This window comes from Arthrobacter sp. ISL-28 (assembly GCF_018613875.1).
Taxonomy (GTDB): Bacteria; Actinomycetota; Actinomycetes; order Actinomycetales; family Micrococcaceae; genus Arthrobacter.
This window is the reverse complement of sequence record NZ_JAGGPJ010000003.1, coordinates 114,637-170,706: the sequence shown is the minus strand read 5'-3', so window position 1 is coordinate 170,706 and position 56,070 is coordinate 114,637. Positions and strand designations below refer to the sequence as shown.

The 56,070-nt window shown below is 62.9% G+C and carries 53 protein-coding genes and 3 pseudogenes (2 of these 56 cut by a window edge); 30 read left to right on the top strand and 26 right to left on the bottom strand.

Annotated features, from left to right (window positions below):
* The 11 genes from J7E80_RS02450 to J7E80_RS02400 form a co-directional block, all read right to left on the bottom strand.
* On the bottom strand, positions 1–967 hold the 5' portion of the coding sequence (locus J7E80_RS02450) for an ABC transporter ATP-binding protein (RefSeq protein ID WP_215049888.1). It extends 695 nt beyond the left edge of the window; only the first 967 of its 1,662 coding nucleotides appear in the window; it begins with the start codon at positions 965–967; the stop codon falls past the left edge of the window.
* Positions 967–1,797, bottom strand: a complete 831-nt coding sequence (locus J7E80_RS02445) for an ABC transporter permease (RefSeq protein ID WP_215049887.1) — start codon at positions 1,795–1,797, stop codon at positions 967–969. Before J7E80_RS02445 ends, J7E80_RS02450 begins: the two co-directional genes overlap by 1 nt.
* On the bottom strand, positions 1,790–2,731 hold the full coding sequence (locus J7E80_RS02440; RefSeq protein ID WP_215049886.1) for an ABC transporter permease: 942 nt from the start codon (positions 2,729–2,731) through the stop codon (positions 1,790–1,792). Before J7E80_RS02440 ends, J7E80_RS02445 begins: the two co-directional genes overlap by 8 nt.
* Before the next feature lie 19 nt (positions 2,732–2,750).
* Positions 2,751–4,262, bottom strand: coding sequence for an ABC transporter substrate-binding protein (locus J7E80_RS02435; protein WP_215049885.1), 1,512 nt, complete (start codon positions 4,260–4,262; stop codon positions 2,751–2,753).
* Between the two features lie 305 nt (positions 4,263–4,567).
* Positions 4,568–5,611: an NAD(P)-dependent alcohol dehydrogenase gene (locus J7E80_RS02430; RefSeq protein WP_215049884.1), complete on the bottom strand. Its 1,044-nt coding sequence runs from the start codon at positions 5,609–5,611 to the stop codon at positions 4,568–4,570.
* Positions 5,612–5,639: 28 nt separating this feature from the next.
* Positions 5,640–7,088, bottom strand: coding sequence for an aspartate ammonia-lyase (gene aspA, locus J7E80_RS02425; RefSeq protein ID WP_215049883.1), 1,449 nt, complete (start codon positions 7,086–7,088; stop codon positions 5,640–5,642).
* Positions 7,089–7,184: 96 nt separating this feature from the next.
* Entirely contained in the window at positions 7,185–8,168 is a 984-nt protein-coding gene (locus J7E80_RS02420) for a D-2-hydroxyacid dehydrogenase (RefSeq protein WP_215049882.1), read from the bottom strand.
* The gene (locus J7E80_RS02415; RefSeq protein ID WP_215049881.1) at positions 8,165–9,262 is read right to left on the bottom strand and encodes a tartrate dehydrogenase; all 1,098 of its coding nucleotides are present in this window, start codon (positions 9,260–9,262) and stop codon (positions 8,165–8,167) included. Before J7E80_RS02415 ends, J7E80_RS02420 begins: the two co-directional genes overlap by 4 nt.
* Positions 9,259–10,686 (bottom strand): aldehyde dehydrogenase family protein, encoded by a 1,428-nt coding sequence (locus J7E80_RS02410; RefSeq protein ID WP_251036337.1) that lies wholly within the window; start codon positions 10,684–10,686, stop codon positions 9,259–9,261. Before J7E80_RS02410 ends, J7E80_RS02415 begins: the two co-directional genes overlap by 4 nt.
* Before the next feature lie 143 nt (positions 10,687–10,829).
* Positions 10,830–12,107, bottom strand: coding sequence for an FAD-binding oxidoreductase (locus J7E80_RS02405; RefSeq protein WP_215049879.1), 1,278 nt, complete (start codon positions 12,105–12,107; stop codon positions 10,830–10,832).
* Between the two features lie 27 nt (positions 12,108–12,134).
* Complete coding sequence (locus J7E80_RS02400; protein ID WP_215049878.1) at positions 12,135–12,809, bottom strand: haloacid dehalogenase type II; 675 nt, start codon at positions 12,807–12,809, stop codon at positions 12,135–12,137.
* Positions 12,810–13,218: 409 nt separating this feature from the next.
* On the opposite strand from J7E80_RS02400, the gene J7E80_RS02395 reads away from it, so the two are divergent.
* From J7E80_RS02395 to J7E80_RS02335, 13 genes and pseudogenes are all read left to right on the top strand, one after another.
* Entirely contained in the window at positions 13,219–14,148 is a 930-nt protein-coding gene (locus tag J7E80_RS02395) for an ABC transporter substrate-binding protein (RefSeq protein ID WP_215049877.1), read from the top strand.
* Between the two features lie 48 nt (positions 14,149–14,196).
* Positions 14,197–15,096 carry an amino acid ABC transporter permease gene (locus J7E80_RS02390; protein WP_215049876.1) on the top strand — a complete coding sequence of 300 codons (900 nt, stop codon included), beginning with the start codon at positions 14,197–14,199 and terminating at the stop codon, positions 15,094–15,096.
* Positions 15,093–15,860 (top strand): amino acid ABC transporter ATP-binding protein, encoded by a 768-nt coding sequence (locus J7E80_RS02385; RefSeq protein ID WP_215049875.1) that lies wholly within the window; start codon positions 15,093–15,095, stop codon positions 15,858–15,860. The genes J7E80_RS02390 and J7E80_RS02385 overlap by 4 nt, the downstream gene beginning before the upstream one ends.
* Before the next feature lie 2 nt (positions 15,861–15,862).
* Positions 15,863–16,996, top strand: coding sequence for an N-methyl-L-tryptophan oxidase (gene solA / locus J7E80_RS02380; protein ID WP_215049874.1), 1,134 nt, complete (start codon positions 15,863–15,865; stop codon positions 16,994–16,996).
* Positions 16,997–17,071: 75 nt separating this feature from the next.
* Complete coding sequence (locus tag J7E80_RS02375; RefSeq protein WP_215049873.1) at positions 17,072–18,325, top strand: aspartate aminotransferase family protein; 1,254 nt, start codon at positions 17,072–17,074, stop codon at positions 18,323–18,325.
* Positions 18,326–18,408: 83 nt separating this feature from the next.
* Positions 18,409–19,863, top strand: coding sequence for an NAD-dependent succinate-semialdehyde dehydrogenase (locus J7E80_RS02370; RefSeq protein ID WP_215049872.1), 1,455 nt, complete (start codon positions 18,409–18,411; stop codon positions 19,861–19,863).
* 41 nt (positions 19,864–19,904) lie between these two features.
* Positions 19,905–20,597 (top strand): GntR family transcriptional regulator, encoded by a 693-nt coding sequence (locus tag J7E80_RS02365; RefSeq protein WP_251036336.1) that lies wholly within the window; start codon positions 19,905–19,907, stop codon positions 20,595–20,597.
* A gap of 250 nt (positions 20,598–20,847) precedes the next feature.
* Positions 20,848–21,774, top strand: coding sequence for an ABC transporter substrate-binding protein (locus tag J7E80_RS02360; protein ID WP_215049870.1), 927 nt, complete (start codon positions 20,848–20,850; stop codon positions 21,772–21,774).
* 53 nt (positions 21,775–21,827) lie between these two features.
* Positions 21,828–22,715, top strand: coding sequence for an amino acid ABC transporter permease (locus J7E80_RS02355; RefSeq protein ID WP_215049924.1), 888 nt, complete (start codon positions 21,828–21,830; stop codon positions 22,713–22,715).
* Between the two features lie 68 nt (positions 22,716–22,783).
* The gene (locus J7E80_RS02350; RefSeq protein ID WP_251036335.1) at positions 22,784–23,458 is read left to right on the top strand and encodes a GntR family transcriptional regulator; all 675 of its coding nucleotides are present in this window, start codon (positions 22,784–22,786) and stop codon (positions 23,456–23,458) included.
* Between the two features lie 851 nt (positions 23,459–24,309).
* Positions 24,310–25,395: pseudogene (locus tag J7E80_RS02345) on the top strand (PLP-dependent aminotransferase family protein).
* Positions 25,396–25,671: 276 nt separating this feature from the next.
* On the top strand, positions 25,672–27,030 hold the full coding sequence (locus J7E80_RS02340; RefSeq protein ID WP_251036334.1) for an MFS transporter: 1,359 nt from the start codon (positions 25,672–25,674) through the stop codon (positions 27,028–27,030).
* Between the two features lie 221 nt (positions 27,031–27,251).
* The gene (locus tag J7E80_RS02335; protein WP_215049868.1) at positions 27,252–29,414 is read left to right on the top strand and encodes a glycogen debranching N-terminal domain-containing protein; all 2,163 of its coding nucleotides are present in this window, start codon (positions 27,252–27,254) and stop codon (positions 29,412–29,414) included.
* Between the two features lie 391 nt (positions 29,415–29,805).
* Here the strand turns inward: J7E80_RS02335 and J7E80_RS02330 are convergent, their stop codons facing one another.
* Both J7E80_RS02330 and J7E80_RS02325 read right to left on the bottom strand, forming a co-directional pair.
* Positions 29,806–31,209 (bottom strand): GntP family permease, encoded by a 1,404-nt coding sequence (locus J7E80_RS02330; RefSeq protein WP_215049867.1) that lies wholly within the window; start codon positions 31,207–31,209, stop codon positions 29,806–29,808.
* 52 nt (positions 31,210–31,261) lie between these two features.
* Positions 31,262–31,807: a gluconokinase gene (locus tag J7E80_RS02325; protein WP_215049866.1), complete on the bottom strand. Its 546-nt coding sequence runs from the start codon at positions 31,805–31,807 to the stop codon at positions 31,262–31,264.
* A gap of 191 nt (positions 31,808–31,998) precedes the next feature.
* Between J7E80_RS02325 and J7E80_RS02320 the strand changes: the two genes are divergently transcribed.
* Positions 31,999–32,730, top strand: a complete 732-nt coding sequence (locus J7E80_RS02320) for a FadR/GntR family transcriptional regulator (RefSeq protein WP_215049865.1) — start codon at positions 31,999–32,001, stop codon at positions 32,728–32,730.
* A 204-nt stretch (positions 32,731–32,934) separates the two neighbouring features.
* Entirely contained in the window at positions 32,935–33,468 is a 534-nt protein-coding gene (locus J7E80_RS02315; RefSeq protein WP_215049864.1) for a hypothetical protein, read from the top strand.
* Positions 33,469–33,619: 151 nt separating this feature from the next.
* On the opposite strand, the gene J7E80_RS02310 is transcribed toward J7E80_RS02315, so the two are convergent.
* Together J7E80_RS02310 and J7E80_RS02305 are read right to left on the bottom strand one after the other, a co-directional pair.
* Positions 33,620–34,387: a hypothetical protein gene (locus J7E80_RS02310; protein ID WP_215049863.1), complete on the bottom strand. Its 768-nt coding sequence runs from the start codon at positions 34,385–34,387 to the stop codon at positions 33,620–33,622.
* 254 nt (positions 34,388–34,641) lie between these two features.
* Positions 34,642–34,845: a cold-shock protein gene (locus J7E80_RS02305; protein ID WP_024365339.1), complete on the bottom strand. Its 204-nt coding sequence runs from the start codon at positions 34,843–34,845 to the stop codon at positions 34,642–34,644.
* Between the two features lie 570 nt (positions 34,846–35,415).
* On the opposite strand from J7E80_RS02305, the gene J7E80_RS02300 reads away from it, so the two are divergent.
* The 4 genes and pseudogenes from J7E80_RS02300 to J7E80_RS02285 form a co-directional block, all read left to right on the top strand.
* Positions 35,416–36,702: an MFS transporter gene (locus J7E80_RS02300; protein ID WP_215049862.1), complete on the top strand. Its 1,287-nt coding sequence runs from the start codon at positions 35,416–35,418 to the stop codon at positions 36,700–36,702.
* A complete protein-coding gene (locus J7E80_RS02295) occupies positions 36,662–37,039 on the top strand; it encodes a helix-turn-helix transcriptional regulator (protein ID WP_215049861.1) in 378 nt (125 codons plus the stop codon). Before J7E80_RS02300 ends, J7E80_RS02295 begins: the two co-directional genes overlap by 41 nt.
* A 105-nt stretch (positions 37,040–37,144) precedes the next feature.
* Positions 37,145–37,525 (top strand): TfoX/Sxy family protein, encoded by a 381-nt coding sequence (locus J7E80_RS02290; RefSeq protein WP_215049860.1) that lies wholly within the window; start codon positions 37,145–37,147, stop codon positions 37,523–37,525.
* A gap of 45 nt (positions 37,526–37,570) precedes the next feature.
* Positions 37,571–38,784, top strand: a pseudogene (locus tag J7E80_RS02285) (alkaline phosphatase D family protein); the annotation flags it as partial.
* Positions 38,785–38,883: 99 nt separating this feature from the next.
* On the opposite strand, the gene J7E80_RS02280 reads toward J7E80_RS02285, so the two are convergent.
* Positions 38,884–39,621, bottom strand: a complete 738-nt coding sequence (locus J7E80_RS02280; RefSeq protein ID WP_215049859.1) for a hypothetical protein — start codon at positions 39,619–39,621, stop codon at positions 38,884–38,886.
* Between the two features lie 213 nt (positions 39,622–39,834).
* Here J7E80_RS02280 and J7E80_RS02275 point away from each other — a divergent pair, with 213 nt between their 5' ends.
* A complete protein-coding gene (locus tag J7E80_RS02275; protein WP_251036333.1) occupies positions 39,835–40,002 on the top strand; it encodes a prevent-host-death protein antitoxin of TAS system in 168 nt (55 codons plus the stop codon).
* Positions 39,999–40,397 (top strand): type II toxin-antitoxin system VapC family toxin, encoded by a 399-nt coding sequence (locus J7E80_RS02270; RefSeq protein WP_215049858.1) that lies wholly within the window; start codon positions 39,999–40,001, stop codon positions 40,395–40,397. Before J7E80_RS02275 ends, J7E80_RS02270 begins: the two co-directional genes overlap by 4 nt.
* A 236-nt stretch (positions 40,398–40,633) precedes the next feature.
* On the opposite strand, the gene J7E80_RS02265 is transcribed toward J7E80_RS02270, so the two are convergent.
* Together J7E80_RS02265 and J7E80_RS24185 are read right to left on the bottom strand one after the other, a co-directional pair.
* Positions 40,634–40,789, bottom strand: coding sequence for a hypothetical protein (locus J7E80_RS02265; protein ID WP_215049857.1), 156 nt, complete (start codon positions 40,787–40,789; stop codon positions 40,634–40,636).
* Positions 40,786–40,911 (bottom strand): hypothetical protein, encoded by a 126-nt coding sequence (locus tag J7E80_RS24185; protein ID WP_285291782.1) that lies wholly within the window; start codon positions 40,909–40,911, stop codon positions 40,786–40,788. The genes J7E80_RS02265 and J7E80_RS24185 overlap by 4 nt, the downstream gene beginning before the upstream one ends.
* 215 nt (positions 40,912–41,126) lie before the next feature.
* Between J7E80_RS24185 and J7E80_RS02260 the strand changes: the two genes are divergently transcribed.
* The 5 genes and pseudogenes from J7E80_RS02260 (at position 41,127) to J7E80_RS02245 (ending at position 44,862) form a co-directional block, all read left to right on the top strand.
* The gene (locus J7E80_RS02260; protein ID WP_285291781.1) at positions 41,127–41,501 is read left to right on the top strand and encodes a PH domain-containing protein; all 375 of its coding nucleotides are present in this window, start codon (positions 41,127–41,129) and stop codon (positions 41,499–41,501) included.
* A gap of 234 nt (positions 41,502–41,735) precedes the next feature.
* A pseudogene (locus J7E80_RS24545) lies at positions 41,736–41,888 on the top strand (DUF4236 domain-containing protein); the annotation flags it as partial.
* 165 nt (positions 41,889–42,053) lie between these two features.
* Positions 42,054–42,761 (top strand): lipopolysaccharide assembly protein LapB, encoded by a 708-nt coding sequence (locus J7E80_RS02255; protein ID WP_251036332.1) that lies wholly within the window; start codon positions 42,054–42,056, stop codon positions 42,759–42,761.
* Positions 42,762–43,351: 590 nt separating this feature from the next.
* The gene (locus J7E80_RS02250) at positions 43,352–43,840 is read left to right on the top strand and encodes a hypothetical protein (RefSeq protein WP_396020718.1); all 489 of its coding nucleotides are present in this window, start codon (positions 43,352–43,354) and stop codon (positions 43,838–43,840) included.
* Positions 43,841–44,079: 239 nt separating this feature from the next.
* Positions 44,080–44,862, top strand: a complete 783-nt coding sequence (locus tag J7E80_RS02245) for a GntR family transcriptional regulator (protein WP_215049855.1) — start codon at positions 44,080–44,082, stop codon at positions 44,860–44,862.
* 22 nt (positions 44,863–44,884) lie between these two features.
* On the opposite strand, the gene J7E80_RS02240 is transcribed toward J7E80_RS02245, so the two are convergent.
* Positions 44,885–45,472: a hypothetical protein gene (locus J7E80_RS02240; protein ID WP_215049854.1), complete on the bottom strand. Its 588-nt coding sequence runs from the start codon at positions 45,470–45,472 to the stop codon at positions 44,885–44,887.
* A 51-nt stretch (positions 45,473–45,523) separates the two neighbouring features.
* Entirely contained in the window at positions 45,524–46,516 is a 993-nt protein-coding gene (locus J7E80_RS02235) for a patatin-like phospholipase family protein (protein WP_215049853.1), read from the bottom strand.
* Between the two features lie 225 nt (positions 46,517–46,741).
* Here J7E80_RS02235 and J7E80_RS02230 point away from each other — a divergent pair, with 225 nt between their 5' ends.
* Positions 46,742–46,924 carry a hypothetical protein gene (locus J7E80_RS02230; RefSeq protein ID WP_251036331.1) on the top strand — a complete coding sequence of 61 codons (183 nt, stop codon included), beginning with the start codon at positions 46,742–46,744 and terminating at the stop codon, positions 46,922–46,924.
* Between the two features lie 126 nt (positions 46,925–47,050).
* Here the strand turns inward: J7E80_RS02230 and J7E80_RS02225 are convergent, their stop codons facing one another.
* Together J7E80_RS02225 and J7E80_RS23620 are read right to left on the bottom strand one after the other, a co-directional pair.
* Positions 47,051–48,295, bottom strand: coding sequence for a S8 family peptidase (locus J7E80_RS02225; protein ID WP_215049852.1), 1,245 nt, complete (start codon positions 48,293–48,295; stop codon positions 47,051–47,053).
* A gap of 99 nt (positions 48,296–48,394) precedes the next feature.
* Positions 48,395–48,907 (bottom strand): TetR/AcrR family transcriptional regulator, encoded by a 513-nt coding sequence (locus J7E80_RS23620; RefSeq protein ID WP_311380747.1) that lies wholly within the window; start codon positions 48,905–48,907, stop codon positions 48,395–48,397.
* Between the two features lie 150 nt (positions 48,908–49,057).
* On the opposite strand from J7E80_RS23620, the gene J7E80_RS02215 reads away from it, so the two are divergent.
* On the top strand, positions 49,058–50,479 hold the full coding sequence (locus J7E80_RS02215) for an MFS transporter (RefSeq protein WP_251036330.1): 1,422 nt from the start codon (positions 49,058–49,060) through the stop codon (positions 50,477–50,479).
* Positions 50,480–50,723: 244 nt separating this feature from the next.
* On the opposite strand, the gene J7E80_RS02210 is transcribed toward J7E80_RS02215, so the two are convergent.
* Both J7E80_RS02210 and J7E80_RS24540 read right to left on the bottom strand, forming a co-directional pair.
* The gene (locus J7E80_RS02210; RefSeq protein WP_215049849.1) at positions 50,724–52,016 is read right to left on the bottom strand and encodes a S8 family serine peptidase; all 1,293 of its coding nucleotides are present in this window, start codon (positions 52,014–52,016) and stop codon (positions 50,724–50,726) included.
* A gap of 123 nt (positions 52,017–52,139) precedes the next feature.
* Positions 52,140–52,292 carry a hypothetical protein gene (locus tag J7E80_RS24540; RefSeq protein WP_396020717.1) on the bottom strand — a complete coding sequence of 51 codons (153 nt, stop codon included), beginning with the start codon at positions 52,290–52,292 and terminating at the stop codon, positions 52,140–52,142.
* 486 nt (positions 52,293–52,778) lie between these two features.
* Here J7E80_RS24540 and J7E80_RS02200 point away from each other — a divergent pair, with 486 nt between their 5' ends.
* Positions 52,779–53,564 (top strand): alpha/beta fold hydrolase, encoded by a 786-nt coding sequence (locus tag J7E80_RS02200; RefSeq protein WP_215049848.1) that lies wholly within the window; start codon positions 52,779–52,781, stop codon positions 53,562–53,564.
* 59 nt (positions 53,565–53,623) lie between these two features.
* Here J7E80_RS02200 and J7E80_RS02195 read toward each other — a convergent pair whose 3' ends face one another.
* Entirely contained in the window at positions 53,624–54,232 is a 609-nt protein-coding gene (locus tag J7E80_RS02195) for a TetR/AcrR family transcriptional regulator (protein ID WP_251036329.1), read from the bottom strand.
* Between the two features lie 33 nt (positions 54,233–54,265).
* On the opposite strand from J7E80_RS02195, the gene J7E80_RS02190 reads away from it, so the two are divergent.
* The gene (locus J7E80_RS02190) at positions 54,266–55,330 is read left to right on the top strand and encodes a DMT family transporter (protein WP_215049847.1); all 1,065 of its coding nucleotides are present in this window, start codon (positions 54,266–54,268) and stop codon (positions 55,328–55,330) included.
* Positions 55,331–55,666: 336 nt separating this feature from the next.
* Here J7E80_RS02190 and J7E80_RS02185 read toward each other — a convergent pair whose 3' ends face one another.
* Positions 55,667–56,070: the end of a mannitol dehydrogenase family protein gene (locus J7E80_RS02185; RefSeq protein WP_215049846.1), read on the bottom strand. It continues 1,069 nt past the right edge of the window; only the last 404 of its 1,473 coding nucleotides appear in the window; its start codon lies off the right edge, out of view — the gene reads right to left on this strand; the stop codon is at positions 55,667–55,669.

The following is a 56,070-nucleotide window of genomic DNA, read 5'->3' as shown; positions in this document are numbered from 1 at the left end:
TCTCGCCCTGCTTCACATCCAGCGAAACGTTGTCCAAAGCGGGGCGACAGCGGCTTTTTCCTGATGCGAACTGCTTGACGACCGCGTTCAGGGTCAGGACGCTCCGGGCCTCGGACAGTGGGACGCGGCGTGGGGCAGGCAAAAGGTTGGACGCATCCAGCAGTTGCTGTGTGTAGGCAGTCCGGGGCCTGCTGAGGACCTCCTGGGCGGGACCGGACTCGACTATCCGCCCGGAATCCATGACCAGGACACGGTCTGCGAAGGCGGCAACGGAGGCAAGGTTGTGCGTGATGTAAAGGATGCCGAGTCCCCGTTCGCTCCGCTCCCGGTCGAGTAGCTGCAGGATCTGGCGCTCCAGCACTTTGTCCAGGGCCGACGTCGGCTCGTCCGCCAGCAGCATGTCCGGCTGGCCCGCGAGGGCGAGGGCCGTCATGGCCCGCTGCGCCATTCCTCCCGACAGCTGGTGCGGATAGGCCCGCACGCCCCAGTGGGCATCCTCGAAGCCCACTTCGGCCAGCAGCTCAACCGCCTTCGCGTGCGCCTGTTTGCCCCGAAGTCCGCCGTGAAGCTTCAGCGGCTCGTGGAGATGGCTCCCGATTGTTTTGTTGGGATTGAACATCCTCTTCGGCTGCTGGAACAGCATGCCAAGCTTGCCCCCGCGGACCGTGTTCAGCTCCGCCTCGGAAGCGTTGGTGAGGTCCAGCGGACCCAGACGGACGGAACCGGAATCAATGGTCACTTGCGGGGGCAGCAGCCGGAGGGCTGACATGGCCGTCATCGTCTTTCCGGACCCTGATCCGCCCACCAATGCCACGAACTCGCCGGGTGAAACGGAAAGGCCCACTCCGGACAGGATGGGGCGGTAGACAGCCGGTTCCCCCGACGCCGGCCTGCCCGCTCCCGGTGCGATGCGGGCCGGGGCGGTGCTCCGGACGTGCAGTTCTTCGATAACCAGCTGCTCGGGCATCAGCCTCGGCCTCCTGTCGGCAGAAGGAGCGGGCCGGCGGCCATGCGTGCCGCGCGCTGTCCGATCAGGGTGACGCACAGCGCCACCGTGAAGATCGCCAGGCCGGGGCCGATGATCCCCAGCGGAGCCCTGTCAGCGTAGGGCTGCGCCGCGGCCAGCATGGAGCCCCAGTCCGACTGTGGCGGCTGGACGCCGAGCCCCAGGTAGGACAGCGCACCGACGCTGATCAGCAGCTGCCCAAATCTCAGCGTTGCCTGGCCAAGCATCGGTGCGGCCAGGTGCGGGAGGATGTGACGGAAGATAATGAACGACGGCGGGCAGCCCACCACCCGTGCTGCCTCCACGAAACCCCGTGCAGAAACGTCATACGCCAGTGTCCGGGCCAGCCTCGCGAAGGGCGTCCAGCCCGTCACTGTGAGGGCCACAAGCAAGGGCGCAAAGCCTGTGCCCATGGCGGCCACGATAAACAGCGCCACGACCATCTCCGGAAGGGCCAGCAGGACGTCGTTGGTTCGGGTAAAGAACTCATCCAGCCAGCCCCGCCGCCGCGCGCTGATAACGCCGATCGCCGTCCCCAGGAGACCGGTCAGCAGCGTCGCCAGTGCGGCCATCAGCATCGAGAAGCGCCCGCCGTCGAGCAGACGGCTGAGGGTGTCCCTGCCGAGATGATCTGTTCCGAGCCAGTGGCCGGTGGTGGGAGGCGCGAGGCGCGCCACAAGATTCTGCTCGTCGGGCGGGTACGGCACCACCCAAGGGGCAGCCGCTACAGCCAGCACCACAAGGGCCAGAATCACGACGGCGACACGGTCCACCGTTGACGTGTTACGCAAGCCTGCCTCCTATCTGTGGACTCAAAAGACGGTGAACGAAGTCCGCCAGGGTGGTGATGGCCACAGCCAAGGCAACAACGACAACAACGCCTCCCTGTGCAACGGGAATGTCACTGTTCACGACAGCGTCGTACAACAGCCGGCCCATGCCGGGAACAGCGAAGATGACCTCGACGATCACGGAGCCCCCAAGCAGGCCCGCGAACCACACCGCGAAGAGTGTTGCCAATGGGACAAGCCCATTGGGAACAACATGCCGCAGGACGGCCTGCGTCTGGCTTAGCCCGCGGGCACAGGCGGCAGGTACATGCTCCGCCTCCAGCGCGTCTATCATCCCGGACCGCACCGCGGACGTGAAGTAACTGATGGGGCGCAGGGCCAGCGTGGCTGCCGGCAGTACTGCGGAGGATGCGTTGGCCCACCCGGCGGACGGCAGTACCGACAGCTTCAGCGCGAATACCAGCACCAGAAGCGGGGCCAGCCAGTACTCCGGCATCGCAATGAACGATTGTGTCACCGTGGTGATCAGCCTGTCGGTCCTCCGCCCCTGCCTGAGGGCTGCGGCGGTTCCCAGCGGCAGGGCAACCAGGGCAGCTGTAGCAAGGGCCAGGACCACCAGGCTGACCGTGACCGCCAGAGCGGGCATGACCTGGTCCACCACCGGGGTGCGGCTGACGTGGGATAGTCCCATGTCTCCCGAGATGAAGCTGCCCAGCCACCGGAAGTATTGGACAGGGAGCGGGTCCTGAAGGCCCAGGCTCATGCTGAGGGCCTGAACGGTGGATTCATCCACCACGTCCCCGGATACCCGGGACCGGATGATTTTGCGTACCGGATCCCCCGGCGTCAGATAGGGAATCAGGAAGACCGCGAAGGACGACAGGAGAACGGCGACCACCAAAGTCGCCGTCCTCCTGGCAATAAAGGCTCTCATTCGGGGATCGAATCCCCCGCTAGGACGCGGTTTTTGCCGTTTGCGCGGTCAGGACATACCGGGACAGCGGGTCCTGGACATACGACTGAACACTGCTGCGGACGGCGTCCGTTGCCTGTTCGTTGACGAGCCAAACGTTGACCGCCTGCGAATCCAGGATCTTCCCGGCCTGCTCATACAGCCGGTGCCGGTCCTCGGTGCTCTTGGTCTGCGCTGCCTGGCGGATGATCTTGTCGTATTCCTTGCTGCAGAAGTGGCTGAGGTTGTAGGTTCCCTCGCAGGTGTAGTCGGCTGTCAGGAAGCCAATGGGGTCCGCGATGTCGATGAGGCGGTTCCGCTGGCTGAGCAGCATGTCGTAGTTGCCGGCGAGCACGTCCGGTTCAGCTGCGGCATATTCCTTGGTCTCGATCGTTACGGGGACGCCGACCTTCTTGAGGTTCTCCTGGATCACGGTGGCAACATCGGCGAACTCCGCCCGCTCCACGATGGCGATGATTTCCAGCGGCTTGCTAGCGGTATAGCCGGCCGCGGCCAGCAGCTTCTTGGCTTCATCAAGGTTCTGCCGGGGTGATTTGGCATCTTTGGACGCCCACGGTTCGGACGGGGCGAAGGGTCCTGCAGCCGGCTGTGCGGCGCCTTCGTAGACGCTGGCCGCCAGGGCCTCCAGGTCAAGGGCCGAGCGGAGGGCCTTCCGGAAGTTGACGTTGTTCAGCGGTGCCCGGCCGTTGTTCAGGTAAAGCGTTGCCGTGCGGGGCGAATCGGCCTTGAGCACGTTGACGTTCGGGGCGCCCTCCAGCGCGGACAGGCCCGATGCAGGGATGGAGAGGGAAACATCGGCTTCGCCGGTCTGGACCTGGGCTGCGCGGGTAGCCCCATTCGTGATGAAGCGCACCTCGGCACCGGCAAGCTGGACTTTGCCGCCCCAATAGTTTTCGTTGCGGTCCAGGGTCAACGACTGCTTTGGCGTTTCGGAGACAGGGGTAAAGGGACCGGTGCAGTGGCCGAAGGGGTCGATGGTGCCACCCTTGTACGCTGCCGGAGCCAGAATACCGGTGTTGACGCTCGCCAGCCGGTACGGCACCAGTGGGCTCTCGGCCGGGGTTGTGACGCGGACGGTGTTCGCGTCAACGGCCTTGACCCCGCTGATCATGCTCCGATTGAAAGCCCGCGCAGGAACCTTGGCGTCGAGGACGTGCTCAAGCGAGGCTGCAACGGCCTTTGCGGTGAGGTCCGTGCCATCCTGGAACTTCACTCCCCCGCGGATGGTGAAATCCCAGTCGACTGCCGAAACTTGCTTCCATTCGGTGGCCAGGAAGGGAACCACTTTGCCCTGCGCATGGTCGTACTTGGTCAACGTCTCCAGGCAGCCTGACAGCGAGAGGATGTAGGCCGCATCCGATTCCGGCGCCCAGTTGGCTACCGGGGCGCGGAAGTTGTCCACCACGATCCGCTGATTAAGATCCGGCTCGGAGCTGGCCGAATTGCCCGTTCCGCCGCTCAGACCACAGCCGGTCAGGGTAAGAAGGGCCATCAGCCCGATGGCCGCAGTCGACCGCCTGAATACACGCAAAAGAAACCGCCTAGATGGATGCCCGAATTCGAAGGAAATGGGCACAGGGAAAGACAAGGACGATTTAGGTTAGCCTTACCTTCAGCAAATTGCGAAGTCAGACCGCATTTGCGCCGTAACAAATTGCCTCCGGGAGTGCTCGACGGCGGAAATCTCCGCGAGCCTTGCTCCATTCAGGAGTGACTCCCCAATCCTCCCGTGACAGACCCAGCCGGAGCAGCTCCACGACCCGGAAACGTGCCTCTGCGCTTCGTGACCAGTCAGTGTCAGAACGTTTCTGCATCGATGACGAAGCGGTACCGCACATCACTGGCCAGGACGCGTTCATAGGCGTCATTGATTTTGCTGGCCGGAATGACCTCCACCTCGGCCCCGAGCCCGTGGGCGGCGCAGAAGTTGAGCATCTCCTGGGTCTGCCGTATCCCGCCCATCTTGGATCCGGAGAGGCTGCGTCGGAAGCTGACCAGTGACCAGGCGCGTTGCGTCAGCGGTTTCGATGGCAGCCCCACGAGAACCATGGTGCCGTCCAATGCAAGCAGCGAAAGGTACCCGTCGACGTCGATATCAGCGGAGACTGTGTTGATGATCAGGTCAAAATGACCCCTCAGAATCTCGAAGGTGGAGGGGTCGGACGTGGCATAGTAATGCTCCGCCCCAAGCCGGAGCGCGTCCTCCTGCTTCTTGAGCGACTGGCTGAGTACTGTGACCTCCGCGCCCATGGCTGCAGCGATCTTGACGCCCATATGGCCGAGCCCGCCCATGCCGATGATGGCCACGCGCTTCCCCGGTCCGGCGTTCCAGGTGCTCAGCGGTGAGTACATGGTGATGCCGGCGCACAGCAGGGGTGCGGCGGCCTCAAGGGGAATGCCGTCAGGAATCTGCAGTACATAGTTCTCGTCCACCACAATGCTGCTGCTGTAGCCGCCCGCTGTGGGCAGGCCGTCCCGGCCCACTGAGTTGTAGGTACTCGTGGCCCCGGACAGACAGTACTGTTCCTCACCCGCACGGCAGTTGACGCAGTCACGGCAGGAATCCACAAAGCAGCCCACGCCCACGCGGTCCCCCACTGAATGACGTGTCACCCTGGCCCCGACAGCCTCCACGACGCCTGCAATCTCATGCCCAACGACGACCGGGTAATTCACGCTTGCCCAATCGCCCCGCGCAGTGTGGATATCGGAGTGACAGATCCCGGTAAATTTGATGGCGATCTGCACTTCGAACTCACCTGGTTCGCGGCGCTCAATGGTTCCGGGCTGAAGGGGCGACGCGGCCGTGACCGCGACATAGGCTTTGGCAAAGGTGGGCATAGTTGCTCCGTTTCTAAAATGACGCTGTCTAGAAGGCCGATCCGTCCGCGATGTGGGCATGGGGGTTCGCCAAGTGTTCGGGGCGGAGGATCTCGTCGAGTTCATCGGCCGTGAGTAGTCCGCGTTCGAGGACGAGGGAGGTGACGCTGCGGCCTGTGGATAGTGCCTGGCGGGCGATGGAGGTTGCGGCGTCGTAGCCGATGAGCGGGTTGAGGATGGTGACGACGCCGATGCTCGCTTCGACCTGGGAACGCAGGTAATCCTTGTTGGCGGTGATGCCGTCGATGCAGTGGTCCGCCAGTGTGGTGCATGCCGCCGTGAGGTGGGTCAGGCTGGCGAACAGGGAGCGCGCGATGATCGGTTCAAACGCGTTCAGCTGCAGCTGACCGGCCTCGGCAGCCATGGTGATGGTCAGGTCATTGCCGACAACCTCAAAGGCGACCTGGTTCACCACTTCCGGAATGACCGGGTTCACTTTCCCGGGCATGATGCTCGACCCGGCCTGGCGCGGGGGAAGGTTGATTTCCGCGAAGCCCGCCCTGGGTCCGGAGGACAGCAGCCGCAGGTCATTGCAGATCTTCGACAGCTTTACGGCGACCCGCTTCAAGGTCCCGGAGAACAGCACAAAGGCACCGCAGTCCTGGGTCGCTTCCACGAGGTTGCCTGCCGTGACCAGCGGCAGCCCGGTGATGCGCTGCAAGTGTGTGCAGGCCTCGGCGGCATATCGTGGATGGGTGTTGATGCCGGTGCCGATGGCGGTGGCACCGAGGTTGATCTCGTGAAGGTGAACCAAGGCTTCGCGAATCCGGCGTTCGTCCTCGTCCACCATCACCGCATAGGTGCTGAACTCCTGGCCAAGGGTCATGGGCACCGCATCCTGCAGTTGCGTCCTGCCGACTTTCACCACGTCGTCGAACTCCACAGCCTTCCGCGCCAGCGCTCTGCGAAGATGTGCCATGGCTGCCAGCAGCTCAAGGGCGCCCTGGATTGTGGCGATCTTGATCGCTGTGGGGTACACGTCGTTGGTTGACTGGCCGAGGTTCACGTGCCCGTTCGGATGAATGCTGGAGTACTCACCCTTGGTCAGCCCCAGATGCTCCAGTGCACGGTTGGCGATGACTTCGTTGGCATTCATGTTCGTCGAGGTACCGGCCCCGCCCTGGATCACATCCACCACGAACTGCTCCAGCAGCCGGCCCTGTTCAATGTCCTGGCAGGCGCGCTCGATTGCGTCCTTTTTCACCTGATCAATCAGGCCGAGATCGAAGTTTGCCAACAGCGCTGCATGCTTGACCTGAGCCAGCGACTTGACGAGCATCGGGTACGCGGAGATCGCCGTGCCGGTAATCGGGAAGTTCTCCACTGCACGCAGGGTCTGGATCCCCCAGTATGCGGCGGCCGGGATCTGCCGGGCGCCCATGAAGTCAGTCTCCGTCCGGCTTCCTGTGGTTTCCAAAAGGGACGAATTCTCGGTCATGTCTCAATCCTTGTGTCGATTGCTCCGTAAGTGCCCTTATGGGCGCTCGAAAGGGCACTCACGGAGCAATCGATGGGTTAGTTGGTGAAGGAGGGTTCAGGAAGCGGCGACGAAGCCAAGTTCCTTGTCGACGACGTTCTGCAGTGGCTCGCCTGTGCGGTACAGCTTGAGGTTGTCCACAAACAGCTTGCCGAGGTCATCCAGGTAGTCTTCGGTGTCCCCGCTCATGTGCGGGGTGATGATGACGTTCTCCATGTTCCACAGTGCGTGGCCGGCAGGAAGCGGTTCAGGGTGCACAACGTCCAGGGCAGCTCCGGCTATCGAGCCGGAAGCCAATGCCTCGGTCAGGGCTCCTGTGTAGACAAGTTCTCCGCGGCCCAGGTTGATGAGCCGCGCCGAGGGCTTCATGGCTGCAAGGACTCCGGCATTGACCAACCCGCGGGTGTCGGCGGTCAGTGGTGCTGCGAGCACGAGGTAGTCGTAGTCTTGGACCACTGCGGCCAGATCCCGGGAGGAGTGGATCCGGTCGAAGTCAGGATCCGCCGGGCGGGCAGTCCTTCCGGCCCCGCTGACCTCCATCCCCACGGCGCGGAACAGGCGGGAAATCTCGCGCCCGATGGACCCGGTGCCGACCACCAGGGCGCTTTGGCCCTGGATCTTGCTGGTGACCCTGTGCTGCCAGCGCTGTTCCTGCTGCAACCGGTAGGAGCCCTGGGAGTCCTTGGCCATGTCCAGGACGAAGCCGAGGGCAAACTCGGCGATGGCCCGGCTGAGGACTCCGCGGGAGTTGGTGTAGACGATGTTGCTGCGGATCAGTTCGTCGAAGAGAAGCTGGCTGACGCCCGCTGCCGTAACGTGTACCCACTGCAGGGACGAGGCCGCCTCCCAGTTTTCCCGCAGCGCCGGCGAGAACGAGTGCCACTGGTACAGCACGTCGGCGCCGTCCAGTGCCTCGGCGAGACCGTCAGCTTTGGTCAGCCGGACCTCGGCAAGCTCCTCGATCTCGGAAAGCCGCGGCGGCAGTGCCTCGCGGTAAAGGGCCGCGACGACGGGACGCTTGGATTCTGCGGCGGCGGTCATGACGCCGTCACCGCGGCAGCGTTGGCCGACTGGTCCGCGGCCAGGGCCTCGATGGCCGACAGGACGGCTGCCGTGAATTCCGACGTCGACGAGGTCCCGCCGACGTCGCGGGTGCCGTGACCGTCGCGCAGGGCTGACTCGAAGGCGGCCTGCAGGTGAGCGGCTGCCTCGGGGTGGCCGAGGTGCTCCAGCATCATGGCTCCGGACCAGATCTGCCCCACCGGGTTGGCCAGGCCCTTCCCGGCGATGTCCGGCGCCGATCCGTGGACCGGTTCGAAGAGGGAGGGGTAGTCGCCCTCCGGGTTCAGGTTGGCGCTGGGAGCCAGGCCGATGGAGCCTGTCACGGCGCTGCCAAGGTCCGAAAGGATGTCGCCGAACAGGTTGGAGGCGACAATCACGTCCAGGGTCCAGGGCTTCAGGACCAGGTGCGCGGCCAATGCATCCACCAGCTCGCTGGTGAGGGTGACCTCCGGGTACTCGCGGACAGTTTCGGCAACCACCTCGTCCCAGAACGGCATGGTGTGCACGATGCCGTTGCTCTTCGTGGCCGAGGTGAGCTTCCCGCGCCTGGACGCGGCCAGCCGTGCCGCATAGTGCGCCGCCCGCAGGATGCCAAGACGGGTGAAGACGGTGGTCTGCATGGCGCTTTCCTCGGGCTGGCCGCGGTACATCCGGCCGCCGATTTCGGAATATTCGCCTTCGTTGTTTTCCCGCACCATGAGGAGATCGATCGGGTGATTGGACGCAAGAGGCGAGGTAACGCCGTCGAGCGTTTTGACGGGACGGAGGTTGATGTACTGCTGGAACTCCCGGCGGATGGGAATCAGCAGCCCCCACAGGGATTCCGTGTCGGGGACCTCCGGTGAGCCCACGGCGCCCAGGAAGATGGCGTTGTGCTGGGCGAGCTGCTCCAGCCCGTCCTCGGCCATCATCCGACCGTGCCGGGCATAGTATTCGCATCCCCAGTCGAAGTACGTGAACTCGAGGTTCAGGGAATGGATTCCGGCAATCCGCTCGAGGCATGCGATCGCTGCCGGGACAACTTCGTTGCCGATGCCGTCCCCTGCGATGACTGCGATTTTGTCGGTGCTCATGACGTTTTCCGCTCTGGCAGGACGCCCGGCAGCTGCTGCCAGCGGGCACCGGATCCTCGAAGGTTCACGATGGTGCTTTTAGGCTCTGTCATCTCGTGGACGGCATACCTGACGCCTTCGCGGCCCACTCCGGACTTCTTGAATCCGCCGAAGGGCATCGAGTCGATCCGGACGTCGCTGGTCTCGTTGATCACCACGGCGCCCACGTGCAGCTTCTCCGCGATGTCCAGCGCCTGGTCAATGGACTGGGTGAAGACGCCGGCCTGAAGGCCGTAGTCGGAGCTGTTGGCGGCGTGGACAGCGTCCGCGATGCTGATGAAGGGCAGGATGCTGACGACGGGTCCGAAGACTTCGTCCCGGATCACCTTGCAGTCCGTGGGCACATCGGTCAGGACGGTCGGCTCGTAGTAGGCGTTCCGCCGTGTCCCTCCAGCATGGACGGTCGCCCCGGCGGCCTTGGCCTCCTCCACCCATTCCTCGACCCGCCGTGCTTCGGCCTCGGAGATCAACGGTCCCACGTCGGTGCCGCGGTCGAGCTTCGGCCCGGTCTTGAGGGCCTCTGTTCCGCGAGTGACGTGTTCCAGGACTTCCTCGAACAGCGAGATGTGCACGTATACGCGCTGGACCGAGAGGCAGTTCTGCCCGGCCACGCCGAACGCGCCGGCCACGATGGCATCCGCCGCCTGGATCGCATCCGCGTCGGCGCAGACAATCGTGGCGTTGTTGCCGCCAAGTTCGGACAGGATCTTCTTCGCACCGGCCATGGCGGCGATGCGTTCCGCCGTGGCAGGGCCGCCAGTGAAGGAAATCAAGTCCACCCGGTCATCCGTGACCAGCGCTTCGGCAACGCCCGGCCCGCTCACGATCGCCGCAATGCGTCCGGACGGGACGCCCGCTTCGAGCAGCAGCTGGACAAGGGCCAGCGCGACCAGCGGAGTGCGGGCCGATGGCTTAAGGACGACGCCGTTGCCTCCGATGATGGCCGGGCCCAGCTTGTGAGCCACCAGGTTCAGCGGATCGTTGAACGGCGTGATGGCTGCAACGATCCCCACCGGCTTGCGGCTGTACCAGCCGATCTTGTTGGCACCGGCCATGCTGTCCTCAAAACCCAGGGTCTCCCCGGTCAGCTCGCTTGACGCTGCGGCAGAGAGCCTGAAGGTCTCAATGCAGCGGCGGACCTCGCGCTCGGCTTCGGTGATGGTTTTGCTGCTCTCCGAAGCAATGATGTTGGCGAACCTCTCAGCCTGTTCTGCCAGCAGCTGGGTTGCCTTTTCCAGAGCCTGACGGCGGGAACGCAGCGGCCACTCCTCACCCTGGAGGTGCCGGTGAAGGTGCGCTACTGCCCGGCGCACGTCCTCCGCCGTCGAGGTGCATACGCTCCCCAGCAAGACACCGTCTTCAGGGTCCCTTACTTCAAGGGTCATGTCGGCGGTTTGCCACTGACCCTCGAAGAACGCTCCTCCTGGGAGATTCGCAAACTTTGTGCGCCTGTAGGCGGTTTCTTCGGCTGATTCCGGGCGTGCGTCAGCCACTGTCGTTGATGCGATCATGGGAACCCTTAATTTACCTATTTGATGCGGTCGATGATTTTTGCGGCTGCGCCGATGAACGGCAGGAACCACGGCGGGCCAAAGTGGCCGGGGACGGGCGGGTTCTTCAGGTCTTCCCAGACGTTCGCAGTCTTGTCGCCGGCCATGTAGTGGGCCATGCGCTTACCCATGTGGGCAGCCATCTGCACGCCGTGTCCGCTGTAGCAGAGGGAGTAGAAGAGTCCGTCATGCTGGCCGGCATGCACCATCTGGTCCATGGAGAGGTCCACCAGGCCGCCCCAGATGTAGTCCACCTTGGCGTTGGAGAGGTACGGGAAGAGCTCGAGCATCGCCTTGCGGAGGATCTCGGCGCTCTTGACGTCCGAGTCCGGGCTGGACAGCGCGAAGCGGGCCCGGCCGCCGAACAGCAGACGGTTGTCCGGGGTGATCCGGAAGTAGTAGGTCAGCATCTTGCTGTCCGAGGCCTGGCGACGGTTGGGCAGGATCCGGTTGACCACGTCTTCGGGCAGCGGGTCGGTGACAATGATGAAGCTTCCCACCGGGATGACCCTGCGCTGCAGCCACGGCGTGATGTTGCCGGTGTAGCCGCTGGTAGCGACCAGGACCTGCTTGGCACGGGTGATGCCCCGGGTGGTGTGCACGTCGTGCACCGTGCCGGAGACCTTCTTCAGCTCGGTCACCGCGGCGTTCTCGCAAATATCGGCTCCGGCTGCAACAGCAACACCAGCGAGGCCGTGCACGAACTTGCCCACATGCAGGCCCGCCCCGAGCGGGTCAACCATGGCGCCCTGGTAGAAGTCCGTGCCGATTTCGCTGTGGATCTCGGACTTGGGGATCACGGTGACGTGGTGGTCGGCCAGTTTGGCCAGCTTCTCCTGCGACTTCAGGAAGCCCTCATAGTGGGACTTGTGGAAGGCCAGCGAGAGCTTTCCGAAACGGTTGTAGTCGCAGTCGATGCCATTGTCATGCACCAGCTTTTCGATGGTGTCGATAGCGTCGTTGTATTCCTGGAACATCTCCACGGCACGCGTGGCGCCGTAGCGCTTGACCGCGGTGCTGAAGCTGATGGCCAACCCGGTCGTCGCCATTCCCCCGTTACGGCCCGAGGCACCCCACCCCACGGTGTGGCGTTCGAAAACGGCAACACTGGCGCCCTGCTTGGCAAATTCAAGGGCCGCTGAGAGCCCGGTAAATCCGGCGCCGATGATCGCGACGTCGACATTTTCCGGTACCGGGGTCTGCCGGTAGTCTCCGGATGCTTCGGCTGTATCCAGCCAGTAAGGAATGAGTTTCACGGTTTGACCTTTCGCCTCGAAGTCGGTTTAGAGACCGAGGTGCTTGTTGATCTCGTCCAGGGACTTAACGGCGGTGAGGTCGTAGCCCGGGCCAATGGGGTCATAGCCACGGTCCAGCACCCAAAGGTTCCGGAAGCCCATGTCGTGCATCGGGTGTATGTCGTAGCGGGTGTGCGAGGAGATGTGCAGGAAGTCCTCCGGCTTGGCGTTCAGGGTATCGAGCATGTACTCGAAGGCCTGGTACCGCGGCTTGTAGGCCTGGGCCTGCTCAGCGGTCAACACGGCGTGAAAGTCTGCGCCGAGCTTCGGAATGCTGATCTCCAGGAAGCTGTCGTCTGCGTTGGACAGAGCCACCAGCTTGTAGTTGTCGCCCATGAGCTTCAGCGGAGCCGGCACGTCCTCGTGGGCAACCCAGCCGCGCACGGCCTCAGCGAACTCTGCGCCGGCACCAGGCGTCGGCCCAATGCCCCAGCGCTTGCACACCCGGTCAAAGGAATCCTGAAGGATGGCCTCGTAAGGCTTGTAGTCGCCGCAGACCTCGTCGAACCGGTACCCGCGGAACTGCTTCTTGAAGGTCGGCCACTGCTCTTCTGAGATGCGGCCATCGAGCAGGCGACGCGTGGTGGGGTCAATGTCGAAGTTGATCAGTGTGCCGTAGATATCAAAAGAGATGTACTTCGGCCGGAGGTTCGTGTCTGCCATGATTCGTCCGTTTCTTGAAGTTGTGTCGAAGGCCCGGAGGCCGAGCCTCATTGTGGTTCCAGGGCATGCCCAGAGAGCTAGTCGGAATCTTCCCCGTCGCAGGAGGACTCTGCTGTCCAATACCTCGACTCTAGGACCGGAAATTGTAAATTGTCAACAACTTCCTGCTCCTAACTGCCGGCTTGTTAGCCCAGCAAATTTCTTTTCGTCAATTGTTGACAATCTGCAGCTGAGAGGGTTGCATTGGGTTAGATGCGGAACGAGATCAGGATCACAACCCCGCATGAAGCAAGACACGTTAGTACCGACCCAGCACCTTAAAGTCAGGGATGCCAACCGGTCGGTCCCGCGAAATATGCACCCGTTTTGGCGGATCCAATTCAGCCGAAACCATTCGAAGGGAAGCACCATGAAGACCATCAACAAAGCCCAGACAGCAGCAGCAGGCATTGCCGTCCTGCTGGCCCTCACCGCTTGTGGCGGCGCGGCCACCGGCACTTCGGCATCTGAGGACACAAAGTCAAAGACCTCGAACACGACTGACATCTCAGAAGGTGTCCAGCCGGATGCGGCAGCCGTGGCCTTGTTGCCGCAGTCCTACAAGGACAAGGGCGAGCTCACGGTCGCGATGGACCTGCACTACCCGCCCACGACCTTCCTCGCTGAGGACAACACCACCCCGATCGGGCTCAACCCGGACGTCGCGCGGCTCGTTGCGAAGAAGCTTGACTTGAAGCTGAAGTTCGTGGACACGAAGTTCGACACGATCGTCCCGGGCCTTGACGGCGGCCGCTTCGACTTCACCGCCACCACGATGTCAAAGACCGAAGAGCGCCTCAAGGTCCTGGACATGATCGATTACTTCAAGGCCGGCAACTCGGTGGCCGTGGCTGCCGGGAACCCGCTGAAGCTCACCGTCGCGACCCTGTGCGGGAAGAACATCGCCGTCACCCAGGGCTCCACAGGCCAGCTCAAGCGCCTTCCGGACCTGAGCGAGCAGACCTGCACCTCCAAGGGACAGCCGGCGATCAACGGCGTGACGCTGCCCAACGTCCAGGAGGCCCTGACCCAGCTGCACTCCAAGCGGATCGACGGCGTCCTTTACGACACCACCTCCCTCGGTTGGGCCCAGAAGCAGCAGCCGAACTCCTTCGAACTCATCGGCCGCGTCAACGTCGGCAACAGCGACGTGACCGCCATTGGCCTGAAGAAGAACTCTGCGCTGACCCCGGCCCTGCAGAAGGCCATCCAGTCCGTCCTTGAAACTCCGGAGTACAAGGAGTCCCTGGAGAACTGGGGTCTCGAGTCCGGGGCCATCACCGATGCCAAGCTGAACTAGCGGGGCGCCTCCATGGTCACAGCTACTAACAAAGGAAGTGAAGCAACGATGAGTAGCATTGATTCAGCGCTCAAGCCCCGGCTTCGGCTTCGGACTCCTGCCGAGTACGCGGGATGGGTCCTCAGCATTCTCGCCGGCATCGGGATCCTCGTCTCTGTCCTGACGAACCCCAACTTCAAGTGGGGCACGGTCGCCCAGTACTTCACGCATGAATCCATCCTCCGTGGGCTGATGCTCACGATCTTCCTCACGCTTGCCAGCATGGCCCTGGGAACCCTCCTGGGGCTGGGCCTGGCGATCATGCGCTCCTCTCAGGTGAAGCCGGTTTCCATCGCCGCGAACCTCTACATCACGCTTTTCCGGGGCACCCCGGTCCTGGTGCAGCTGATCTTCTGGTTCAACATCTCCGCGCTGTATCCGAACCTGACCATCGGGATCCCGTTCACGGACATTGGCACCGCGATCGACATGAACGCCCTGATGGCGCCCATCACGGCAGCCCTGGTTGGTTTGACCCTCAATGAGGCGGCCTACATGGCGGAGATCATCCGTGGCGGGTTCTCCTCGGTCGGCAAGGGCCAGATCGAGGCCGCCGACTCTCTCGGGATGAGCGCCGGCACGAGGATGCGCAAGGTCATCATCCCGCAGGCGATGCCGTCCATCATCCCGGCCACCGGTAACCAGGTGATCGGCATGTTCAAGGGAACCTCTCTGGTCAGTGTGCTCGGTGTCGCGGAACTGCTCCAAAGCGCCCAGCTCATCTACGCCCGCACCTACGAGACCATCCCGCTGCTGCTCGTGGCCAGCCTCTGGTACCTGGTGATGACCCTGCTGCTGAGCTATCCGCAGTCCAAGCTCGAACAGAAATACTCCCGCGCAACCTCAAGGCTTCCCCGGAAGGCGAAGAAAGTTGTTGTGCTGACCGAACCGGAAGGGACCCTCCGATGAGCAAAGACGGCACGATTCTTGCCCAGAAAATTCGAAAGTCGTTTGGACCGAAAACAGTCCTGAAGGACATCAACCTGGACATCGCCAGCGGAGAGATCTGCTGCATCATCGGCCCCAGCGGTTCCGGAAAGTCCACTATCCTGCGCTGCATCAACGGCCTGGAGACCGTCGACTCGGGGGTTCTCAAAGTCAACGGCGAGGACTTCGGCTACTACGAGACTCCGCACGCCTACCACGCACACAGTCCCAAGAAGCTCGCCGAGCAGCGCACCAGGGTTGGCATGGTGTTCCAGTCGTTCAACCTGTTCCCGAACATGACCGCCCAGGAAAACGTCATGTCCGGGCCGGTCCTGGTCAAGGGCGCTGACAAGAAAGAGGCCGCCAAACGGGCCCAGGAACTGCTGACCAGTGTCGGCCTAGCCGGGTTCGGGGACTACTACCCCGCGCAGCTCTCCGGGGGGCAGCAGCAGCGCGTCGCGATCGCCCGGTCCCTGGCCATGGAGCCGGAGATCATGCTCTTCGATGAACCCACGTCCGCACTGGACCCCGAAAAGGTCGGCGAAGTCCTGGCCGTGATGAAGGAACTGGCGAAGAAGGGCATGACCATGGTGGTCGTCACCCACGAAATGGGCTTCGCCCGCGAAGTGGCCGACTCCCTGATCTTCATGGACGACGGCTACGTCGTCGAACGCGGCGACGCCCGTGAAGTTCTTTCCAACCCCCAGGAGGCCCGCACCCAGGCCTTCCTGCAGCAGGTGCTCTAGCCGTGGATGGAAAACTCGCCGTCATCGGCCTGGGCAGCATCGGAAGCATGGCGCTCTGGCAGGCATCGCGCCTGTCCGATTCCGTCACCGGATTCGAAGCCCAGGTTCCCGCCCACGGCCGCAGCGCCGTGGGCGGCGATACCAGGCTCTTCCGCATGCTCTACCGCGGAGTGCCTGACTTCTATCCCATCCTGGAACGCTCCCGGGATCTCTGGTCCGAGCTCGAAGCCGAAACCGGGCAGAACATCCTCACCCGCTGCGGCGGACTGTCCATCGGCACCAAAGACGGGCCCTACATCCCCAGCCTCCTGGAAACCACCAGGACCAACGGGGCCGAGCACGAAATCCTCAGCCGTGAGGAGATGGCCGAACGCTACCCCCAGCACAACCTCCGCCCGGACGACATCGCCGTCTACGACCCGCACGCCGGCGCGCTGCGCACCGACCGTGCCGTCACGGCGGCGGTCGCGGCCGCGGAAGCCAACGGCGCAACGATCCACACCAACACCCCGATCGACAGCATCACCGAAACCGGGGACGGCGTCATCATCACCTCCGGCGAGAAGTCCTGGACCTTCGAGAACGTCATCGTCTCCTCCGGCGGCTGGTCCCAGCGGCTGATGCCCGACTACCTCAAAGCAGCAACCCAAATCAAACGGCTCTTCCTGACCTGGTTCGTCGCCCGCGACGCAGCCGAGTTCTCGCCGGAGAAGTTCCCCATTTTCATCCGGATCTCCGGGGACCGCTCCATGTATGGGGCACCCGCCGTCGATGGAGTAACGGTCAAGGCAACGCTGGACGGCCGCGGCGCACCAACACCCCAGGCTGATTCGGTCCCCCGGGACCTCACATCCGCGGAAATCGGGGAAACCATGGACACGGTTACTGAGTTCTTCCCAGGACTCTTCCCTAACATTGTCCGCTCGGATGCCTTCCCCGACCTCTTCACCTCGGATGGGAAGCCTCTGATCGGCCACCTGAACGACCAGAGCAAAATCTACCTCGCCACCGGCTTTTCCGGCGGGGGCTTCAAAATGGCTACCGGTTACGGGGAGATCGCCGCACACGAAGCCCTGGGCAAGCGAACCTTTGAGGGCCTGGGTTTCGTCAGGCCCGAACGCTTCAAGACGACCTAGTCGTCCAACAAGCATTTGATGCGGATCACTCCGCACATTGTTGACAATCTACAACCCTTACGAAAGTATGAAGCCATGGCAACTCTTAGTCCCCTCCTCAAGCAAGCCACTCCCGTCGTCGTAGACCACGCGCTCGGCAGCTGGATCCACGCGACCGACGGCAAAAAGTACCTCGATTTCACCACCGGAATCGGCGTTACAAGCACGGGTCACTGCCACCCCGACGTCGTAGCGGCAGCGCGCGAGCAGGTGGGCAAGATTGTCCATGCCCAGTACACCACGGTGATGCACAAGCCCTTGCTTGAGCTCACCGAGAAACTGGGAGACTTCCTGCCCTCGGGGCTGGACAGCGTTTTCTACGCCACGTCCGGCTCCGAGGCCGTGGAGGCTTCGGTCCGCCTGGCGCGCATGGCGACGGGCCGGCCCAACATCATCTCCTTCCACGGCGGCTTCCACGGCCGGACGGTGGGCGCCGCGTCGCTCACCACGGCCGGCACGAAGTTCCGTTCAGGCTTCTCCCCCCTCATGGGCGGCGTGCACATTTCTCCGTTCCCGCACTCCTACCGCTATGGCTGGGACGAGGAAACCGCAGTCAACTTCGCGCTGAAGGAACTGGACCACCTCCTCCTGAGCATCAGCAGCCCCGCAGACACGGCAGGTTTCATCATCGAACCCGTACTCGGCGACGGCGGGTACATTCCCACTCCCCCGGCTTTCCTGCAGGGACTGCGGGAACGTGCCGACCGCCACGGCATCGTGCTCATCCTGGACGAGGTCCAGGCCGGCGTCGGTCGGACCGGAAAGTTCTGGGGCCACGACTGGGCAGGCATCACCCCTGACGTGGTCATCACCGCGAAGGGACTCGCCAGCGGCTTTCCGATCTCGGCGATTGCCGCCTCGGCAGAGCTGATGGGGAAGGCCTGGGCCGGCTCACAGGGCGGCACCTACGGCGGAAACGCCGTCGCAGCCGCCGCCGGTGTCGCAACCCTGGGTGTCATCGAGCGCGAGAACCTGGTAGAGAATGCCCTGCTTCGCGGTGACGAACTGCGCGCAGGACTTGACCGGCTCAAGACAGAATTCACCGGCATCGGCAACGTCCGCGGCCGCGGCCTGATGCAGGGTGTCGAATTCACGGCCCCGGACAACACGCCTGATGCCGCCACAGCCTTGGCTGTCCAGCAGGCCGCAATCAAGGAAGAGCTTCTCCTTCTCACCTGCGGTCCGCACGGCAACGTCGTTCGCATCATCCCGGCACTGAACGTCACCAGTGATGAGATCCAGGCCGGTATCTCCCGATTCACCCAGGCGCTTAAGACGGCCACCTCCTAATACAACCCACGGCATGGATTTCGCCGGCGGCGGACCACACACCGCCCCGGCGAAATCCCTTCCCCAGACACTGAAAGCGTGACATGAGTCTCTCATTTGATCCGACCACTCTTCATACTGACTTGTTCATCGACGGTGCCTGGCGGAAGGCCGCCAGCGGCGCCACGTTCCCCGTCGAGAACCCGGCCACGAACGAAATCATCGCCCACGTCGCCGACGGCGGGCCCGAAGACGCCGCGCTGGCCATCGAGGCCGCCGGCCGCGCCCAGGCGGAGTGGGGCAAGTCCACACCCCGCCAGCGGGCGGACATCCTGCGGCGCGCCTTCGAACTGGTTATCGCGAACACCGACCGGCTCGCCGCCATCATGACCGCCGAGATGGGCAAGCCCCTGGCCGAGGCCAAGGGCGAAGTGGCCTACGGCGCCGAAATGCTGCGCTGGTTCTCGGAAGAGGCCGTTCGCATCGGCGGTGACCACGCCACGTCCGTGGATGGCAACACCCGGATCATGATCACCAAGGAACCGGTTGGTCCCTGCGTGCTGGTCACCCCGTGGAACTTCCCGCTGGCCATGGGCGCCCGCAAGATCGCCCCCGCGGTCGCCGCGGGCTGCACGATGGTCTTCAAGCCTGCCGAGCTGACACCGCTGACGTCCCTGGCGCTGGTGCAGATCTTCCGGGAGGCCGGCCTTCCCGACGGCGTCCTGAACGTGGTCACCACCGCCAGCGCCGCGCCCGTGGTGGAGAACTGGACCAGCAGCGGCATCGCCCGCAAGATCAGCTTCACCGGCTCCACCGGGGTCGGCAAGATCCTGCTGCGCCAGGCGGCCGACAACGTCATGCGCTCCTCGATGGAACTGGGCGGCAACGCCCCGTTCATCGTCCTGGCCGACGCCGACATCGAAAAAGCCGTCGATGGCGCCATGAAGGCCAAAATGCGGAACATGGGAGAAGCCTGCACCGCCGCGAACCGCTTCTTCGTGCACCGGTCAGTGGTGGAGGAGTTCAGCGAGAAGTTCGCCAAAAAGATCTCCGAACTGCGGGTGGGCAACGGCGCCGTGGAAGGAACCGAGGTCGGCCCCCTGATCGAGCAGAAGGGCCTGGACAAGGTCGAAAGCCTGGTGGCCGACGCCATCGCCAAGGGCGCACGCGTCCTGACCGGGGGAAGCCGCCCCGACGGTCCGGGATACTTCTACACCCCCACCGTCCTGACGGACGTCTCCCTGGACGCGGATCTGATGAGCACCGAGATTTTCGGTCCGGTCGCGGCCATCACGGCCTTCGACAGCGAGGACGAAGTCCTGACCATCGCCAACGACACCGAGTGGGGCCTCGTCGGGTACGTCTTTACCGAGAACATGAACAAGGCCCTTCGCTTCTCCGCGGAACTGGAAGTAGGCATGGTCGGCCTGAACACCGGCCTGGTCTCCAACCCTGCAGCACCGTTCGGCGGCGTCAAGCAATCAGGTCTCGGACGCGAAGGCGGCAAGATCGGCATCGAAGAATTCCTCGAGATCAAATACACCGCAATAGCTGTCTAGATCGCGCAGTAAACCGAAAGAATGAAATGAGGGGGATGTCAATGGCGGCACCAGAAGGGCTGTTTGTCCTGGAAGGAAGACCCACGGCGCAGCTGATCGCTGATCAGCTGCGGGAACAAATTGTCCAAGGGACCTTCCGCCCGGGACAGCAGATCAATGAATCTGCAGTGGCTGGCCAGTTCCGTACGTCCCGGGGTCCACTCCGGGAAGCACTGCAGCGCCTGTGCCAGGAGGGTCTCCTGATCAGCCACCGTAACCGTGGAGTCTTCGTCCTGGAGCTTTCGACCGCCGACATCAAGGAGATCTACGCCGTCCGCGAGGCGGTGGAACTGGCCGCGTCCAACACCTTGATGGAAGCCGGGCAGGACAAGATCAACGACACGTGCCAGGTGCTGAAGGAAACCATCAGGGACATGGCGAAGCACGTTGCCGTATCCGACTGGCAGGCGATTGCACGGTTGGACATGCAATTCCACACGTCTTTCGTTGCAGGCACGGGCAACAGCCGTCTCATCCGGATTTACGAGACACTCGCGGCCGAGTCGAGAATGTGCATTCTCAGCCTGGAAGTTGCCTACCCCCGCCTGGATGTGCTGGTCCAGGAACACCAAAACCTGCTGGACCTGCTCGAAGCGGAAGACAGAGACGGACTGCAGCAGGCCGTCAAGCACCACCTGCGAACGGCCGTGAAAGATCTCACCATCCCGAGGCAAGACGACGACATCATCGCCTAAAACATTCCTCGAAGCATCCCTTGAGCAGGATCAACAGCGAAGAGGTGGCCAGGTCCCATGGACCTGGCCACCTCTTCCCTTTTGTAGGGTTGCCCGCCACGCGCATAAACGGGACGAAAGAGATAGCCGCAAAAAAACTGTGTGAATTGTCGATGATCTGCGATCCGGGTGGTTCCATTATTAGGTAAGAACGTTTAGTGGGCGGTCCGGTCAGTTGGCTCCAGCACCGCCCTCGCCCAGGGAAGCAGCGATGAAGACCAGAAGCAAAGTCCAGCGTGCAGTAGCAGGATTGGCGGTTCTGTTAGTACTCGGCGCGTGCGGCGCCGGCGGCAGCGGTGATCCGGCACGGGAGGGCCCGAACACGTCAAATACGGTTGACATCTCCGAGGGAGTCCAACCCGACGAGGCCGCGGTAAAGCTTTTGCCCCAGTCCTACAAGGACAAGGGCGAACTCACAGTGGCCATGGACCTTCACTACCCGCCCACCACGTTCCTCGCCGATGACAACGTCACGCCGATCGGCCTCAACCCGGATATGGCACGGCTGATTGCCAAAAAGCTGGGACTGAAGCTGAAGTTCGAAAACACCGCGTTCGACACCATCATTCCCGGTCTTGACGGTGGCCGCTATGACTTCACCGCCACCACCATGTCCCCCACTACTGAGCGGCTGAAGGTGCTGGACATGATCGATTACTTCAACGGAGGCCTTTCTGTTGCCGTAGCCCACGGTAACCCCCTCAACATCAGCAACGAAGATATGTGCGGCAGGAGCATCGCGGTCACCAAGGGGTCGAATGCCCAGTTGAAGCATCTGCCGAACATCTCGAAATGGACCTGCGAGGAAAAAGGCAAGCCGGCTATCAACGGCGTCACGCTTCCCAACATCCAGGAGGCACTAACGCAACTGGCTTCCAAGCGGATCGATGGCGTCCTCTACGACACTGTCTCGCTCGTTTGGGCAGACGAGCAGCAGCCGAACACTTTCACGATCCTGACTCCACAGGTGGACACGCGCTCGGATCACGTGGCTGCCATTGCCCTGAAAAAGGGCTCGCCGCTGACGCCGGCCCTGCAGAAGGCCATCCAGTCCGTCCTGGACAGCCCCGAATATAAGGAGTCGCTCGCCAATTGGGGCCTCGAGGCGGGCGCCATCACTGAAGCCAAGCTCAACTAGGGGACACGGTGTTGAAATTCGTTGGCCGCAGACCTGCAACCGCCGTGAGCGGGATGGACCCAGCGCTCAAACCAAGGTTGCGGCGTCGAAGTGCCTTTGAGTACGTCGCCTGGATCGTCTGCTCCCTGCTGGCCTTGGGCATTCTCATTTCCGTTTCGACTAATCCGAACTTCAAGTGGCATGTGGTCGCCAGGTACTTCACGCACGAAACCATCCTCCGTGGCCTAATGCTCACCATCTTCCTCACGGTTGCCAGCATGTTCTTCGGAACGCTACTGGGTCTGGTTCTGGCGATCATGAGATCCTCCAGCATCAAACCGATTGCGGCCACCGCGGGCGTCTACATCACCATTTTCCGCGGCACACCGGTCCTGGTGCAGTTGATCTTCTGGTTCAACATCGCGGCGCTGTACCCGAACCTGACCATCGGAATTCCGTTCACCGATATCAGCACCGCGGTTGACATCAATGCCCTGATGGCGCCCATCACGGCGGCCCTGATCGGCCTGACCCTCAACGAGGCCGCTTACATGGCCGAGATCATCCGCGGGGGGTTCATGTCGGTCGGCAAGGGCCAGATCGAAGCCGCCGACTCCCTGGGAATGAGCAGCGCAACGAAGATGCGCAAGATCATCATCCCCCAGGCAATGCCCTCGATCATCCCGGCAACCGGCAACCAGGTCATCGGCATGTTCAAGGAGACCTCCCTCGTCAGCGTGCTCGGGGTTGCGGAACTGCTCCAAAGCGCCCAGCTCATCTACGCCCGCACCTATGAGACCATCCCGCTGCTGATCGTGGCCAGCCTCTGGTACCTCGTGATGACCCTACTGCTGAGCTATCCCCAGTCCCGGCTCGAGAAAAAATACTCCCGTGCAACCTCCAGGCTTCCCCGGCAAGCGAAACCCGTTGTGCTGACAGACCCGGAAGGTATCGCCCGATGAGAAGTGCACGAGTCCTTTACTGTCTAGATAATACGTAGTTTTGACCAAGAGTGAGATGAGGAATGTACATGGCGGCACAGGAAGGACTGTTTGTCCTGGAGGGAAGGCCCACGGCGCAGCTGATCGCGGATCAGCTGCGGGAACAGATTGTCCAGGGGATTTTCCGTCCGGGACAGCAGATCAATGAATCTGCCCTGGCCAGTCAGCTGCAGACGTCCAGGGGCCCTCTCCGGGAAGCATTGCAGCGCTTAAGCCAGGAGGGGATCCTGGTCAGCCACCGCAACCGCGGGGTGTTCGTCCTGGAGCTTTCGACTGATGACATCAAGGAGATCTACGCCGTCCGCGAGGCCATTGAATCAGCCGCCGCAAACATCCTGATGGACGCCGGGCCGGAAAAGATCAACGACACCTGCGACGTGCTGAAGGGAATCATCAAGGACATGGCCAAGCAGGTTGCCGTGTCCGACTGGCAGGCAATTGCACGGCTGGATATGCAATTCCACACCTCCTTCGTTGCAGGCACAGGAAATTCCCGCCTCATCCGGATTTACCAGACACTGGCAGCCGAATCCCGAATGTGCATACTCAACCTGGAAGTTTCCTACCCCCGGGTGGACGATCTGGTGCAGGAGCATCAGAACCTCCTGGATCTACTGGAAGCAGGCGACAGAAAGGGACTCCAGCGCGCCATCAAACGGCATCTGCAACAGGCAGTGGAGGATCTCACTGCCGCGACGGCATAACAAAGCCGGATGCGGGCGTAACGAGACGCTGTCGGAGCGGCTCGTCCGACCCGAGCAAGAGCCCCGAGCCAGCTGCGCCGGGGCTCTTGCTTTTCAACCTAGCAATTGTCAACAATCGACGATAGACTTGGAGGTGAAATTATGTACTTGGGTCCCGGGCTTGACCGGTAGGCACACGTGCGCCTCGATGTGGACCAGAAAGGCGGATAGCGCAATGATTAGCCTCATCGTGCTCATCGCAGCAGGGCTCCTGACCAGTTCAAGCGCAGTGTCGCGCTTTCCCTGGTCCGCTGCAGACGCAGGGAGTCCGAGAAGATTCGAAAATAGCTCCCTGTTACAGATTTGTGCTGGCATCCTTGCCCTGGGTTCGATCCTCCTTGCCGTTCATGTTCAACAAGGTGGGTTTCGGTGACTGAGCCAAAGTCCACTATGCACAGGAACAATTCGAAGCCGTTCCTGGCCGGCGCCCCCTCACCAAGGGTGGCGGAACTGATCTTCCACGATCCTCTCGCTGATTCAGCGCCCGAACAGCAGGCAGCCGGCTCCCGGGTCCCTGTCATGTCTGTTCCCGGATCACGCGAACCGAGGCGCGTCGAAAGGAATCGCCTGGGGGAGAAAAAGCCAGCCACGCGCGCCGATGCGATCGAAGCTGTTTCACGGGAACTCGAACTCCTCGCTCTACGGAGAGGACGGCAGTGAGTCAGACGGAAAGAGAACACATCGTGTCACCAACGCCCATCGGTCCCGCAGGCCACCCGTGGGCAGCCCGCGCCAAGGGCCTCGTTGGCTCAATTATCGATTCAAGCACGTCCCTGCTGCAGCAACAGACACACGACATTGTCAGCTTCGCCATGGGGAGCCCGGCTGCTGAAGCGGTTCCCTCCGATGCCTTCCTCGAGATCTACCAGTCCGTTCTCGCCGATGCCGGGGCGGCGGCCTTCGCCTATGGAGCCACCGAGGGTGAAATCGGGCTCCGCGACGAACTGCTTGCATACCTGGAATCGACTCCCGAGCGCACGTCGGCCGATCGGCTGCTCATCACGACCGGAGGAATGCAGGGGCTGGACCTGGCGGGCAAGCTGTTTGTTGACCCAGGAGACCTCGTGATCGTCGAGGCGCCGACCTATACCAACGGAAGTGCCACGCTCCTGGCTTATGGTGCGGACATCCTTGAGGCACCAATGGACGGCGACGGCCTGATGGTTGAGGCATTGCCGGAGCTGGTTCAAAAAGCCGGGCGGGTGCCGAAGGCTATCTACGTCATTCCGAATTTTCAGAACCCGACCGGGACGGCCATGTCCCTGGAACGCCGTCACCTCCTACTCGCGCTGGCCAGGAAATGGGGAAGCATCATCATCGATGATGACCCCTATGGAATGCTGCGTTTCGACGGCGAGCACATCCCGGGATTCCGCGAGCTGGGCGGCGGGGACCCGCTCGTGTTCTCCGTCCGCACCTTTTCCTAGATCCTCGCCCCAGGGCTGCGCGTCGGCTGGGTCGACGCCGATCCTGCCATCGTGGCGAAACTCATTGATGCAAAACAAACGATGGACACCTGCACCAATGTTCCCAATCAGCTCCTGTCGGCCGAGTTCCTTCGCCGCGGTGACCTCGAGCCACACTTGGAGCGGCTCCGCAGCGAATATCACACACGGATGCGGGCGATGCAGGCCTCGCTGGAGCGCCACTTCGGCGGACAGGCGACATGGACGAATCCCCAAGGCGGATTCTTCCTGTGGCTCACCTTCCGTGAACACGTCGACACCTCAAAACTGTTTAGCTTAGGCGTCCAGAACGGTGTGGCATTCATCCCCGGACATGCGTTCTCCGTGACTGGACAGTTCGGCAACGCTCTACGGCTGTGCTTTGCCTCGCAAACCCCTGAGCGGACGGAACTGGGTATCTCTCGGCTCGCGGAAACGCTCAAGGCCCTCTAAACGCTCGACATACCTACCCCCGCGTTCGGACCTGGCTTTTGTGTCCGCCTCGCCGGGGCGTCCTCTTTCGGCTTTAGGTTTCGCCAAGGTGACAAATGCGAATGATTCTTGATAGCATTAGAGTGCCTGCTGTACAAACCTCCCTGGAAGAGCTCTCTCTCTGGGGCCCATCGTGGAGCAGGAACCAACCGCGGAGCTATTCGATAACCCGCAACATCACGCCACCCGGGAACTCATCGCCTCCATCCCGCGGCTGACCAGAATTGGGAGCAAGGCATGAAATCATCCTCGACGGCGGTACGGAAGTCCCGCGTGGAAGTCACCAGTGCGGGGGAGGCCGGCGTGATGGTGCAAGCTTCACCGAGGCTTCTGCTGGCCAGTCAGCTCATCTTCAACGTCGGCTTCTTCTCAGTAGTTCCCTTCCTCGCAGTGGCCATGCGGGAAGACTTTGGCATGGGCGCGATGGCGATCGGGATTGTCCTTGGTGCACGAACCTTTGCCCAGCAAGGGTTGTTCCTTTTCGGCGGGGCCATTGCCGACGTTTGGGGAGCACGCCGGGCGATGATCACCGGATGCCTGGTGCGGATCGCCGGATATCTGCTCCTGGTGCTGGCCGAAGATTTCCCGCTCTTCCTGCTCGGTGCCGTCATCACCGGCGTTGGTGGTGCCCTGTTCTCGCCTGCATTGGAAAGCCTCGTGGCGGCAGCTGCACAGCGCGGCACCACCCGTTCCAAAACCACCCCGAACAGCACCACAAAAAGCAACCAAGGCTCGGCCCTCTTTGCCTTGCTGGTGGTCTTTGGGGAAATTGGCGCAGTTGTCGGCCCGCTACTGGGAGCCCTGCTACTCAATACCAGTTTTGACACCGCCCTGTTGGTAGGAGCCGGAGTCTTTGCCCTAATGGCCCTTGTCTTCCTGCGCTTCCTTCCTAAAACCCGCCCCGATATCCCCGAAACGCTGGCCGAACAGCCCAGGTCTGCGCCGTCGTCGGGCATTTGGTCCTGCCTCGGCGAGAAAAGGTTCATCTGGTTCGCGGCCTTCTACAGCCTCAATCTCCTGGCCTACAACCAGCTCTATTTCGGGTTGCCGGTCGAACTCCAGCGCAGCGGCGCCGGCATCAGCGCGCTGGCCACGGTATTTGCGTGTGCGTCTGTCCTGACCGTCGTCCTGCAGTGGCCGATCGCGAGGCTGATGCGCCGGGCAGGGGCAAAAATAGCGCTTCCCCTGGGATTTGGCCTGCAAGCCGCAGGTTTCGGTTCCCTCGCCGTTATGGCCGTGTTTCCTCCGCCGAACGGGTTCCCCATCCTGCCGGCCCTTCTGCTCGTCACGGGTCTTTCCCTCGGACACATGTGCGTGACGCCCGTTGCCATGGGACTGGTACTCGAGTTTTCGGCGGGGCGTCCTACCGGGGCCTTCTACGGTTTGCTCTCCAGCGCGGGAGGCGTCGCCGTCCTCCTGGGCAACACGGCCCTGGCCCCGCTCTACGAACTTGCATACGCACCGTCACTGGCGGCTGCCGCTCCGTGGCTGCTCATGACCCTGTTGGCCGCCATTTCGGCAGCAGCTATTAACCGCTTCCTGCCGAAAGCAAAGGCCAAAGCCCAAGGGCCGCAAGAACTCCTCCACACCGCCTGAATGCAGGCAGCACCCAACAGACCACGCCGCTTCGATCCCGGCCGTTTTCGGTATCGAGCCGGACGTGGGGGGCGGGCGGCAGCTGGAAGTGATTCTGCCCACCGAAGCTCTGGTGCCCGGGTGCCAGCAAGCGTAGCGTCGAGTCAAGAATGGGCAGCGACGTCAGCGGCATGACCCGGAGGGTCAGTTCACGCGGGCGTCGGTTTCTTAAGGAGGCCGGGATGGCTGGATGGAACGCTGACACTGCTGCCGGACCTGTAGGGTCAGGGACAATCACCTTGGTGGAGGGGACATCCTTCTGCATCTCCCTGCCCAACGGGGACATTCATCCCGAATATCCGCACGGAGTTTTCTTCCAGGACACCCGCATCCTGTCCCGCTGGAGTCTGACCTTTAACGGCCAGCCGCTGGAGCCGCTGGCCGCGGAGACGAAGGAACCGTACCGCGCGCTGTTTGCCGGCCGCATCACGCGGTCAGATGGTTATGCGGACACTCCCCTGATCGTCGAGCGGCTGCGCGAAGTGGGGGCCGGCATCCAGGAGCAGGTCACGATCCGCAATTACTCCCCGAATCCCGCCGAATGCGTCATGTCTGTAAGGGCCGAATCAGATTTCGCCGATCTTTTCGAGGTTAAGGAGGCCCGGATCCAGCGGCGATGGGAAGAAACCCGGGAAGCGGACGGTGATTCGTTGACCATCCGGGCTACCTGGCAGGACGTCAGGAAGGGAATCCTGATCCAGGCTCCCGGAGCCGACGTCACCCAGGACGCCGTGACGTACCGCGTATCGATCGCGCCCCACAGCCAGTGGAGTACCGTCCTCACCGCAGTCCCCAGCACGGAGGCGGCAAGTCCTCCCCCGCCGTCGTTCATCCATCCTGAAGGGGACGGACTGTCCCCCCGGGACCGGCGCCGGCAGGAGTGGGTTGCCAAGATTCCGGTGGTGCAGCTGGGAAATCGCTCCATCGAACGGACCCTGCGGCGCAGCTACGACGATCTGGGCGCGCTCCGCATCGAGGACCCGAATTACCCGGAGCGGATTGTGGTGGCTGCCGGTGCGCCGTGGTTCATGACGCTCTTCGGCCGCGACTCGCTGTGGGCATCAGAAATGTCGATGCCGGTGGATCCGTCCCTGGCACTTGGCACGCTGCAGACCCTGGCTGACCGCCAAGGCAAAGTCGTGGATCCGATGAGCGAGGAGGAACCGGGCAAGATCCTGCACGAGGTCCGGCTCGACGTCTCCAGCGGGCTTTCACTGGGCGGTAAGTCCGTCTACTACGGCAGCGTCGACGCCACGCCGCTGTTCGTGACGGTGCTTGGAACGGTGAGCCGCTGGGGCTTTGCCAAGGAAACCATCGCGGCGCTGCTGCCTCATGCGGACCGGGCTCTTGACTGGATCCGGGACTACGGCGACAAGGACGGCGACGGGTTCGTCGAGTATGAGCGTCTCAACCCCCAAGGGCTCATCAATCAGGGCTGGAAGGACTCCTGGGACGGCATCAACTTCGCGGACGGGCGGATGGCTGAACCCCCAATCGCACTCTGTGAGGTGCAGGCATATGTCTACGACGCGTACATGGCGCGCTCCTGGATAGCGTACGACGCCGGTGACACGGCCTTGGGAGACGAGCTCGCCGATCGCGCGGCGCAACTGAAGAAACGGTTTAACGAGCAGTTCTGGATACCCGAGCGCGGGTGTTACGCCATCGCGCTGGACGGCAAGAAGCGGCAGGTCGACGCCTGCGCCTCCAACATTGGCCATTGTCTGTGGGTCGGCCTCGTGGATGAGGATAAGGCGCCGCAGGTGGCCGAACGGCTCATGTCGCCGGAGATGTTCAGCGGCTGGGGAGTAAGGACCCTGGCCAGCGACATGGGCGCCTACAACCCCGCGAGCTACCACAACGGCTCGGTCTGGCCGCACGACAACGCCGTCATCGCGGCGGGCCTGATGCGCTACGGGTTCGTGGCGGAAGCGCAGCGCATCGCCACTGCTCTCATGGAGGCCGCGGAATTTTCCGACGGCCGGCTGCCGGAGCTGTTCTGCGGCTTCAGCCGGGACCAGTTTGCCGAACCTGTTCCGTACCCGACGGCGTGTTCGCCGCAGGCCTGGGCAGCCACGACGCCCATCCAGCTCGTGACCACCCTCATGCGGTATGACACCCACGTTTCCCGGGGCGGCTTCTGGATGGATCCCGTCCTCCCGGAGTCCTACGGCAACCTGCATATCAGCAATGCACCGATGGGCGGCGGCCGGATCACGATCGACATCGCCGATTCCGTACCCACAGTCCAGGGGCTGCCCGAAGGAATGGTGTTCCACAAGGGGCACCGGCCGTGGCTGACAGAACTGGTGAAAGAGGCTGGGCACCGCAAAAAGCCTGGCTAGGCCCTGGGCCTAGTCTGTCTCGGGCCCCGTGCAGTACTCACAGTCGTCTTCGCAAATGACCCATAAAGTATCGTTTTTCATTTTTCCCCGTCCTCGTGCCCCACCGCTGCCACTGCAGGCCAACCCACCCTTGGCGCACCCTTGCGCCTCCGGAGCCATCGTGCTGGCGTCTGCATTCCAGGAGGCCAATGTAACACAATCGTAGATTGTTGACAATAGGTCACAAAGGCGAGCCGGACGCTGGGTCGGGAAGCCACCGCCGCCTTCTCTCTGAACTCGTGGGCGGGCTGGTCAGCGGCTGTTCGATTCCGACAAACTCGGCGTAGAGAGCACGACGGCGGGAGGCCGGCAGATCTGCCGGCCTCCCGCCGTCGTACTCGCCTGGAAGGCGCTAACCAGCCAGCCCGGCCAGCCCGAAGATGGTGGCCGCGATGGCGAAGCCCATGGTGCCGATGAGTGTTTCCATGACGGTCCAGGTTTTCAGTGTGGTCTTGACGTCCATGCCGAAGAAGCGACCCACGAGCCAGAAGCCGGAGTCGTTGACGTGGGAGACCACCACGGAGCCGGCGGCCACGGCGATGACCAGGGCCGCGATCTGCATGCCATTCAGTCCCGCTGTCGCAACCGCCGGAGCGATGAGGCCGGCGGTGGTGGTGAGCGCGACGGTGGCCGAACCCTGGGCGATGCGCAGGATGGCGGAGATCAGGAAGCCGGCGAGGATGAGCGGGATGCCCAGGTTGCCGAGGACGTCGGCCAGGGCATCGCCGATGCCGGAGGTGCGCAGGACGCCGCCGAACATGCCGCCGGCGCCGGTGATGAGGATGACCGAGCAGACCGGCCCGAGCGCGGATTCGAGCAGCTTCTCCAGAACGCCGTTGTGCGTTCCGCGGCGGGCACCGAGGATGTACATGGCCACGAGGACGGCGATGAGCAGTGCAACAGGGGTTTCACCGATGGTGCGCAACACCTGGAACCACTGTTCATCCCGAACGTTTTCCGGCAGCACGCCGGAGGCGGCGAAGGTGTTCAGGCCGGTATTGATGAAGATCAGGACGAGCGGCAGGAGCAGCAGGCCGATGATCGTGCGGAAGCGCGGCGGGTGGGATAGGGCTTCGGCGTCGGCGTGGCCGAGGAGTTCCGGGACGGGGAGCTGCAGCTTCTTGCCGGTCCACAGGCCGTACAGGTAGGCGGTGACGTACCAGGTGGGGATGGCGGTGAGCAGGCCGGCGATGGTGACCAGGCCGACATTCGCCTCGAAGAAGGCCGACGCCGAGACGGGGCCCGGGTGCGGCGGCAGGAAGATGTGCATCACGGAGAACGCGCCGGCAGCCGGGAGGCCGTAGCGCAGCACTCCCCCTCCCAGTCGGTGCGCCACCGCGAAGACCACGGGGAGCATGACCACGAGGCCGGCGTCGAAGAAGATCGGGAAGCCGAAGATCAGGGAGGCGAGGCCCAGGGCGAACGGGGCACGCTTTTCACCGAAGATGCCGATCAGGTAGTCGGCCAGGACTTTTGCACCGCCGCTGGTTTCCACGATCCGGCCGAGCATCGCGCCCAGACCCACCAGGAGGGCAACGGTGCCGAGGGTGGTCCCGAAGCCGTTGATGAGCACGGGCACCACCTGGTTGGCGGGGATGCCGGTGGCGAAGGCGGTGGCGAGGCTGACAACGATCAGCGCAAGGAGCGCGTGCATGCGCAGCCTGATGATCAGGAACAGCAGGACGGCGATCGCGGCCGCCGCGATGAGCAGCAGTGGTCCTGCGCCCAGTGTTTGGGTCCATCCTTCGATGGTCATGGTTCTCCTTTGAAACAGGTTTACTAAGTTGGGGAGTTGACGAGAGTTGGGGTTAGTGGGCGCAGTTAGCCCGGTCCGAGGGAAGCTTGAGCGCTGCGAGGATGGCCTCGATGAGTTGCTCCGGGGACTTGGAGATGTCCAGGCGGAGGCTTCCCGCCGCCAGTTCCTCCGGGCTCAGCGGCTCAAGCGTGGCAAGCTGGCTGGGGAGCAGCATGGGCGGCATGAAGTGGCCTTCACGTCCCTGCATCCGCTCGCTGATCAGGTCCGCCTCGCCGTGAAGGTGGATGAAGAGGACACGGCCTTCCGCCTCGGACAGCAGCTGGCGGTAGCTCCGCTTGAGCGCGGAACAGGTGAGGACGGTGCAGTGGCCTGCCCGAGCCTGTTCGGTCATCCACTTCTGAATCTGCTGAAGCCAGGGCCAGCGGTCCTCGTCCTGAAGGGGAATGCCCTGGCTCATCTTCTCGATGTTGGACTGCGGGTGGAATTCGTCAGCCTCGGCGGATGCCCAGCCAAGCTGCTTGGAAAGGGCCGCGGCAATCGTGGACTTGCCTGAACCGGCAACGCCCATCACGACCAGATGCGTGGCTGGATACTGCATGTTTACCTCCGGAGAAGACGTCTTTGGCTTGTGGAAGAAGCTCATTCTGCAGTCCGATGCGAACCGCGCTGGAGATAAGGTATCACCAATTGATCCAAAAGATACTATCTTTGCGTTTCACAGGTCATACCTTTCGCAGGATCTTCCGGTACGCTTTGAGAGCGCCTGGGCGCGGAGTGGAAGGCAGAATCATGTCGACGGTGACAGAAGACCACGCGGATGACGCGAACGACGGCGGGTCCCCCGCGATGCATGAACGCGTGCTGGACGCTGTGGGCGTGGCCATCATCGCCGGTGAGCTCCCGCCGGGAAGCCGCCTCACTCTGGAGGGGCTGCAGCAGGAGTACGGGGTGTCCCGCACCGTTGCCCGCGACACGATGAAGGTCCTCGAGTCAATGAATCTGGTGTATTCGCGGCGCCGCGTGGGCATCGTGGTGCAGCGGCGGGACCTGTGGAACGTCTTTGATCCGAAGCTGGTGCGGTGGCGTCTCGCGTCCGACCACCGGGCCCAGCAGTTCAGCAGCCTCACTGAGCTGCGTATCGCCGTCGAACCCATTGCCGCTGCAGGGGCAGCGCGCAGGGCCAGCGCCGCGGAACGCAGCCGGCTGGTCTCTTTGGCCGCGGACCTGCGCCGGCTGGGGGAAGCAGGTGACCTTCAGGGGTTCCTCGAGGCCGACATCGCCTTCCACCGGCTGCTGCTGCAGAGCTGCGGCAACGAGATGTTCACGGCTCTGGAAGGGATGGTGGCCGAGGTGCTTACCAGCCGGACCCAGCAGGGGCTCATGCCCTTCAAGCCACGCCCCGAAGCCCTTGCCGCGCACGAAGAGGTTGCCGCGGCGGTAGCCGGCGGGGACGCGACGGCGGCCGAGACTGCCATGCACCACATCCTTGATGAAGTCCGGAACGCGATGGGTCTGCACTAGAAACGCTCTTCATTTTTAACACTGGCACCGCTTACGTACGAAGCGCATAATTCTAGAGCCCGCTCCAATTTTGCAGACGATATGCAGAGCGGCCCTACCACCGGCTGGCCATTGGGGCCGCCGGCATCCTGGCGGAGGTGGGCCAGAGGGCCCAGTCCTTCGTACCCTTACCGGAAAATATCGGTCTCAGAGGGTTGAAAGAAGATGTTGCATCGCACCAAAAAAGGATTCCTGTCCATGCTCGCCGCCGGTGTCCTGACCGCTGGACTCGTGCCCGGCACCGCCGCCGCCCATGGCGGCTGGGATGATGACGACGATGATGATCAGAAGCTAACTTCCCAGCAGCGCAAATTGGTAAAAACGCTGAGGGACGTAACCGACGAATACCGCTGGCTGGATGAGGCGATAGAGGACGGCTACAAGAAGGCCAGCGAATGCGTCGAGAAGAAGGGCGTGGGCGCCATGGGCTTCCATTACGCCAAGAATTCCCTGATTGACGCCAAGACAGATGCCCGCAAGCCCGAAGTCCTGGTGTACATGCCCAACAAGCAGGGACGGTACAAGCTGGTTGCCGTCGAGTTCCTGTCCACGGCGAAGAAGAGGCCTGAGATTGCGGGCTTGAAGTTTGAGAACGGGCCGTTCCCGGGCACGTTCGCCCTGCATGCCTGGGTTTGGAAAGAGAACCCTGATGGCATGTTCGCGGCCTACAATCCCGCTCACCGCTGCCCGAAGAAGTAGCGCGCCCCAAAGGGCAGGGCAAGTGATCCCGTCAAAACCAGCACACCCGAGTTAACCAGCACACCCGAGTTAACAAGAGCAGGGCCCGTCAAAGACGGGCTCTGCTCACAACGTTGACACAGGTGCTCCCCACGGTATTTGCGCACTGCAGCTACTCTTCAGACGCGATGCCGAGGTCCACGTGAGTGGCTAAACCGGCCGCGCAGAACCATTCTTTGGCCCATGCCTGTGCCGACGGCAGAGCGAGTTTCTCAGCAATCCGCTGCGGAGGTTCCTGAAAGAAGGATCTCCCATCCTCGAGGTCTTCGCTGATATTGCTGCCTGCAAGGAGCCGGAACAGGGCAGGCTGATCCGAGAAGGGAAGGTTTTCGCCATTGCCGTCGGTCAGAATGCCCCAGCGCGACGTGAAGAGCGAAAACGTCTCCGGACATTCTCCGTTGTCCATTACAAGCGGACAGGCTTCTCCACGAAGCTGAATCCGCCGGTAATTGGGCTCCGTTTCCTCCAGCGCCATCAGTTGGCGCTCATCAAGCCACGATGCCCAGACCGTGCTGCGGGCACCCATCTGGAAATATGGAGCGGCAGCGATGTAGCCGGCCCTGCTCACATGCGCAGAGTGGCCAATGCCGATGTTGGATAGCTGGCCACGGATCAGCGGAAGAGTCCTGCTGACAGGCTGCTTATAACGCGCGAACTTCCGCCGCATGACGTCGGGGCTGGAGTTCGAGCCGATTGAGACCACAAGGAAGCGGCTGTCCAGCCGCGCCGCATCAGCTTCAACCAGGGCCTTGTTCAAGCGCCAGGCTGCGGGCTGTAAAGGCAGGAAATCGTCCCCGTTAATGAGGCCCGAGGTCTTGGGCGGATTCCATGGATATTGCAACGGATCAAGTCGGGTGGATTCACTCGCCCCGCTTGCCATGGTCCATCCGCCCCGCTCTGTACGCACCGTCGTCCTACACAAAGACGCTACTCCCCCGGCCAGGCCCGTGCATCCGTCCGCTGGTTGAGCTTGTCGTGACCACGGAACCGCCTTGGGACCCCGAGTCGTCGGAGGAAACGAAGACCCATACGCAGGGCTGAACCGTTGTCTTCGCGGTTAATCAAAAGCAGGGCCCGTCAAAGACGGGCCCTGCTCGAAAAATGAAACCCTAAGGCCCCAGTTTCTCTATGGAATTAGAGAGCCTGGATGTTTACGGCCTGGGGACCCTTGGGGCCCTGCTCGGTTTCGAAGGAAACCTTCTGGTTCTCTTCGAGGGAGCGGAAGCCGGAGGAGGCGATCGCGGAGTAGTGCGCGAAGACGTCCTGTGAAGAGTCATCGGGGGAAATGAAGCCGAAGCCCTTTTCAGCGTTAAACCATTTGACGGTACCAGTAGCCATTATTTTTGTCCTTCGTGAAGGTGGAGGAAAAGTCCCGACTTTCGGGTCCTCCGGCGTGGGGTGTTCAAAACCGCTACTTCAGAAGAACGCGGACTTTCGACCGCGCGTACTGCCTGAACTACCAAATACAAACACAACAACGGTCTCTACTGTACACGGATTTCAGGGCCGGGCTGACCACCAGCACCGGAAGCATCACCGAGGGTCGCCTCGCGCACCACAGGCGACACGAAAACGGCGGCCCAGCAGGAGAAACCGGCAATCGCCTGCATGGCGAAGTAAATTCGCCCCCACGTAACCGAGCGCGTCACCGACTCAACCCCAACTTCAGTTGTCCCTGTCGGGTTGACGACAGAATTCTTCGAACCACTTGCGGCTCTTGGACATGGCCGTGTTTGCGTCGAAGACTATGTTCGCTTCAGCCTACCGAATGCAGCTGCGCCTGACGCCGGATAGGTGGCCACCGCAATGCCCGATTCCCACGTCTCTGGATTTCCTCGTCGTGATTTCCAGAACTCCCGGCTATTATATGTGCGTAGGGATGCACACATGCACTTAAGGGGTTGGCGGATGTTGGCTGTTTTCGGGGACAAGACCTATCGGCGGCTGTTCGCCGCGCAGGTTGTGGCGCTGATCGGCACCGGCCTGCTCACGGTCGCGCTGGGACTGCTGGCCTATGACCTGGCAGGGCCCAACGCCGGCGCCGTCTTGGGTACCGCATTGACGATCAAGATGCTCGCCTACGTCGGGCTGGCCCCGGTCATCAACGCACTTGTGGCACGCTGGCCCAAGAAGCGGGTACTGATCGGGGCGGACCTGATCCGCGCCGCCATGGCCCTGTCCCTGCCGTTCATTACCGACGTCTGGCAGATCTATGTAGTGATTTTCCTGCTGCAGGCCGCATCCGCGACCTTCACCCCGGCCTTCCAGTCACTCATTCCGTCCATCCTGACGGATGAGCGGGACTACACCAGGGCCCTGTCGCTGTCCCGGCTGGCCCATGACATGGAGGCCCTGGTCAGCCCGGTGATCGCTGCACTGCTGCTGACCCTGATCAGCTACAACAACCTCTTCATCGGCACCGTGGCGGGCTTCCTCTTCTCGGCACTCATGATCGCCATTACTGTCCTGCCGAGGGTCGAGACAGCGGCCGGGCCGGTGACGTCGCTGTGGCATCGGACCACGCTGGGTGCCAGGATTTTCTGGCGTAACCAGCGGTTGCGGTCCCTGCTGGCGCTGAACCTGGCCGTGGCAGCGCCAACGGCTTTGGTCTTGGTCAACACCGTCGTTTACGTCCGGGACGTCCTGCACCGCCCGGACACCGACCTTGCCCTGGCACTGGCCTGCTTCGGCGTCGGGTCCATGATCGTGGCGCTGACGGCGCCCCGGGTGCTGGACCGGTTCGGGGACCGGGCCGTGATGCTCACCGGCGCGGCCCTGATACCCCTCGGCCTGGCCGGCGCCACCACCCTGACCGTCCTCGGCGTCGGAAGTGCGGGCTGGGTGTGGCTGCTGGGTCTGTGGTTCCTACTCGGTGCCGGGAACTCCGCGATCCTCACCCCCTCGTCCCGGCTGCTGCGCGAGGCCTCAACCGAGGAAACCCGGCCCTACGTTTTTACGGCGCAGTTTTCCCTCTCCCACGCCTGCTACATCCTGACGTATCCGCTGGCCGGCTGGGTCGGCGCAGCCGCCGGGCTGGGCCGGGCCGCCGCCGCCTTGACGTTTATTGGGATGATAGGTGCTGCAGGTGCATTCGTGTCCTGGCCCCGGCACCCCGCCGCGGTACCCCTGGAGTCCGAGAGCGAGGAGCGCAGCGATGAGCAGCCAGCCCGAGCGAGCACCCAAAGCGACGCCTGAGAAGCCGTCCCTGGTTCACCCGGTCATCCCGGGCCCGGAGCTCCTGGACACAGCCGCCGCGACGCTCCGGATGCTGGCCGAACCCACACGTCTGCACCTGCTCTGGCAGCTCTCAGAAGGCCCGAAAACCGTCACCGAACTCACCGCCGCCGCCACTGTCCCCCGGACGGTGGTCAGCCAGCACCTGGCCAAGCTCCGGCTCAGCGGCCTCGTGGACACCCGCAAAGACGGCCGACATGTCATCTACTCCCTTCACGACGGGCACCTGGTCCGCCTCATCCGCGAAACCATCAACCACTCCGACCACCGGATCACCGGCGAACCGACCCACGACTAACCGAAGCGGATGTAGGCCGCATCCCTCGATCCCGCGGGTGAAACGCAATAGGCTTCACACACAGCGGCCCTGACTGGGCACCCACGCGACCCGGAAGAAGTAGCCATGCAGATGCCTAAACCGTCAGATGCAGACAAGGAACATTTCCGTTCTGTCATGCCCACCAATGCCGAGGTGACGGTGAAGCCGATGTTCGGAAACCTCGGTGCATTCGTCAACGGGAACATGTTTGCGGGCCTCTTCGGCTCCACCATCGGCGTCCGGCTTTCGGAGGCCGACAGGGCGGAACTGGAGGCGTCCGAGCGCACCGTGCCCTTTGGCCCGGAGGAGCGTCCGATGGGCGGCTATGTCGGTCTGCCGGAAATCTGGAATGCCGAAGGCGACGGCGATGAAGCCCGGGAAAAGGCCTGGGTGACGAAGGCCTACAACTACGTGGCCGGCCTGCCGCCCAAGGAGCCCAAGGCTTCCAAGCCGAGCAAGAAGTAGCCCGGCCGGCGGCGCGGCTCCCTTGCCCCGGCTGCCACGCGCCGTCGTCGTGCCCTGGATCCGACCGCCGAAGATGGCTTGGGCGGTATGCCGTCGCGCAGTGTCCCGGTTGCCTGGGAGGTCGCCGAGGATGCCGGCATGCGCACAGTGGTGGCCCGCGGCGTCGAAGAGGCCCGTATCGAAAACGCCCACTCCGTGCACGTGGAGCTCAAGGGCCTCAAGCCCGGACGTGAATACTTCTACCGCTTCCGCAGCGGGCGGCACATCAGCGCTGTCGGGCGGACTCTCACCAGCCCGGCGCCGCACGAGACGCCGGCCGCACTCGCCATGGCCTTCGCCAGCTGCTCACAGTACGAGCACGGCTACTTCACCGCCTACACGCGCCCGGCCCAGGACCCCCGGATCTCGTGCTGCACCTGGGCGACTATCTGTACGAATACAAGAAGGGCAGCGATCCGGCCCAGATGAACGACACCACGGAACGTTTCCGGCAGCGCCGGGCCGCGGCCTTCAAGGCCTACTACGAGAACATGCCGCTGCGGAAGTCCTCCGTCCCGGCCGGCTTCGACATGAAGATCTACCGCACCATCCAGTGGGGCCAGCTGGCCAACTTCCACATGATGGACACCCGCCAGTACCTCGACGACCAGCTCGCCGGGGACGGCTGGAGGAAGAACGTTACCGAGCGACTGGCTGAGGACCGCAGCATCACGGGCGCGGAGCAGGAGAAGTGGCTGCTGGAGGGCTTCCGGAACTCCGCGCAGCGCTGGGACATTCTGGGCCAGCAGGTCTTCTTCGCCGAACGGGACCGCAACCAGGCTTGCGAGATCGACGACGTGTCCATGGACGGCTGGGACGGCTACGCCGCGTCCCGCCGCCGCATCACCGAAGGCTGGGTGGACGCGAACGTGCGCAACGCCGTCGTGCTCACCGGTGACGTGCACCGGAACTGGGCCAACGACGTCAAGGTTGACTACAAGGATCCGGCGTCGCCGGTTGTCGGCTCCGAGCTGGTCTGCACATCCATCACATCCACGGGCAACGGCTCCGGTTCCACCAGCGATCCGGTCATGGCGTGGAATCCGCACCTGAAGTTCTACAACGACTCGCGCGGCTATGTGAACACCCGGATCACCAAGGATGCCTTGCAGGCTGACTTCCGGGTGCTCGATTACGTCACGACGCCGGGCTCCCCCGTCAGCACGAAGGCCTCCTTCCAGATCCAGGACGGTGTTCCGGGGCTGAAGGCGCGGGCGTAGGGTCCCCAGCGAAGCGCCCGGCCGGGATTCCCGGCCGAGCGTTTGCCGTGTCTGGTGGAGGAGCAGGTGCTCACGGCAGGCGGATCTGCTGTTGGAAGGCTAGGGCTGGACAACATTCACGAGTTCTGACCGGCTGCCTGTCTGCAGGTCTTCGGTAAGGACCAGCGCACCGACCTCGGGGCAGTGATATTTGTGCTCCCGTGCATTCTTTTCCAGTGGCGTCCAGTCGTAGACCTTGACGCAGCCGGTGTACGTGCCGGATTTCGTGGTGACGGTCTCGCCCGTAGCGACGGTGTCCCGTATGTCTTCCGCATGACCAACGTAAAATTCCTGCTTATAGGAATCGCCGACGCGCTGCTCGGCCTTCATCCAGATTCCGGCTTTTGCCCCGTCTTTTCCATGAATAAAGCTGCCCGAATGGTTCATCAACATCCCATTCCAGTAGTTTTTTACATCCTCGCCGAAGTACCACACATCGCCGTTCTTGTGTTGCGCCAAGTAATCCCGGGTTTCCTCCACGAGCTGCCCGTTCTTAAATTCCTTATCTAGATAGACGACCGTCTCAACGCCCTCTATGGTCTTGGTCTCCCGCAGGATTTCGATTTCAATCCTCTCGGTGACTCGTCCCTGCTCGGTGGTCTCGTAGGTCAGTTTTTTGCCGACAGGGAGGGCGAAGTACTTATTCGTTATCTTGGTCGTGAAATCTGCAGGGTTGACCTGCGGGTTGTACTCAGAGGCCCTGCTCCTTTTGGTGTTGTCGAAGATAAAAAGCGTCGCCCCGCCAACCACCAGCAGCACGGCGATGAGAGCAAAGAATATTTTGGTTCGTTGATTCATGACCTTTCCCACTCCTTCTGAGTAGAAATTCCTGTAGGGGGTCAGAGCACCGTTGCTTGCCCATGGCCATAGGAGAAAGGTAGTGCAGACCGGCCTGAAGCTGAACACCCTCAAGGAACGACGACGGCGAACGTACGTCACCGCAACCAGAGCAGCAAGATCCTCGAGCGTGTCAAGAATGGGGAAACGATCGACGTCACCAATAACGGCGAGGTGACAGCCACTTTGATCCCGCCTGCTGTCTCCCCTTTCGAGCGGCTGCTCCGCTCGGGAAGCCTGCGACGGGCAGCCTCCGGACCGGTCGATTTCCGGATCCTGCCGCGCGTGAAAAGTGATGCCGACAGCGCAGCGATTCTGTCCGACCTGCGCGGCGACCGTTGATCATCTACGTAGACACATCAGCTGCGCTCAAACTGGTCGTCGAGGAAACCGAGTCCACCGCTGTGGCCGAGTACCTCTCGACAGCGGCGCATGAAGCCAACCACTTGGTCGCCTCCATGCTCTTGCATACCGAGCTCCATTGCGCGGGAAAGCGCCGCGATCTGCCGGCCCAATTGATCAATACGGTTCTGGCCGGGATCAACCTGGTGGATCTGGCCCGTTCGGACCTCCTGTATGCCCCCGCCATGCCAGGCAAGCTGCACAGCGCCGACGCCATCCATCTGGCCACCGCTATCCGCCTGCAGACGGACGTCTTGGTTGCCTACGACGTCGAACTGGTCACTGCAGCGACCGATGCCCGGTTAAAGGCGCTGTCACCGGGCGGGCCGCGGTAATCGCAAGCTTGTGTTGGACCCGTCACGGCAAAGTGACGAGATCCGTGCGGGATCCGAAACATACCACTTAACCCCGCGGAAGGCGCGCAGATCCCCTGCCCCGGCCAACAGGCAAGATTCGAACGACGACGGCGGACGTACGTCACGCTCGATGCTCCAGTCAGCGCCGGCGAGCGCCAGCCGCTTCCGTAGTTGACGGTTGAGCCCGTCGAACCCAAGCCCGCTGGTTGCCAGATTCAGTCGCCGTTGTAACGGGCAAGTGCTTCTTTGTAGACAGCGGCAGTTTCGTGGTCGCCCCTATCGGTGTATTTGGCGATGATGTTCGCCAGGTCGCGTTGGATCACCCAAAGCGCGTCATGCGGTTCACGAGCACGGGGAACGTAATCGTTCATGATTTCCCACCCCCTTGCGCCTCTTCACGCTCCAGCAGATACCGGAGAAATGCCGCCTGGTTGTCGATTTCCCGCTGTTTGCGCGGGGAAACCCAGTCGAGCAATTCTTGGTCGTCAGCCATGATGTTCACTCCTTCCAAGTTATGAATTGATGCTCGCCCCGTTCAGGCAAGATCGGCGAAAGTTTCAGTCAAGATAGGCGAAGGTCTTGTCGGCGGCAGCTTTAGTGGACGGTCAGATAAACCCGCCACGAGACACGCCAAGGCGCGGAGGCACGGAGAGATGTCGACCGCTTGAGACACTGAGGGCTGGACCCGACCCAATCAAAGGAGCAGCCTTGGAGGCAGCAGCAGTAAGCACGTGGATGTTCGTCGATGAATGTCCGATCCCCAATGACGTTGAAGAGCTTATGCTCCCGGGCGAGCAGCCCGTGGCCGCGTATAAGACATTCCGGGACAGCGCCATTTTTACGACCAAGCGGATGATCGTCCGGGATGCCCAGGGCCTGACTGGCAAGAAGGTGGAGGTGTACTCGTTGCCCTACTCCGCCATTAACATGTGGTCCTCGGAGAACGCTGGAAAATTTGATCTTGACGCCGAGCTGGAGATGTGGACTCGGGCGGGGCACATCAAGATCAAGGTGGGGAAGAAGGTGGACGTGCGGCGTCTAGACATGTTGATCGCGCATTCGGTCCTTGGTAGCCAGCAATAACCGTCGGATCCTCTCATGGTGCTCTCAGTTCGATTAGGCATGTCAATCTCGTAGAGCTTCGCACATGAAATATTGCACCTCGGGCAAATCGTCGTCCGAATGGTGAATGAGCTTGTCCAAACCCAAGTGGCCCACACATCGAGACCCTGATTTCTAGCATTTCGATACTTGGGCAGTGATACTGAAGAAATCCGCTGGTCAGCGGGCAAGCGGCCACACAAACGGGGGAAAGACATGGGTTTCAGGGTTCGCAAGTCATTCAAGATTGCACCGGGGATACGGATGACGGTAACGCCAAAGAGTGTCGGTATCAGCGCCGGGGTTCGGGGAGCAAGGATCTCCGCAAATTCCTCCGGACGTGTGACACGCACTCTGGGGATTCCCGGTTCAGGGGTTTCACACGTGAAGACCCTTTCTACTGGTTCCACGAGACGGGGCCCATCCGCAGCTGCTGCCCGCCCCGCAGCGACCGCGACACACGAACCCCAAGCTCCTAGGCCAGCAACTCCAGGTTTGTTCGCGCCCAAATGGGAGAAGGAACTTCACCGTGCATTGATTGCACGCCCTGATGCCAACGAGTTGCCACGGATCGGAACAGAATTCGAGCAGGCGCGTCCAATTGCAGCCCTCTTTGAGGCGACACTCACGGCATTGCCCAGGGGCGACCGGCCGCGGGCTCTTGACCTGTTGAGCTGGCTTTTCGATACCGGCTATGAGCCGGAGTCGGATGAGTTCGTCCGGAAGTATCTGCCCGCTGCCACCTTCAACCTGCCCATTGCGGAGGGAATTGACGTGATGCTTCCCTTGGACCGCGACTTCATCGGGCTCCTGCTGGCCGAAATCCATCAGGAACAGGGAAATCTCCCGTCAGCCGTCGACGTCATTGAGCGGCTCGAGCCGAGCACAGTTTCCGCAGTTTCCTTGGCTGAGCTCTACGCGGCTCAAAGCCGATGGGATGAGGTAGTCGAACTCACTGAGGGCCTTAAGAACGACGATGCTGCCGCCACGTACCTCCTCATCCAGCGCGGCATCGCTTTCCGCGAGCAGGGCTTCCCGGATGCTGCCCGCGAGGCCTTCAAGGAAGCGTTGCGTGTGCGGTCCCGTCCCACAGAACTCCGGCAGCGTGCACTGATCGAGCGGGGCCTGACCTACCTGAGCGAGGGGAAGCGAGCGATGGCACGAAAGGACTTCGAAAAGGTTCTGGCCGAGAACAGTAATTATCCGGGGCTCCGGGAGCACCTCGCCAACTTCGAAGCCTGAACCAGGCAGTGGCGCCGGCGTAGCGTGGCCTAGCAATCAGGAACGTCGCAACTGCTCTGGCGTAAATACACTGAATGGCCGTTGGTCGCAATCGACTTAGTGTTTCCCGCCGCCTACTCGGCCAAGTCACAGATTTGCCTAGAGCTGAAGTTCCGCGGCATTGTCAATGACTAATTTTGTCATGTGGAAAAGTCTGTTTCTGACTGAATCTAGAATGCTACGCTCGCGATGCTATTCGCATCAACAGCTGCTTTATGGGGGCACAAATGAATATATCTTTTCGCCGCAACGACGCGCGAAATAAGGATCACAGGATGAGTCCAATGGCGGGCGACGTCCTGGGCCGTCTGCGAACCGCCAATCGCCCAATGATGAGCGTGACGATAACGTGCGCCGTTATTTTCTCCATCGCCGCGTGCGCAGGGCCACCAGCCGCTTCATTGTCGCAAACGACCAGTTCAGCATCGGCGGCTCCGACGACCACTCCTACTGCTCCGGCGACGACCTCGTGCGTTACGGAGAACGCGACTGAAGAGTACCCGCCGACCGTTTTCGTCTGCACGAAATCCGATGCAGGGGAACTGGTTTGGATGGAAGAGTCTGCCTCGAAGAACCTCACTGATGCGCGGGCGGCGACCGCGGCACTTGCTGCAAAAGCTGCTGCTGAAAAGGCCGCTGCGGACAAGGCGAAGCGGGAAGCGGCGGCAAAGGCCGCTGCGGACAAGGCGGCGCAGGAAGCGGCGGCAAAGGCCGCCGCGGACAAGGCGGCGCAGGAAGCGGCGGCAAAAGCCGCACAAGAAAAGGCCGCCGCAGACGCCGCGCGCCAACAGGCCGCTGCAGAGGCGGCAGCCGAGGCAGAGGCAGCAGCCAAGGTCCCGGCGCCGGTGCAGCCAGTAGCCCCGGCTGCACCTTCGGGATGCGACCCCAATTATGCCGGCGTATGCGTTCCGATCGCATCAGACGTGGACTGCGCCGGTGGAAGCGGAAATGGTCCCGCTTACGTTAGGGGACCTGTATCCGTGACCGGATCTGACATCTATGGCCTTGACCGCGACGGTGATGGCGTCGGGTGCGAATAGGTCGTACCGCCTATGCAGCGTCCGTGGCCTACGCCTCGACCTGCCAGCACGATCTGAAATCCTGCTGGCGTGGGGAGTTCTTCATTCAAAGCCACTCGCGCAAAGCCACTCGCGTTCCCTGCGGTCGTAGCCTCTGAGCGCCTGGTGGTGTTCAGAGGCTACGACGCTTGCCCGTTGTCCAACAAACGCGTAGCACTTGTTAGGCTGGAATTCCCGAAGACCAGTAAGCGAGGCATAACGTGCACGAGGACGCCACCAGGTTCCTGTCCCAGCCGGTGGAGGCTCAGCCCGGCTCGCCGCTCCGGGTTGCCGTCTACTCCCGGATCGCCGAGGCCATCCGCAACAACCTGCTCACGCCCGGTTCGATGGTGCCCACCGAAACCGACCTCGGCACGGACATGAAGGTCAGCCGCACCGTCGTCCGTGAAGCCCTCATGCTGCTCGAGGAGGACGGTCTCATCAGGGCCCGCCGCGGCGTCGGCCGGTTCGTCTCCGACACCCTCCCCCGCATCGGCATCGAACGGATCCGCCCCTTCGAGGAAGTCCTCGGCGGCCCCGGACAGCACCTCGAAATCAAACGCGTCCTCAGGGAGCGGCAGCCCGCCTCAGAATTTGTCGCCCCCGGCCTGGGTGTCGAGCCCGGCGCCGAGTGCTGGCTCTGGGAATCCGTCCTGATCCGCGACGGCGAAGCCATCGCCCACCTGCAGGAAAACATCTCGGCCAGGCCGATCAGTATCGGCAAGGCCTCCCCCGCGGCTTTGGAGATCGAAGACGACGGCGGCACCACGCTGCTCGCAGCCCTCAACTCCCGCTTCGGCCGGGTAATGGGACCCGGCGAATGCCAGATCAGCCTGAGCCAGGTGGGGCCCACCCGCGCCAAGCTGCTGGACCTGCGGGCCTCGGATCCGGTCCTCGTTCTGACGCAGTACGTCAAGTACGCGAGCCGGCCCTTCTACCTGGCGAAGTGCCTCATCGCGGCACGTGCTGGGCACCTATCCGTGATGCAGTCGCTCCAGTCTTGAACCGTACGTTCAAGTGGAGCTTCTATCTCTCCGGTTCCAGCATCAGCGATAACCTCCATGCGTCACCCCTAGACTGCGACAGCCTGACCTGAGCATCAAAGTCATCGATCTTCCCTCTTGCTTCACAACTGATCTCACTGCTGTTCGTGTACTGCAGTTCGCAGTTTTCCTCATTGATAACAAGCTTTCCCTGCCACCCGCTGTCACGGAGAATCTGTTCCAAGTCTTCCCGCGTCATATTCTGCCCCTCGGGACCCGACCACTGCCGGTGCAGGGACGGGCAGGGGGCAGTTACAGCCCCGCAGGGAAGGAATGCTGTGGCTTGAACGATCCGCTCTGCCGTTCTTCCCTGCAGGGTTCCGAGCTTGAACCCCTCAGGAACTGCAACGTCGTCGGCTGCACGCAACATCTCATTGGTTCTAGCCGCCTCGAGAAAGCCGCTAGCAACTACGAATGCGGTAATCAGCAGCACCGTTGCACTGCTTAGGATCAAGGCGAGCCGACGCTTTTTCAGGCTATTGACGACAAGAGCAATAACGCCTACAACAATGGTGAACATGGCAGACACAAGGATCACTGGGAAGTTTACGGTGAAGGCGGGGTATTCCATGTTTGTCCTTCAAGGTGAGACGGCCTACCGGGTCGACGGGTTTCGTGGGCGTCAGCGCCAGAATTCGGTGAGCTGCTCGGCAAGGGCCCTGCCTTGGTTGTGGCCAACTCGAGCAGCGGGCGGACGCAGCGACAGATCCATCGCGTTGGCGCCGAACATGTGCTCGGAGCTGCCATCCGGGAAGATCGTTTCGACTCTGCTGCCGCATGCGCGTAGTTCGTCGACCTGGGTTGCGAGATGCATGCCCCAGTCCACCGGAGTCCGTGATCTGCCGCCGAATGGTGACAGCACCAGCACCCGTGCGTAACCGGCTGCCAGATCGGCATTCTCGGCGTTGGATCGGTAGCCGCCGTCGATGTATCGGCTGCCGCCGATACTGTAGGCGAAGCCACTAGCACAGCTGGCGGCCACGGCGTCCACCAGGTCGACCCCGCTGTGGCGGTCGAACACGACCGGTTCACCGGTATAGGCATTGACCGCCGTGATGAGCACCGTTCGTTCCGGCCAGCGCTGACTGGGCAGCCGCGCGGCGACGGTAGCGCGCCACCGCGATTGCCCGGAGCCGTCCGACGCCGCATCCATTTCGAGCGCCGCCGCACCCATTCTGCGGCGCATATCGGCCGCATCCTCAGCGGCGGCGATGATTCGGCTCGTTCTCTCCATATGATTCGCTGTCGGCCCAATGCGAACGTGTCCACCGTCGGATCCCACCGGAGCAGTCCGTGGCTGGGGTGCGGCGGAAAGGATGGCGGCAAGCAGTTCAGTCGGGGACGCGCTAGTGATCTGCGCCGCGGCCGTCGATCCGGCTGACGTGCCGATGATCAGATCAGCCTCGGTCACATCCAACCCGGCATCGAAGAGGCCGGCGATGACGCCGATCAGCCACGCGTTGCCTGTCGATCCGCCGCCACCGAGGACCAACGCTCGCTGACCCGCGGCGCGCGTCCGCTTTGTAACGTCGACCTGCGGCCGGTCCTGGTTGGACCTCGGCGGACCGGCGGCCGTCGAAATGGAGTGCAGAGGTGAAGTAGGGGTCGTGTTCATGGGAGTCGCCTTTCGCGAATGGCCTGTCGGGCGCTCCCGGTGGCGACTACCTCAGCCGCGCGATCGTGAACTGCAAGGGAGCACCCAGTGTGGATACTGCATCAATGGGTCTCACCTCCTGCCGATGGATCGCGATCACTGAAACGCTAGCACGCCGCGACGCGATGCGTCATCGGGGTCATGCCGGTTGCACTGTGGCTGCCGCACGCTACACCCTCATCTGTGATGAGCTGGAAAAACATCACCGCCGGGCCGCTCCTTGTCGGCAAACGCCGCCCCGCACCGCTAGAAATGAACGACGACGGCGGCACCACGCTGCTCGCCGCCCTCAACTCCCGCTTCGGCCGGGTTCTGGGCCCAGGCGAATGCCAGATCGGGCTGAGCCAGGTCGGCCCCAGCCGTGCCTAGGCCGACTCGTCCGGCTGAGCTTAGGCGGCCCTCCCCCGCATAACCGGCCCGGGGCCCGGCCGTTCATGCGGGCGCGGGCCGGTCATGCGGTGCAGGCCTGGCTTTTCGGGCCCTGAGCTGGTGAAGCTAAGGGTCACAAGCTACCGCATCGCATGCGTTCACGCGGCCATGCTTCCAGTAAGTGCCAGTGCCATCAATCTGGTCGGCGGTTAATTCGACGTTTGCACGCACTGATGTGTGCGTGGCGCCGGATGAGCTCCAGGCAAGTGCGGCAACGCCGGCGACGATGGCTGAGGACATTGACGTACCGTTGCCGACGTCATACCCCATGGAGCGGTTGTTCTGCGTCCCGAGGACAAACGGGTGGTTCGGGAAGGTCGAATAGACGTTGAATCCGGGCGCTGCGATATCCACCCAGCTGGCTCCATACGTTGAGAACGATGCTTTGGCGTCGTTGTTGTCGGTAGCGGCGACGGCGATGACATTCGGGTATGCGCCGGGGTAGATCTTGGTTTGGTTACCGCCGTTGCCTGCTGCGGCAACGAGCACCACACCCTGGCTCCAGGCGTTGTTGACGGCAGTCTCGAGGGTGCGGGACGCCCGCACTCCGATGCTCATGTTGATCACTTTGGCACCATTGCTGACAGCCCAGTTGATCCCGTTTGCAACGCTCGATGTAGATCCAACACCGCTGTCGTTCAGAACCTTGCCAGCCAGAATCGTGCAATCCGGGCACACACCGGCCACCCCAGAGGTATTGTGACTGGCGGCAACGATACCGGCAACATGGGTGCCGTGGCCGTAATTGTCTTCATTTGTTGCCGCACCACTGAAGTTGGCGCGGGCAACAACCTTCGGGTTGATGTCGGGGTTGTCGGTTGCGACACCCGAATCGAGGACAGCAACTCTGATGTCTCTCCCGGTAGCGAAGCTCCAGGCGTCGACGGCGTCCACATCAGCGTCCGCTGTGCCCCCGGCCACTTTGATTGTGCCGGCAGTGTTCGTGAATGACTGGCCATCGTTCTGCAGTGCGTACTGGCGGGGGAAATATGTGTCATCCGTAGCGGCGGTAACGATCTCGTCCGGCTCAGCATACTCGACGGCCGGGTTGCGGTTCAGGGTGTCGATGAGTTGGGATTCCTTGCCGGCCGGAACATTGACCAGTTGGGCGCCGGTGCTGCCGATGGTTGCGCCGTCCCCGAGGCCCTGCTGGCGCAGGACGCCGGCGGCCGCGCCACCGTCGCGGAACTTGACGATGATCTGACCCGTGATGTGTGACGGTTCGGGCGCTCCGGTACCTGGGGCGGCGAAGGTGAGTGCGCCAAACCCCATGATTGCTGCAGTGAATCCGGCCATGAGGAGTTTTTTCATAGGGTCATCTTGCCCCTACCTGCAGCGGCTGGGTAGGGGCAAAGGCCGCAAAGGCGTCGGCGCGGGACCCGCAGACCTCGAACGCGTCCTCTGAACCCGTCAGGGAGCGAGCAGTCCGTCAGCGACGATCTCAAGCATCGATGCCACTGCGTCGGCGGGAAGCTCGCTGTTGTCTGCGACTGCAGCCATCCCGCCAACAAGCCGACTGATTTGCATTGCCTCGACGCCGGGACGCAGGGCCGAGTCCAACGCGTCAATCACGCGCTGATTCGCGTTGAGGTAAGTCGTGCATTTCGCCGCGAACGGGGAGCCGGGGTCGCCCAGCGCAGCAGTGATCCGCGCGGCTGCACCCTTGTGTTCTGTCAGCATCGCCGCGTAGTCCGTCAGCCACGTCAACAGTTGCTCCCGCGCCGATGCATCGGGCGAAAGCGCTCTGTCGACTGCCTCATTGACCTTCTCCGCCCAGGCCTCAAGGACCGCGTCATACAGGGACTCTTTGGTCGGGAAGTGCCGGTACAGCGTGCCGGCGCCCACCTCGGCCCCTTTGGCAACCTCGTCCATCGAAACGGCGTCGAAGCCTTTGGCACGGAAGAACGCACGTGCAACCTCCACGATCCGATCGCGATTGCGTTGAGCGTCAGCGCGCACAGAAACACCTTTCAAAGCATGGTTGCCAAACGGAGAGCGTCTCCGTATAGTTCTAACCGGAGCATCTCTCCTCTTAGTGTACGTCAGCCCTTCGGCTAGAACAGGACACCTCCCATGACAACCACAACCGCCACACGCGGGCCCGCCAGGATCGCCCGGAGAAGCGGTAATCCGCGCGGCCGCGCCGGCAGCATCGGCCTCTGGCTGGTCATGCTTGCCCAACTCATGCTTGTCCTCGACGCGACCGTCGTCAACGTCGCACTCCCCCGCATCGCCACCGACCTCCATTTCGACCGCGCCCAGCTCAGCTGGGTCTTGAACGGCTACGCCGTTGCCTTCGGCGGCCTCTTGCTGCTCGGCGGACGGATCGGAGACGTCTTCGGCCGTCGCCGCACGTTCTTGGTGGGCGTCGCCGTCTTCACGGTCTTCTCGCTGCTCGGCGGCCTGGCCACCTCACCCCTTCTCCTCGTCATCGCGCGGGCACTCCAAGGCCTCGGTGCCGCGTTCGCCGCCCCGAGCGTGCTCGCCCTCATCACTACGAGCGCACGGGACGACGGCGCACGGAACCGAGCGCTTGCATTGTTCTCCGCCGTCGCCTCGATGGGCGGCGCGCTCGGGCTCATTCTTGGCGGCCTGCTCACCGACATGGCCAACTGGCGGTGGACCCTCTTCATCAATGTGCCGATCGGCGTCGTCGTCCTCGTTGCCGTGCCGCGCCTCGTCGCCGAAACTCCCCGGAGACCCGGGCGCTTCGACATTCTCGGAGCAGTGACCGCAACGGGCGGCGCCGTCGCCATTGTGTGGGCTCTCATCCAGGCGGGCGACGACGGCTGGTCCAGTCCCCGCACGATCGGAGGACTCGTGGTCGGCGCAGCGCTGATCACCGTGCTCGCCTTTACCGAGCGGAGAGTGGCCCACCCCTTGCTCCGCCCGCAGCTGCTCCGCAGCCCGAGCCGAGTGGCGGCGCTGGCGGCGATGGCGGCCACCTATGGCGGGATGCTGGCGATGTTCTTTCTCATGGTCCAGTACCTTGAAAACGATCTGCACCTCACGCCAGTGATGACGGGGCTGGCGTTCCTGCCGATGCCCCTGAGTATTTTCGCGATGTCGCGGATCGTCCCGCGGCTGGTCGATCGCTTCGGGGCCGTCCGCCTCGTCATCGTCGGCACGGCCCTTCGCGTCGTCGCCTTCCTGCCGCTCACGCAACTGAGCCCGAACACCCCCTTCGTGATCGTCATGGTTGCCCTGCTGTTTACGGGAATCTCAGCCGGCATGACGTTCATGCCGCTCACGACGCTCGCTCTTCGCAACGTCGAACCCGAGCACGCAGGGTCCGCCTCTGGGCTTTTCCAGACAATGCAGCAACTTGGCGGCGCCGTCGGACTGGCCATCGTGGCTTCGACCTATGCGGCCTTCGCCACCCCCGGCGACTTCCTGACCGGCGGACGGGCCGGGTTCTGGTCGGCGACCATCCTCTCCACCCTCGCGCTGGCCGCCGTCGTCGGGCTCGTCATCAAACCGCGGAAAGTGGGATGAGGCACCCGTTCGCTGGACGCCGGCAGCGGGCGCCGGGCTACTCCGGGTAGTCCTCCGCCGGCCGGGTCACCCTCGGCAGCGGTTCCCCCTCCCCTTTTGGAGCTCGACGACGACGGCGGCACCACGCCCTTCTACCTTGCCAAATGCCTCATCCCGGACCGGGCGGGGGCATCTCCCAAAGATGCAGTCCCTCCAGACGTAGGTTCTTTGCAAAAATACTCCGCCACTTTTCACTGGCTGAGTATCAGGGCACCGGACACTTACCATCGACAGCCTTGCATGCGTTCACGCGGCCGTGCGCCCAGAAGGTGCCGGTGCCAGAAATAACATCGGCGGTTGATTCGACTTTCGCGCGGACTGATGTGTTTGCGGTGCCGGCAGGCGAGCTCCAGACAAGCGCGGCAACGCCGGCGACAATAGGTGAGGCCATTGAGGTGCCGCTGGCAATGTCATAACTCGTGGACCGGCCGTTCTGCGTACCAAGGACGAAGGGGTGGTTCGGGAACGTCGAGTAGACACTCACACCCGGCGCTGCGAGATCCACCCACTTGCCGTAGGTTGAGAAGGATGCTTTGTTGTCTTTGTTGTCGGTTGCAGCCACGGAAATAACGTTGGTGTACGCACCCGGGTAGATCTTGGCCTGGGTACCGGCGTTGCCGGCTGCGGCAACGATCACCACCCCTTGGTTCCACGCACTATTGACGGCAGTTTCGAGGGTGCGTGAAGAGACGCGCTGTCCGAGGCTCATGTTGATCACCTTGGCACCATTGCTGACGGCCCAGTCGATGCCCTTTGCAATGGCCGATGTAGCGCCGGATCCGTTGTCGTTAAGCACTTTGGCGTCCAGGATGGTGCATTCCGGGCACACACCGGCGACACCGGTGGAGTTGTGGGCGGCGGCAACGATACCGGCAACGTGGGTGCCGTGGCCGTAATTGTCTTCACCGGTTGCCGTACCACTGAAGTTGGCGCGTGCAACAACCTTTGGTGTGATGTCGGGGTTGTCGCTTGCGACACCTGAATCGATGATGGCAACCTTGATGCCGCTTCCTCCGGTGACGTTCCACGCTTCGACGGCGTCCCACGCTTCGACGGCGTCGATGTCAGCGTCCGGTTCGCCCCCGGCCACAGTGAGCGTGTTGGCGGTGTTGGAAAATGATTGACCCACGTTGTGCAGAGCGTATTGGCGTTCGAAGTAAGTGTCAGTTGTAGCGGCGGTAACCAGCTCGTCCGGCTCGGCGTATTCAACCGCGCGGTTCCGGCTCAATGCCTCGGTGAGTTGAAGCTCTTTGCCGGCCGGTACTTTGATGAGGAGGGCACCGGTGCTGCCGATACCGGGGCCCTCCCTGAGGCCATGCTGCCGGAGGACGCCGGCCGCCGCGTCCTTGTCGCGGAATTTCACCATGATTTGCCCCGCGATGTGTGATGACTGGGCCGCCGCGTTGCTCGTGGTCACTGCGTTGCTTGGGGCTGCCAAGGTGATTGCGCCACAGGCCATGACTACCGCCGCGAAGCTAGCTATAACGATTCTTTTCATGAGAGGTATGTTGCTTCAATCTGCACTGGCTAGATAGTGCCTGTCGGTAAATTACACGGCGGTTGTCCCCCATGACGCGTTACGATACCGGGCACTCACAAAGGCTCCCGTCGCTGGGCGTACTCAGGCCGGTGACGTGGCCGCGGAGGCGAGCGCCGCCGTCGTGCTTTCCGCGTCACCAAACGAAAGCAGGGTCTCCACCAGGTGCGGCGCGAAGTCGCCGTCGAGCTCCAGCACCACCCGGCAGCGGGCGCCGGGCTGCTCCGGATAGTCCATGTACCGTCCGCGGAGATCGCAGATGGTCTGGCCGCGGCCGGGACCGCCGGTGGTGTCGTGTCGACCGTCACCACCGGGGCGACCGCGGCGCCGACGCCGCCCACCGCGAGGGCCGCGGCGAGGGGGTCGTGCATCGCGGAGCAGGCCCGGCCGAACGGGCTCTCGTAGAAGCGGAAGTAATAGCCGAGCATGTCGCCGAGCGCCTGCGGGACCGGACGTCCCGCGGCCAGCAGTTCCTGCCGGTGGCTTTCCTCCAGCACGTATGTTTCAGGGACTCTCCGTACAGGAGGCCGTAGAAATCGGTGCAGCCCATGGCGCATTGGCCATGACTACCCCGGGCGACAATTCCATGGCGACCCTGCAAGAAGTCCTGGTGCAGCCCAGGGTCACGGCTCATCCACACACCGATAGGCAGGCCTGCCGAGCAACCCAAGGGTCCTCGCCGCGGGGCTGTTAGGGAGAGCTGACCGGGCGTATGGTTCGTTCATGGATCGGATTCGGGCCATCCTTCTCCCCGGGAGCGTGCTTCCCGCGCAGCCGGCGTACGGCGCTCTGACTGCGGCACTGGGGTCCGACTTCGACGCTGTTGCCAAGGACCTGGAACTCTACGCGGGCGACGTGCTGCCGCAAGGCTGGAGCCTGGACACGGAGATCGACGGCGTGCTGCGCGAAGCCGATGCCCGGGGGTGGGAGACGTTCCATCTTGCTGGCTATTCGGGTGGCGGCGCGGCGGCGCTGGCTTTCGCCGCCAAGCATCCGGACCGGCTGCTGAGCCTGGCGCTGTTGGAGCCGGCCTGGGCAGGGAACTGGGACTGGAGCCCGGCGCACACTGAGCTGTGGAAGGCCTATGAGCGGTTGGAGGACCTGCCGCCTGAGCAGTTCATGCCCGCCTTCATGAGGCTGGGAGTGAAGCCCGACGTCGTCCTTCCGCCACCGCCGCCGGGTCCCCCGCCGCCGTGGATGGCCAAGCGGCCCGCGGGTATCAGGGCGTTCCTGCGGACCTTCAAGAGCTACGACCTGGACCGGGCGCGTTTGGCAGCCTTTCGCCAACCGGTGTTCTTCGCCCTCGGCGGCCTGAGCAACCCGGACGACTACGGCGAGATTGCCAGCCGGCTGTCCAGGGTCTTCTTCCCGGACTTCCGCCTGGAGGTGTTCCCCAAGCGGCACCACTTCGACCCGCCACACCGGATCGAGCCCGAGCGGCTTGCTGAGCTGCTGCGTGCGCACTGGGCGCGGGCGGAACGCGAGAGTGCGGCATCCGCTGGCTCCTGACTTTGCAGCCAGTTGGGCGACGCGCGTCCGCCCTGACATGGCGCTAAGACGCCAGGAGACTAGCTGGTGGCGAGCAGTCGCGCTGCTGCGTCTCGCCCTACCGCGAAGGGCTGCGGGAAGGTACCCATTCCCATTGTCACGAGCCCGCCCTCGTACAGAAGCATCAACGAGTCGGCTGTCTGGGCAGGATCAGCAACGGACGCTTCCCTGCACAGCTGCTCAAGTAGGTCTCTCAACCATTTCTTTTGGCGGATGGCTTCCGCCGCGATGGGGTTCTCCGGGTCATCCGTCTCGGCCCGCGCGTTGATCGCGCAACACCCTTTGTCGCTGTTGTCGATGGCCCACCGCCCGGAGATGTCGAAGATCGCGAGGATCCGCTCGGTGCCGCCTGCAGATACCTGCGCGAGTTCTTTTTCGAGGTATTCGCGCCACCGGGCGTCCCGCCGTCGGAGGTAGGCCACCGCCAGCGCCTCTTTCGAACCGAACTGGTCGTACAGGGTTTTCTTGGTTACGCCGGCCGCCGCGGCGATCGTGTCCACCCCTACCGCGTGGATTCCCTCACGATAGAACAGCTCGGACGCGGCGAGCAGAACCCGTTCCGCTCCCTTCGTGTACTTGGGCAGCTCATTCGTGTCTCTGTGCATCACCTCACGGCGATCTTTCATCATGCATCTACTATACCGTTCTGTATACTAATTAGCATGAGTAAACAGAACGGTATACCTCAGCGCATTGTCCTGATCGGAGCTTCCGTCGCGTTCGTTCTCAGTTGGAGTTCTGGTTTTCTCGTAGCCAAGATCGGCACCGCTGGCGCCCCGGCGCTTACGGTCGTCTTCTGGAGATTCCTCATTGTCGTGGTGATCCTGGCACTCGCCGTCGCCGGAACCGCCCTCCGAGTCAACATCACCCATCGTCGGGCGGCTGGCATCGGTTCGAAAAGCCGGCCCGGGAGACCCTCCGGCGGCTCAGTCCTTCCGCGCGCGGACCTGCCCGGCTGGCGCGACATCCGCCCCCATCTCGTCATCGGATTCTTCGCCCAATTCGGCTACGTCGTGCCTATCTACCTGGCCATCGCCGCCGGCGTCTCGTCGGGGACCACCGCGCTCATCGATGCCATCCAGCCCCTTGTCATCGCCACCCTCGTGGGACCGCTCCTTGGGCTCCGCGTGCGTGCACTCCAATGGCTCGGCCTCGTGTTCGGCGCCAGTGGCGTCGCCCTGATCGTAGCTTCAGACGCATCCGCAGTTGCGTCTCCAGGCCCCGCCTATCTGCTCCCGCTCGTCGCCCTCGCGAGCCTCGTCACGGCCACATTCCTGGAGCGCCGCACCTCGGCACGCCTCGGTGTCTTTGCCACCCTGTCCACGCATGCCGCCGTGACTCTCGTCGCGGTCGCCCTGCTCGGGTCTCTCGCCGGAACCCTAGCGCCACCGGCCACCCCTGACTTCTGGATCTCCACCCTGGTGATCGCGATCGTCCCCACCCTCATCGCCTACGCCCTGTACTGGTTCCTCCTCCGCCGGATCGGCATCACTACGCTCAATGCCCTCCTCTTCCTGGTCGCCCCGACCACAGCTGTAGCCGGGGCTTTCCTGTTCGCGGAACCGTTCACTCCCGCCACCCTCGCCGGCTTGATCCTCGGGTCCGCCGCCATCGCTCTGGTCCTGTGGCCCGAGCGTTCCTCGGCGCATTCCCCCTGCGCTTCTTCCGCCGGTTCGGTCGACGCCGATTTCCAGACAGGCGAAGCGGCCCCTTCACCAGCCCGGTGAAGAAGCCAGTCGTTGTGGACCTGGGCCGCTCGGACCTCATGTACGCGGCTGCGATGCCGGGAAGATGCGCAGCGCCGACGCCATGCATCTCTCAGCGGCCATCCGGTTGCAGGTGGGTGTACTGGTGCCTACGACGTTGAACTGCTGACGGCAACAACGGACGCAGGGCTGAGTTCCCTATCGCCCGGCAAATCGCCGTAACAAGTCCAGGCACCGCGGAAGACTCCGCCCAAAACTTTCCGGGCGGGCGCCGTCTGCCTGCTGCCAGATCCGGACGCCAAGCTGGGCCCGGCGACCGATGCGGTCAGCGGGCCCAGCAGAGGGTTTTAGACGGAGTCAGGACACCAGGCTCTGAAGGGTCTCCTTGGCACCGCGCTGGTGCAGGCTGGCCAGGGCGTTGGAGTAGGCGGTGACAAATCGTGCATTGTCTATTAGGTCCCCGAAGACTTCCCGGTTTGAGATGAACGAGAGCGGATCTTGCCGCTGGCGTGCGGCGGCGGCCATGAGGGGGACTTTGAGCCGGTCCACCACTTCAATCGGGTTGCCTTGCTCATCCGTTCCTTCGTCATACCGGGCCCAGCTAGCCACGATGGCCGCCGACCGCTGGATCTCTCCCCCGTTCTCGAGGTTGATGCGGACCACGGGCAGCAGCCACTTCGGGATCCGGTCCGAGCTCTCGGCACAGAGACGGGCCAGTGTGTCTCGGACATATTCGTTGGAGAAGCGCTCGATGAGGGTGC

What these genes read in the sequence shown, in the direction of transcription:
- J7E80_RS02440 (WP_215049886.1), bottom strand. Translation starts at nt 2,731, where the DNA reads ATGAGAGCCTTTATTGCCAGGAGGACGGCGACTTTGGTGGTCGCCGTT.
- J7E80_RS02435 (WP_215049885.1), bottom strand. Translation starts at nt 4,262, where the DNA reads ATGGCCCTTCTTACCCTGACCGGCTGTGGTCTGAGCGGCGGAACGGGC.
- J7E80_RS02430 (WP_215049884.1), bottom strand. Translation starts at nt 5,611, where the DNA reads ATGCCCACCTTTGCCAAAGCCTATGTCGCGGTCACGGCCGCGTCGCCC.
- aspA (WP_215049883.1), bottom strand. Translation starts at nt 7,088, where the DNA reads ATGACCGAGAATTCGTCCCTTTTGGAAACCACAGGAAGCCGGACGGAG.
- J7E80_RS02420 (WP_215049882.1), bottom strand. Translation starts at nt 8,168, where the DNA reads ATGACCGCCGCCGCAGAATCCAAGCGTCCCGTCGTCGCGGCCCTTTAC.
- J7E80_RS02415 (WP_215049881.1), bottom strand. Translation starts at nt 9,262, where the DNA reads ATGAGCACCGACAAAATCGCAGTCATCGCAGGGGACGGCATCGGCAAC.
- J7E80_RS02410 (WP_251036337.1), bottom strand. Translation starts at nt 10,686, where the DNA reads ATGACCCTTGAAGTAAGGGACCCTGAAGACGGTGTCTTGCTGGGGAGC.
- J7E80_RS02400 (WP_215049878.1), bottom strand. Translation starts at nt 12,809, where the DNA reads ATGGCAGACACGAACCTCCGGCCGAAGTACATCTCTTTTGATATCTAC.
- J7E80_RS02395 (WP_215049877.1), top strand. Translation starts at nt 13,219, where the DNA reads ATGAAGACCATCAACAAAGCCCAGACAGCAGCAGCAGGCATTGCCGTC.
- J7E80_RS02390 (WP_215049876.1), top strand. Translation starts at nt 14,197, where the DNA reads ATGAGTAGCATTGATTCAGCGCTCAAGCCCCGGCTTCGGCTTCGGACT.
- J7E80_RS02385 (WP_215049875.1), top strand. Translation starts at nt 15,093, where the DNA reads ATGAGCAAAGACGGCACGATTCTTGCCCAGAAAATTCGAAAGTCGTTT.
- J7E80_RS02375 (WP_215049873.1), top strand. Translation starts at nt 17,072, where the DNA reads ATGGCAACTCTTAGTCCCCTCCTCAAGCAAGCCACTCCCGTCGTCGTA.
- J7E80_RS02370 (WP_215049872.1), top strand. Translation starts at nt 18,409, where the DNA reads ATGAGTCTCTCATTTGATCCGACCACTCTTCATACTGACTTGTTCATC.
- J7E80_RS02365 (WP_251036336.1), top strand. Translation starts at nt 19,905, where the DNA reads ATGGCGGCACCAGAAGGGCTGTTTGTCCTGGAAGGAAGACCCACGGCG.
- J7E80_RS02360 (WP_215049870.1), top strand. Translation starts at nt 20,848, where the DNA reads ATGAAGACCAGAAGCAAAGTCCAGCGTGCAGTAGCAGGATTGGCGGTT.
- J7E80_RS02355 (WP_215049924.1), top strand. Translation starts at nt 21,828, where the DNA reads ATGGACCCAGCGCTCAAACCAAGGTTGCGGCGTCGAAGTGCCTTTGAG.
- J7E80_RS02350 (WP_251036335.1), top strand. Translation starts at nt 22,784, where the DNA reads ATGGCGGCACAGGAAGGACTGTTTGTCCTGGAGGGAAGGCCCACGGCG.
- J7E80_RS02340 (WP_251036334.1), top strand. Translation starts at nt 25,672, where the DNA reads ATGAAATCATCCTCGACGGCGGTACGGAAGTCCCGCGTGGAAGTCACC.
- J7E80_RS02335 (WP_215049868.1), top strand. Translation starts at nt 27,252, where the DNA reads ATGGCTGGATGGAACGCTGACACTGCTGCCGGACCTGTAGGGTCAGGG.
- J7E80_RS02330 (WP_215049867.1), bottom strand. Translation starts at nt 31,209, where the DNA reads ATGACCATCGAAGGATGGACCCAAACACTGGGCGCAGGACCACTGCTG.
- J7E80_RS02325 (WP_215049866.1), bottom strand. Translation starts at nt 31,807, where the DNA reads ATGCAGTATCCAGCCACGCATCTGGTCGTGATGGGCGTTGCCGGTTCA.
- J7E80_RS02320 (WP_215049865.1), top strand. Translation starts at nt 31,999, where the DNA reads ATGTCGACGGTGACAGAAGACCACGCGGATGACGCGAACGACGGCGGG.
- J7E80_RS02315 (WP_215049864.1), top strand. Translation starts at nt 32,935, where the DNA reads ATGTTGCATCGCACCAAAAAAGGATTCCTGTCCATGCTCGCCGCCGGT.
- J7E80_RS02310 (WP_215049863.1), bottom strand. Translation starts at nt 34,387, where the DNA reads ATGGCAAGCGGGGCGAGTGAATCCACCCGACTTGATCCGTTGCAATAT.
- J7E80_RS02305 (WP_024365339.1), bottom strand. Translation starts at nt 34,845, where the DNA reads ATGGCTACTGGTACCGTCAAATGGTTTAACGCTGAAAAGGGCTTCGGC.
- J7E80_RS02300 (WP_215049862.1), top strand. Translation starts at nt 35,416, where the DNA reads ATGTTGGCTGTTTTCGGGGACAAGACCTATCGGCGGCTGTTCGCCGCG.
- J7E80_RS02295 (WP_215049861.1), top strand. Translation starts at nt 36,662, where the DNA reads ATGAGCAGCCAGCCCGAGCGAGCACCCAAAGCGACGCCTGAGAAGCCG.
- J7E80_RS02290 (WP_215049860.1), top strand. Translation starts at nt 37,145, where the DNA reads ATGCAGATGCCTAAACCGTCAGATGCAGACAAGGAACATTTCCGTTCT.
- J7E80_RS02280 (WP_215049859.1), bottom strand. Translation starts at nt 39,621, where the DNA reads ATGAATCAACGAACCAAAATATTCTTTGCTCTCATCGCCGTGCTGCTG.
- J7E80_RS02265 (WP_215049857.1), bottom strand. Translation starts at nt 40,789, where the DNA reads ATGAACGATTACGTTCCCCGTGCTCGTGAACCGCATGACGCGCTTTGG.
- J7E80_RS24185 (WP_285291782.1), bottom strand. Translation starts at nt 40,911, where the DNA reads ATGGCTGACGACCAAGAATTGCTCGACTGGGTTTCCCCGCGCAAACAG.
- J7E80_RS02250 (WP_396020718.1), top strand. Translation starts at nt 43,352, where the DNA reads ATGGAAGAGTCTGCCTCGAAGAACCTCACTGATGCGCGGGCGGCGACC.
- J7E80_RS02240 (WP_215049854.1), bottom strand. Translation starts at nt 45,472, where the DNA reads ATGGAATACCCCGCCTTCACCGTAAACTTCCCAGTGATCCTTGTGTCT.
- J7E80_RS02235 (WP_215049853.1), bottom strand. Translation starts at nt 46,516, where the DNA reads ATGAACACGACCCCTACTTCACCTCTGCACTCCATTTCGACGGCCGCC.
- J7E80_RS02230 (WP_251036331.1), top strand. Translation starts at nt 46,742, where the DNA reads ATGAGCTGGAAAAACATCACCGCCGGGCCGCTCCTTGTCGGCAAACGC.
- J7E80_RS02225 (WP_215049852.1), bottom strand. Translation starts at nt 48,295, where the DNA reads ATGAAAAAACTCCTCATGGCCGGATTCACTGCAGCAATCATGGGGTTT.
- J7E80_RS02215 (WP_251036330.1), top strand. Translation starts at nt 49,058, where the DNA reads ATGACAACCACAACCGCCACACGCGGGCCCGCCAGGATCGCCCGGAGA.
- J7E80_RS02210 (WP_215049849.1), bottom strand. Translation starts at nt 52,016, where the DNA reads ATGAAAAGAATCGTTATAGCTAGCTTCGCGGCGGTAGTCATGGCCTGT.
- J7E80_RS24540 (WP_396020717.1), bottom strand. Translation starts at nt 52,292, where the DNA reads ATGGACTATCCGGAGCAGCCCGGCGCCCGCTGCCGGGTGGTGCTGGAG.
- J7E80_RS02200 (WP_215049848.1), top strand. Translation starts at nt 52,779, where the DNA reads ATGGATCGGATTCGGGCCATCCTTCTCCCCGGGAGCGTGCTTCCCGCG.
- J7E80_RS02195 (WP_251036329.1), bottom strand. Translation starts at nt 54,232, where the DNA reads ATGATGAAAGATCGCCGTGAGGTGATGCACAGAGACACGAATGAGCTG.
- J7E80_RS02190 (WP_215049847.1), top strand. Translation starts at nt 54,266, where the DNA reads ATGAGTAAACAGAACGGTATACCTCAGCGCATTGTCCTGATCGGAGCT.